At 63.4% G+C, this 52,936-nt stretch carries 44 protein-coding genes; 17 read left to right on the top strand and 27 right to left on the bottom strand.

Annotation, left to right across the window (positions count from 1 at the left end; genetic code table 11):
• The coding region (locus H6B15_RS11555) for an MFS transporter (RefSeq protein ID WP_345941982.1) at nt 1-505 on the bottom strand (505 nt) is incomplete at its 3' end.
• 191 nt (nt 506-696) lie between these two features.
• Between H6B15_RS11555 and hisS the strand changes: the two genes are divergently transcribed.
• Together hisS and H6B15_RS11545 are read left to right on the top strand one after the other, a co-directional pair.
• The gene (gene hisS, locus H6B15_RS11550) at nt 697-1,947 is read left to right on the top strand and encodes a histidine--tRNA ligase (protein WP_204648146.1); all 1,251 of its coding nucleotides are present in this window, start codon (nt 697-699) and stop codon (nt 1,945-1,947) included.
• Nucleotides 1,948-2,085: 138 nt separating this feature from the next.
• Complete coding sequence (locus H6B15_RS11545) at nt 2,086-3,111, top strand: DUF4349 domain-containing protein (RefSeq protein WP_204648145.1); 1,026 nt, start codon at nt 2,086-2,088, stop codon at nt 3,109-3,111.
• Between the two features lie 44 nt (nt 3,112-3,155).
• On the opposite strand, the gene H6B15_RS11540 is transcribed toward H6B15_RS11545, so the two are convergent.
• From H6B15_RS11540 to H6B15_RS11480, 13 genes are all read right to left on the bottom strand, one after another.
• The gene (locus tag H6B15_RS11540) at nt 3,156-4,496 is read right to left on the bottom strand and encodes an MATE family efflux transporter (RefSeq protein WP_204648144.1); all 1,341 of its coding nucleotides are present in this window, start codon (nt 4,494-4,496) and stop codon (nt 3,156-3,158) included.
• 143 nt (nt 4,497-4,639) lie between these two features.
• Nucleotides 4,640-6,421, bottom strand: a complete 1,782-nt coding sequence (gene aspS, locus H6B15_RS11535) for an aspartate--tRNA ligase (RefSeq protein ID WP_204648143.1) — start codon at nt 6,419-6,421, stop codon at nt 4,640-4,642.
• Nucleotides 6,422-7,238: 817 nt separating this feature from the next.
• On the bottom strand, nt 7,239-7,853 hold the full coding sequence (locus H6B15_RS11530; RefSeq protein ID WP_204648150.1) for a V-type ATP synthase subunit D: 615 nt from the start codon (nt 7,851-7,853) through the stop codon (nt 7,239-7,241).
• A 38-nt stretch (nt 7,854-7,891) separates the two neighbouring features.
• Nucleotides 7,892-9,322, bottom strand: coding sequence for a V-type ATP synthase subunit B (locus tag H6B15_RS11525; RefSeq protein WP_204648142.1), 1,431 nt, complete (start codon nt 9,320-9,322; stop codon nt 7,892-7,894).
• Nucleotides 9,322-11,109, bottom strand: coding sequence for a V-type ATP synthase subunit A (locus H6B15_RS11520; RefSeq protein WP_204648141.1), 1,788 nt, complete (start codon nt 11,107-11,109; stop codon nt 9,322-9,324). Before H6B15_RS11520 ends, H6B15_RS11525 begins: the two co-directional genes overlap by 1 nt.
• 24 nt (nt 11,110-11,133) lie before the next feature.
• A complete protein-coding gene (locus H6B15_RS11515) occupies nt 11,134-11,718 on the bottom strand; it encodes a V-type ATP synthase subunit E (protein WP_204648140.1) in 585 nt (194 codons plus the stop codon).
• A gap of 74 nt (nt 11,719-11,792) precedes the next feature.
• Nucleotides 11,793-12,098 (bottom strand): V-type ATP synthase subunit F, encoded by a 306-nt coding sequence (locus tag H6B15_RS11510; protein WP_204648139.1) that lies wholly within the window; start codon nt 12,096-12,098, stop codon nt 11,793-11,795.
• A gap of 3 nt (nt 12,099-12,101) precedes the next feature.
• The gene (locus H6B15_RS11505) at nt 12,102-12,476 is read right to left on the bottom strand and encodes an ATP synthase subunit C (protein ID WP_204648138.1); all 375 of its coding nucleotides are present in this window, start codon (nt 12,474-12,476) and stop codon (nt 12,102-12,104) included.
• Between the two features lie 68 nt (nt 12,477-12,544).
• Nucleotides 12,545-14,485: a V-type ATP synthase subunit I gene (locus tag H6B15_RS11500; RefSeq protein ID WP_204648137.1), complete on the bottom strand. Its 1,941-nt coding sequence runs from the start codon at nt 14,483-14,485 to the stop codon at nt 12,545-12,547.
• Between the two features lies 1 nt (nt 14,486).
• Nucleotides 14,487-15,584, bottom strand: a complete 1,098-nt coding sequence (locus H6B15_RS11495; RefSeq protein ID WP_204648136.1) for a V0D/AC39 family V-type ATPase subunit — start codon at nt 15,582-15,584, stop codon at nt 14,487-14,489.
• Nucleotides 15,584-15,925, bottom strand: a complete 342-nt coding sequence (locus tag H6B15_RS11490; protein ID WP_204648135.1) for a hypothetical protein — start codon at nt 15,923-15,925, stop codon at nt 15,584-15,586. Before H6B15_RS11490 ends, H6B15_RS11495 begins: the two co-directional genes overlap by 1 nt.
• Nucleotides 15,926-16,348: 423 nt before the next feature.
• On the bottom strand, nt 16,349-18,283 hold the full coding sequence (gene pulA, locus H6B15_RS11485) for a type I pullulanase (RefSeq protein WP_204648134.1): 1,935 nt from the start codon (nt 18,281-18,283) through the stop codon (nt 16,349-16,351).
• Nucleotides 18,284-18,465: 182 nt separating this feature from the next.
• A complete protein-coding gene (locus H6B15_RS11480) occupies nt 18,466-19,824 on the bottom strand; it encodes a citrate/2-methylcitrate synthase (RefSeq protein ID WP_204648133.1) in 1,359 nt (452 codons plus the stop codon).
• Nucleotides 19,825-20,103: 279 nt separating this feature from the next.
• Here H6B15_RS11480 and H6B15_RS11475 point away from each other — a divergent pair, with 279 nt between their 5' ends.
• The 3 genes from H6B15_RS11475 to H6B15_RS11465 all read left to right on the top strand — a co-directional run bounded on the left by H6B15_RS11475 (nt 20,104) and on the right by H6B15_RS11465 (nt 23,520).
• Complete coding sequence (locus H6B15_RS11475; RefSeq protein ID WP_204648132.1) at nt 20,104-21,288, top strand: nucleotide sugar dehydrogenase; 1,185 nt, start codon at nt 20,104-20,106, stop codon at nt 21,286-21,288.
• Nucleotides 21,289-21,471: 183 nt separating this feature from the next.
• Complete coding sequence (locus tag H6B15_RS11470; RefSeq protein ID WP_204648131.1) at nt 21,472-22,806, top strand: MATE family efflux transporter; 1,335 nt, start codon at nt 21,472-21,474, stop codon at nt 22,804-22,806.
• A 267-nt stretch (nt 22,807-23,073) separates the two neighbouring features.
• Complete coding sequence (locus H6B15_RS11465) at nt 23,074-23,520, top strand: Hsp20/alpha crystallin family protein (protein ID WP_204648130.1); 447 nt, start codon at nt 23,074-23,076, stop codon at nt 23,518-23,520.
• A gap of 84 nt (nt 23,521-23,604) precedes the next feature.
• Here H6B15_RS11465 and H6B15_RS11460 read toward each other — a convergent pair whose 3' ends face one another.
• Genes H6B15_RS11460 through H6B15_RS11450 form a run of 3 tightly spaced genes read right to left on the bottom strand, consistent with a single transcriptional unit; the run spans nt 23,605 to nt 26,418 of the window.
• Entirely contained in the window at nt 23,605-24,510 is a 906-nt protein-coding gene (locus H6B15_RS11460) for a putative ABC transporter permease (protein ID WP_204648129.1), read from the bottom strand.
• Nucleotides 24,507-25,238, bottom strand: coding sequence for a tRNA (guanosine(46)-N7)-methyltransferase TrmB (gene trmB / locus H6B15_RS11455; RefSeq protein WP_204648128.1), 732 nt, complete (start codon nt 25,236-25,238; stop codon nt 24,507-24,509). Before trmB ends, H6B15_RS11460 begins: the two co-directional genes overlap by 4 nt.
• Nucleotides 25,239-25,260: 22 nt before the next feature.
• Nucleotides 25,261-26,418, bottom strand: a complete 1,158-nt coding sequence (locus H6B15_RS11450; protein WP_204648127.1) for an alanyl-tRNA editing protein — start codon at nt 26,416-26,418, stop codon at nt 25,261-25,263.
• A 149-nt stretch (nt 26,419-26,567) separates the two neighbouring features.
• Between H6B15_RS11450 and H6B15_RS11445 the strand changes: the two genes are divergently transcribed.
• The 3 genes from H6B15_RS11445 (at nt 26,568) to H6B15_RS11435 (ending at nt 29,490) form a co-directional block, all read left to right on the top strand.
• Nucleotides 26,568-27,983 carry a hypothetical protein gene (locus H6B15_RS11445; protein WP_204648126.1) on the top strand — a complete coding sequence of 472 codons (1,416 nt, stop codon included), beginning with the start codon at nt 26,568-26,570 and terminating at the stop codon, nt 27,981-27,983.
• A gap of 170 nt (nt 27,984-28,153) precedes the next feature.
• Nucleotides 28,154-28,951: a diguanylate cyclase domain-containing protein gene (locus tag H6B15_RS11440; RefSeq protein WP_204648125.1), complete on the top strand. Its 798-nt coding sequence runs from the start codon at nt 28,154-28,156 to the stop codon at nt 28,949-28,951.
• A gap of 89 nt (nt 28,952-29,040) precedes the next feature.
• A complete protein-coding gene (locus H6B15_RS11435) occupies nt 29,041-29,490 on the top strand; it encodes a hypothetical protein (protein WP_243424397.1) in 450 nt (149 codons plus the stop codon).
• 78 nt (nt 29,491-29,568) lie between these two features.
• Here H6B15_RS11435 and H6B15_RS15705 read toward each other — a convergent pair whose 3' ends face one another.
• Complete coding sequence (locus H6B15_RS15705) at nt 29,569-31,845, bottom strand: glycoside hydrolase family 3 C-terminal domain-containing protein (protein ID WP_204648124.1); 2,277 nt, start codon at nt 31,843-31,845, stop codon at nt 29,569-29,571.
• A 258-nt stretch (nt 31,846-32,103) separates the two neighbouring features.
• Between H6B15_RS15705 and gdhA the strand changes: the two genes are divergently transcribed.
• Nucleotides 32,104-33,450, top strand: coding sequence for an NADP-specific glutamate dehydrogenase (gene gdhA, locus H6B15_RS11425; RefSeq protein WP_204648123.1), 1,347 nt, complete (start codon nt 32,104-32,106; stop codon nt 33,448-33,450).
• A gap of 238 nt (nt 33,451-33,688) precedes the next feature.
• Here the strand turns inward: gdhA and H6B15_RS11420 are convergent, their stop codons facing one another.
• From H6B15_RS11420 to H6B15_RS11405, 4 genes are all read right to left on the bottom strand, one after another.
• On the bottom strand, nt 33,689-34,042 hold the full coding sequence (locus tag H6B15_RS11420; protein WP_204648122.1) for a DUF1667 domain-containing protein: 354 nt from the start codon (nt 34,040-34,042) through the stop codon (nt 33,689-33,691).
• Nucleotides 34,039-35,337 (bottom strand): NAD(P)/FAD-dependent oxidoreductase, encoded by a 1,299-nt coding sequence (locus H6B15_RS11415; protein WP_204648121.1) that lies wholly within the window; start codon nt 35,335-35,337, stop codon nt 34,039-34,041. The genes H6B15_RS11420 and H6B15_RS11415 overlap by 4 nt, the downstream gene beginning before the upstream one ends.
• A 2-nt stretch (nt 35,338-35,339) precedes the next feature.
• On the bottom strand, nt 35,340-36,788 hold the full coding sequence (locus H6B15_RS11410; RefSeq protein ID WP_204648120.1) for an NAD(P)/FAD-dependent oxidoreductase: 1,449 nt from the start codon (nt 36,786-36,788) through the stop codon (nt 35,340-35,342).
• 150 nt (nt 36,789-36,938) lie between these two features.
• A complete protein-coding gene (locus H6B15_RS11405) occupies nt 36,939-38,801 on the bottom strand; it encodes an alpha/beta fold hydrolase (RefSeq protein WP_204648119.1) in 1,863 nt (620 codons plus the stop codon).
• Between the two features lie 359 nt (nt 38,802-39,160).
• Between H6B15_RS11405 and H6B15_RS11400 the strand changes: the two genes are divergently transcribed.
• The 5 genes from H6B15_RS11400 to H6B15_RS11380 all read left to right on the top strand — a co-directional run bounded on the left by H6B15_RS11400 (nt 39,161) and on the right by H6B15_RS11380 (nt 43,964).
• Nucleotides 39,161-39,733 (top strand): glycerol-3-phosphate responsive antiterminator, encoded by a 573-nt coding sequence (locus H6B15_RS11400; protein ID WP_243424396.1) that lies wholly within the window; start codon nt 39,161-39,163, stop codon nt 39,731-39,733.
• 19 nt (nt 39,734-39,752) lie between these two features.
• Nucleotides 39,753-41,243 (top strand): glycerol kinase GlpK, encoded by a 1,491-nt coding sequence (gene glpK, locus H6B15_RS11395; protein WP_204648118.1) that lies wholly within the window; start codon nt 39,753-39,755, stop codon nt 41,241-41,243.
• Nucleotides 41,244-41,437: 194 nt separating this feature from the next.
• Nucleotides 41,438-41,821: an ArsR/SmtB family transcription factor gene (locus H6B15_RS11390; RefSeq protein ID WP_204648117.1), complete on the top strand. Its 384-nt coding sequence runs from the start codon at nt 41,438-41,440 to the stop codon at nt 41,819-41,821.
• A gap of 33 nt (nt 41,822-41,854) precedes the next feature.
• The gene (locus H6B15_RS11385; RefSeq protein ID WP_204648116.1) at nt 41,855-42,070 is read left to right on the top strand and encodes a cation transporter; all 216 of its coding nucleotides are present in this window, start codon (nt 41,855-41,857) and stop codon (nt 42,068-42,070) included.
• Between the two features lie 28 nt (nt 42,071-42,098).
• Nucleotides 42,099-43,964 (top strand): heavy metal translocating P-type ATPase, encoded by a 1,866-nt coding sequence (locus H6B15_RS11380; protein ID WP_204648115.1) that lies wholly within the window; start codon nt 42,099-42,101, stop codon nt 43,962-43,964.
• 43 nt (nt 43,965-44,007) lie between these two features.
• Here H6B15_RS11380 and H6B15_RS11375 read toward each other — a convergent pair whose 3' ends face one another.
• From H6B15_RS11375 to H6B15_RS11355, 5 genes are all read right to left on the bottom strand, one after another.
• Nucleotides 44,008-44,754, bottom strand: coding sequence for a M23 family metallopeptidase (locus H6B15_RS11375; protein WP_204648114.1), 747 nt, complete (start codon nt 44,752-44,754; stop codon nt 44,008-44,010).
• Nucleotides 44,755-44,905: 151 nt separating this feature from the next.
• Entirely contained in the window at nt 44,906-45,607 is a 702-nt protein-coding gene (locus H6B15_RS11370) for an L-ribulose-5-phosphate 4-epimerase (RefSeq protein ID WP_275951002.1), read from the bottom strand.
• Nucleotides 45,608-45,618: 11 nt separating this feature from the next.
• The gene (locus H6B15_RS11365; protein ID WP_204648113.1) at nt 45,619-46,320 is read right to left on the bottom strand and encodes a hypothetical protein; all 702 of its coding nucleotides are present in this window, start codon (nt 46,318-46,320) and stop codon (nt 45,619-45,621) included.
• Nucleotides 46,317-47,660 (bottom strand): glycoside hydrolase family 28 protein, encoded by a 1,344-nt coding sequence (locus H6B15_RS11360; RefSeq protein ID WP_204648112.1) that lies wholly within the window; start codon nt 47,658-47,660, stop codon nt 46,317-46,319. The genes H6B15_RS11365 and H6B15_RS11360 overlap by 4 nt, the downstream gene beginning before the upstream one ends.
• A gap of 34 nt (nt 47,661-47,694) precedes the next feature.
• Nucleotides 47,695-48,624, bottom strand: coding sequence for an AraC family transcriptional regulator (locus H6B15_RS11355; RefSeq protein ID WP_204648111.1), 930 nt, complete (start codon nt 48,622-48,624; stop codon nt 47,695-47,697).
• A 379-nt stretch (nt 48,625-49,003) separates the two neighbouring features.
• Here H6B15_RS11355 and H6B15_RS11350 point away from each other — a divergent pair, with 379 nt between their 5' ends.
• The 3 genes from H6B15_RS11350 (at nt 49,004) to H6B15_RS11340 (ending at nt 52,655) form a co-directional block, all read left to right on the top strand.
• Entirely contained in the window at nt 49,004-49,951 is a 948-nt protein-coding gene (locus H6B15_RS11350) for an ABC transporter permease (protein WP_204648110.1), read from the top strand.
• Nucleotides 49,952-49,967: 16 nt separating this feature from the next.
• Nucleotides 49,968-50,900: a carbohydrate ABC transporter permease gene (locus tag H6B15_RS11345; RefSeq protein WP_204648109.1), complete on the top strand. Its 933-nt coding sequence runs from the start codon at nt 49,968-49,970 to the stop codon at nt 50,898-50,900.
• A gap of 81 nt (nt 50,901-50,981) precedes the next feature.
• Nucleotides 50,982-52,655, top strand: coding sequence for an extracellular solute-binding protein (locus tag H6B15_RS11340; protein ID WP_204648108.1), 1,674 nt, complete (start codon nt 50,982-50,984; stop codon nt 52,653-52,655).
• Nucleotides 52,656-52,936: the final 281 nt, after the last annotated feature.

Below are 52,936 nucleotides of genomic sequence, written 5' to 3'. Positions count from 1 at the left end.
CCCCGAAGCAGACCCGCATGCCGAAGGTTCCCCCGATGCCCCGGACAAACAGGGTGAGGAAGGCCCCCGAAAGCCCCATGGCCGCCCCGGTGACCCCGGTGGCCAGGCCCTTGCGCCCGGCATACCATTTCTGGGCGCAGGCCAGCACCGCCGGGGCCAGAAAGGCGCTGCCCACCCCCGCGGGCAGGCTGTAGGCCATCAGGAACAGCGGGGCGTTGCCCGCAGGCAGAACTGCCGCCAGCAGGAATCCCCCGCCCATGAGCACCGTGCCCCATCCGGCGGCGAACCGGGGGCCCCGGGCGTCCTGCAGCAGCCCGCCGATGGCACATCCCACCCCGTAGCCTGCCACCAGCACCGCAAAGACCATGCTGGCCTGGGCCCGGGTGAGGGCGTATTCTTCCATGACCGGGCGCTGGAACACCCCCCACGCCGCCGGAATGCCGGTAAGCAGCTGCACCGCCGCCCCCGCGGCCAGAATCTGCGGCGCGCCTTTGGATTGTTTCACTTTGTTGCCCCCTTTGCTTCCTTTCAGTATGCCCCGCCAAAAGGGCGGAAATTCCCCGCCGCCAGGCCCTTTTGGTTGACAAAACCACCGGCCGGGGGCTATGATATACAGTACAGTGCGGCCAGGTGCCGCCAGAATGATGTTTCCCGCCCCGGGCGGATATTTCAAACAGAGTAAGGAGCTGCCAAGCCATGAAAACCCAACCCTTGAAAGGTATGCGCGATCTGCTGCCCCACGAGCAGGCCCTGCGCGACCACATCCAGGCCGAGATCCTGGCCACCTACCGTGCCGCCGGGTTCCAGCGCATTTCCACCCCCATCCTGGAGGATATGGAGAACCTGAACAAGAGCGACGGCGGCGACAACCTGAACCTGATCTTCAAGGTGCTCAAGCGGGGCGAAAAGCTGGCCGCCGCCCTGCGCAGCGGGGACGAAGCCCAGCTTTCGGACATGGGCCTGCGGTACGACCTGACCCTGCCCCTGTCCCGCTACTATGCGGCCAACCGCAATTCCCTTCCCCACCCCTTCAAGGTCATCCAGACCGACCGGGTCTACCGGGCCGAGCGTCCCCAGAAGGGCCGTCTGCGGGAGTTCGTGCAGTGCGACATCGACATTCTGGGGGACGAAAGCCCCAACGCCGAGGTGGAACTCATCGACGTGACCGCCCGGGCGCTGCTGCGCATCGGTTTTTCCGGCTTCACCGTGAACATCAACGACCGGCGCATCCTGCGGGCCATGCTGGCCGGCATGGGCTTTGCCGAGGATACCCTGGATTCGGTGTGCATCAGCTTTGACAAGCTGGACAAGATCGGCGCCGACGGGGTACGGGGTGAGCTGGAGGAAAAGGGCTTCCCCGCCGAGGCCGTCAACGCCCTGGACGCCTTCCTGCGCGGGGGCGACTTCAGCCTGGAAGCCGTCACCGCCGCCTGCGGCGAGAAGGGCCCCGCCCTCACCGCCGACCTGCGCTATGTGCTGGCCACCGCCGAAAAGCTGGCCGCCGGGCGCTACGGCGTGGCTTACTGCCCCAGCCTGGTGCGCGGCCAGGGCTACTATACCGGCATGGTGTTCGAGGTCACCTGCCCCCAGTTCTCCGGCGCGGTGGCCGGCGGCGGCCGGTATGACAACATGGTGGGCAAGTTCATCGGCCAGCAGGTGCCGGCGGTGGGCTTCTCCATCGGGTTCGAGCGGGTCTGCGGCATTCTGCTTGAGCAGGGATATTCCATCCCCGGCGCCAAGCCCAAGCTGGCCCTGCTCTATCTGCCCGAAGCCGACTTTGCCGAGGTGCTCACCAAGGCCGAGGGCCTGCGCACCGACTACGACGTGACCGTGCTGCCCCAGGCCAAGAAGCTGGGCAAGCAGTTCGGCACGCTGGAGAACGCCGGGTTCAACGCCGTGGCCTTTGCGGACAACGAGGACATCAAGGCCCTTGGTAAAAAGGACTGAAAACCATCCCAGATATTTAGCGGGAACGCCGAAAAATGGCGTTCCCGCTTTGTTTTTGGCATCAATTTGTAACGTGCGGCGGCCTTTTCCGTGTTATACTGGTGACAAGGAAACAACCCCTGTAAAGGAGGAGATCCCATGAAACGCAGTTCCCTGTTCCGTCGCCCGGCGGCCTTTGTGACCGCCCTGGCCCTGGCCTTTTCCCTGACCGCCTGCGGGGCGGCCAGCATGGACAAGGTCACCGGCACCATCGATGCCGCCCCCTCGGTGGAGTCCACCGTCCCCGAGGAGAACACCACCGCCGACGCCGTCACCGGCGAGGCTGAGTCCGGCGCCGGGGCGGTGACCCTGGACCCGGGTTCCACCGCCGAAAGCGCCCGCAAGATCGTCTACACCGCCAGCCTGGAGATGGAAGCCACCGATTTCGACGCCACCCGCACCGCCCTGCTGGCGGCGGTGGACGCCCAGGGCGGGTATCTGGAACACAGCAGCCAGAACGGCAGCGCCGAGGACCAGAACCGCAGCCTGTACTGCACCGTGCGGGTCCCGGCCGAAAACTACCGGGCCTTTCTGGACGCCGCGGGCCGGGCAGGCAACCAGCGGTACTTGAGCGAGGATGCCAACGACATCACCGCCGGGTATGTGGATGTGGAAGCCCGCCTGGCCGCCCTGGAAAACCAGCGGGACCGGCTGAATGCCCTGGCCGAAACCGCCCAGACCACCGCCGACCTGCTGGAGATCGAAAGCCAGCTTTCGGACGTGCAGTATGAGATCGAGAACTACACCCGCCAGCTGCGGGCCATGGACGACCAGATCACCTATTCCACCGTGGACATCAGCCTGTATGAGGTGGCCACCCTGACCCCGGTCACCCCCGCCACCTTCGGGGAGAAGCTGGGCCGGGCCTTCGGGGAAGGCTGGGACGGCTTTGTGGACTTTGTGCAGGGCTTTGTGCTGGCGGTGGTCTATATGTGGCCGCTGGTGGTGCTGGCTGCGGTGATCGTCGCGGTGCTGCTCCTCACCCGGCCCGCCCGCCTGGCCCGCCGGAAAGCCCGGCAGGCTGCCCGGCAGGCCGCTCCGCCCCAGGGGGCAGCTGTGTACGCGCCGCCCGCCACCCCCGACACTGCACCCCAAAATCCGGAGGAAGGCACCCCCAAATACTGAGACACCCAAACGCCCCCGGCGCCGCACGGCGCCGGGGGCCTCTTTTATGCCGATTCGTGGGAAGGGGGATACAGCCGTCCCCGATGTTTCAAAAACAGACCGCAGCCCACGGCAGCAACCAGGGCTTCGCTCACCGGGAAGGCCAGCCACACCCCGGGCATGCCGAAGAGGGCGGCCAGCACCAGGGCGGCGGGCACAATGAGGATCAGTCCCCGCAGCAGGGAGATGGTCTGGGCGGGTACCGGACGTTCCACCGAGGTGAACCAGATGGAAAGAATCACGTTGGCCCCGGCGAAGGGCGCCCCGACAAAGTAGAGTTTGAGGCCCTGCACCGCAATGGCCTGCAAGGTGGGGTCGCCCTCACTGTTGAAGACGGCGGCAATGATCCCCGCCCCCGCAAAGATGCCCAGGTATACCACCGCCGACACCACCGCCATGCTGAGCAGGGCGTAGCGCAGCAGCCGGAAGAGGTCGGGGCGCCGTCCGTGGCCCCAGGCCCGGCTGACCAGGGGCTGCATGCCCTGGGCCAGGCCGGAGTACACCGCCAGCACCACCAGGGACAGGTTGGCCACCACCCCGTAGGCAGCCACGCCGGTGTTGCCCGCCAGGCGGAGGATCAGGAAGTTGAAGGTGACCATGACCACCGCGCCGGAGAGCTGTTCCAGCAGCGAAGGCACACCCAGGGCCGCCACGCGGGCGGCGGTGCGGGGGTGGGGGCGGCAGCGCACCGGGCGGAACCCGCACCGGGGGTTGGCCCAGTGGGGCGCCTGGATCAGGATGCCGATGACCGGGGATATGCCGGTGGCCAGCACCGCGCCCAGAATGCCCAGCCCGAAGGGAAAGATAAAGATATAGTCCATGACAATGTTGGCCAGGCTGCCGGTGACGGTGGCAGCCATGGAAAGCTGGGGCGCGCCGTCGTTGCGCACAAAGCATTGCAGCACATCGTTGAGCAGAAACGCCGGTGCAAAGACCAGCAGCACCCGCAGGTAGGTGGTGGTCATGGTGTGGACGGTACCGGCGGCCCCCAGCAGGGCGGCCAGGGGGCCGGGAACGGTGAGCCCGGCCAGCACAAAGACAACCGAAGCCGCCGCGGCCATGGCCAGGGTGTGGGTATAGACCACGTTGGCTTCCGCCCCGGCGTTCTGGCTTTTGAGCACCGAAAACCGGGTGGCGCCGCCCATGCCCAGCAGCAGGCCGATGCCGTGGATGACGTTGTAGACGGGGATGGCCAGGTTCAGGGCGGCCAGGCCCTCGCTGCCCAGACCCTGGGCCACAAAGAAGGTATCCGCCAGAATGTAGCAGGACACCGCCATCATGCCCAGCACGCTGAGCACCGCATAGCGGCCGAATTCGGCCCGCAGGGTCGGATTTGTATGGTTCATGGTTTTGCCTCCTTCTTGTCAGTCTGTCCCCGCGCCGGGCCGAACATACAAAAAAACGCCGGTACTTTGCGTCTTCAATGGCCTACGACGCAAAGCCCAGCGTTTTTTGCAACCCACCCGGCGGCGGGTCCTTATTCAGTTATTCAGTGGTTGTCCACCAGGGCGATGGACAGGTCCTGCAGCTGCTTGGGGTCCACCACGTCGGGCGCACCGGACATGGGTTCGCCGGCGTTCTGCACCTTGGGGAAGGCGATGACATCCCGGATGGAATCCTTCTTCAGCATGAGCATGACCAGACGGTCCAGGCCGTAGGCCATACCGCCGTGGGGGGGTGCACCGAACTTGTAGGCATCCATCAGGAAGCCAAAGCTTTCGCGGGCCTTCTCCTCGGTGAAGCCCAGGGCGTGGAACATGCGGTCCTGCAGGGCAGGGTCGTTGATGCGGATGGAACCGCCGCCCAGCTCCACACCGTTGAGCACGATGTCGTACGCCAGGGCACGGCAGGCACCGGGGTCGCTTTCCACCTTGTCCAGGTCTTCCGGCTTGGGCATGGTGAAGGGATGGTGCATGGCCATCCAGCGGCCTTCCTGCTCGCTGTACTCAAACAGGGGGAAGTCCACCACCCACAGGAAGTTGAAGGCGTCCTTGTCGATGAGCTCGTACTTACGGCCCATCTCCAGGCGGACCTGGCCCAGGGCGGTGCAGGCGCGCACCCAGTCGGTGTCGCTGACCAGCAGCACCACGTCCCCGGTCTCCACATTCAGAGCCTGGTACAGGGCGGTCTTTTCCTCCTCGGTGAGGAACTTTTCAAAGCTGGAAGTGGTGCTCTCGGCGGTCAGGCGGCTGTACGCCAGGCCCTTGGCACCGTAGGTCTTGGCCACCTCGCCCAGCTTGTCGATGTTCTTGCGGGTCAGGCGGTCGGCCATGCCCTTGGCGTTGATGGCACGAATGGTGCCGCCGGCGGCCAGGGCATCGGCGAAGGGCTTGAAGCCGGTACCGGCAAAGACGCCGCTCACATCCTGGATCTCCAGGCCGAAGCGGGTATCCGGCTTATCGGAGCCGAAGCGGCTCATGGCCTCATCCCAGGGCATACGCACGAAGGGGGTGGGCACGTCGATGTTCAGGATTTCCTTCCACAGACGCTTGATGAGCCCTTCGTTGATGGTCATGATGTCGTCCTCGGTGACGAAGGACAGCTCCTCATCGATCTGGGTGAACTCGGGCTGACGGTCGGCGCGCAGGTCCTCGTCGCGGTAGCAGCGGGCGACCTGGAAGTACCGGTCAAAGCCGGAGAGCATCAGGATCTGCTTGTACAGCTGGGGGCTCTGGGGCAGGGCGTAGAAGTGGCCAGGCTGCACACGGCTGGGCACCAGATAGTCACGGGCGCCTTCGGGGGTGGACTTGATCAGGGTGGGGGTCTCGATCTCGCAGAAATGCTGGTCGTAGAAGTAGTTGCGCACCACCTGGCAGATCTTGGACCGCAGCACGATGGGCTCGTGCATGGACGGGCGGCGCAGGTCCAGGTAGCGGTAGCGCAGGCGCAGATCATCGTTGACGTTGATGCCGTCCCGGATCTCGAAGGGCGGGGTCTGGGCTTCGCTCAGCACCCGCAGTTCGCTCACATACAGTTCCACATCGCCGGTGGCGATCTTATCGGTCTTGGCGGCGCGCTCCCGCAGGGTGCCCCGGGCAATGACCACATATTCACTCTTCAGGCTTTCGGCCTTGGCAAAGACGTCCTTGGGCGTGTCCTCGTCAAAGACCATCTGCAAAATGCCGGTGGTATCCCGCAGGTCGGCAAAGATGATGCCGCCCTTGTCACGGGCACGGGCGATGGAACCGCAAACGGTCATCTCCTTGCCCGCGTCGGCCAGGCTGACTTCGCCGCAATAGTTGGTGCGGCGCAGATTGCCCATCGTTTCCATAACTCTCTATCCCCTTTTGGTGGAATCTTATTTGCTGAAACTTAATTATAACGCGGCCATGCCGTTTTGGCAAGGGGCCGCGGCGGAAAAGGGCAGCTTTTGCCGGAAGGCGGCTGGTTTTCTTTTTGGTTGGTTGGGTGCTTTCTGGCAGACAAGAGTCTGCGGGGAAGTCCTTCCTTTTGTGACCAAAAGGAAGCGAAAAGTCCCGCCGTTCCGATGCGGCGGCCGCCGGCTGGGGCTGCGGCCCCAGACCCCAAGATGCGGCCACCTGACGACGGCCTCTTCACCGGCCTGGGGGCCGGTGAACAAGGAAAAATTTTAAAACCATTTCCCAACAACAGCTGCTAAGGGCAGACCATGGGTTGCGACAGACTTCCTCTTATGGCTTTTAAAAAATCTTCCTTGCTCAGGTCCCCCAGGACCTGAGTAGGCCGTCGTCAGGTGGCCGCACACCCCGGGTCCAGGGCCGCAGCCCTGGTCGGCGTCCACCGCATCGAAACGGTGGCGGTTTTTCCGTCGCTTTTTGACGCCAAAAAGCGACAGCTTCCCGGCAGGCACCCGCCCGCCAGATTCTCCGAAACATAAAACAGGGCAGGGTTCACAACCCCACCGCCGCTGCGCGGCACCTCCCCTTACACAGGTGAGGCTTTCCGGGCTGCTGCCCCGGACCATGGGCCGCTTTTCGCGGCCGACCGATTTCGGAACCAACGCTGCGCGTTGCTTTTTTTGCATGGCGCTGTGCGCCATCGGGCGGCATAGCCGCCCGGGCAAAAAAAGACCGCCATGCCCCACACGGGACCGGCGGCCGAAAAAGCAGTTATTTGTTTTTCTGGTTCTTGATGACCTTGAGGCGGCTGAACTCTTCCCGTTCCTTCTCGGACAGCGCATCGTCGATGAACTTGACGGTGGCTTCCATCTGGGGGATCTGCACGTTGCCCAGGGCGTTGGCGCGCTTCTGGGTCTTGCGGATGGCTTCCGCCAGACGAATGACGCTGGTTTCCACCTCGGCCAGTTCCACGGTCAGCTTCTTGACCTCGTTGAACTTGAGGTAGGCGGCGTCCAGCAGTCCGTTGGTGGATTCCAGGCCGTAATACAGGCCCAGAGGGGCGCTGGGGTCCAGGGTGACGGTGGGCAGTTCCACGCCCATCACGCTGCGGCGCTCGATGTTCAGCCCATGTTCCACCGGCACACTGGCCGTGAACTCGCCCACCGAGCCCAGCGTGATGTTGGCGCGCTGCAAGGCGTCGTAGGCTTCGGCGTAGGACGCACTGATCTTGTCCTGGATCGACGCGGCACGGTCGATCAGGCGCATCATCTCGCGCACCAGAATGTTGCGCTTGCGGTCCATCAGTTCATAGCCCTGCTCGGCCAGCGCCAGGCTGCGCTTGGTGGCCATCAGGTTGGATTTTGTGGGAAATACCTGCTGCACGATGAATCACCTGCCTTTGCCGGAATGTTGTTGGTACGCCATTATTTCGCCTGGGGCGCCGGCTGGGCGTTCAGCAGGGCCTGCTGGCGCTGCTGGCGGCGCTTGCGGGCGGGCTCATAGTAGGTGTCCAGGGGCTGGTCGTCGCAGCGGTCCAGGGCGGCGCGGGGCAGCCCGGCCAGCAGTTCCCAGCCCAGGTCCAGGGTCTCTTCCATGGTGCGGTTGGTGTTGCCCTGGCCGATGAACCGGTGTTCGAATTCGCGGCCGAACTGCATCAGCAGCTTGTCGCTCTCGGACAGTTCTTCCTCGCCGATGACGCTGGCCAGTGCCTTGGCGTCCTGCACCTTGGCGTAGCAGGCAAACAGCTGGTTGGCCAGGGTGACGTGGTCGTCACGGGTGTAGCCGGCGCCGATGCCGTCCTTCATCAGACGGGACAGGCTGGGCAGAACCGCCACGGGGGGATAGATGCCGGTGGCGTCCATGGCACGGTCCAGCACGATCTGGCCTTCGGTGATGTAGCCGGTCAGGTCGGGGATGGGGTGGGTGATGTCGTCGCCGGGCATGGTCAGGATGGGAATCTGGGTCACAGAACCGGTGCTGCCCTTGATGATGCCGGCCCGTTCGTACAGGCTGGCCAGGTCGGAGTACAGGTAGCCGGGGAAGCCCTTACGGGCGGGGATCTCGCCCTTGGAGGAGGAGAACTCACGCAGAGCCTCGCAGTAGCTGGTCATATCGGTGAGGATGACCAGCACGTTCTTGCCCAGGTCGAAGGCCAGATACTCGGCCACGGTCAGAGCGGCACGGGGGGTGATGATACGTTCGATGATGGGGTCGTTGGCCAGGTTCAGCAGCATGACAACCCGGTCCATGGCGCCGGTGCTGACAAAGGAATCCCGGAAGTACTCGGCCACGTCGTTCTTGACGCCCATGGCGGCAAAGACGATGGCGAAGTCGGAACCGTCGGACACGCTGGCCTGCTGCACGATCTGCACGGCCAGCTCATTGTGGCGCATGCCGGACCCGGAGAAGATGGGCAGCTTCTGGCCGCGGATCAGGGTGGTCAGGCAGTCGATGGAAGAAATGCCGGTGTGGATGTAGTTCCGGGGATACACACGGCTGACCGGGTTGATGGGGGCGCCGTTCACGTCGCGGCGGGCCACCGGGTAGATATCGCCCTGGCCGTCGATGGGGCGGCCCAGGCCGTCCAGAATACGGCCCTGCAGTTCGGGCGAAAGGTCCATCATCATGGGATGGCCGGTAAACACGGTGCGGGTGTTGACCAGGCTCAGGCCGGAAGAGCCCTCAAACACCTGGATGACACAGCGGTTCTCTTCCACCATGACCACACGGCCGGTGCGGGTGGTGCCGTTGTCCAGGCGCAGCTCCACGACCTCGTCGTAGCTGACGCCGGGCACATCATCCAGCACAACCAGGGAGCCGTTGATCTGGCTCAGACCAATATGTTCCAGAATCATTAGGCGTTGCCCCCTTCTTTGCTGCCGGCCCCCGCCCCTGCGGCGGCCAGCTTGGTATCGATCTCGGCGCGCAGGGCGTCGAAGCGGCTGAAATCATCGTTGGGGATGTCGTACTTCATCTTGACCAGGGTGTCGAACAGACCGGTGGCCAGCAGGGTGCTCACCGGCACCTGCTTGGCAACCAGGGCGCTGCACTTGTCGTACAGGTACAGGATGATCTCCATCATCTTCAGCTGCTTTTCCAGCGGCACGTAGGTGTCCACCGGATGGAAGGCGTTCTGCTGCAGGAAGCCCACGCGGATGACGCGGGCGATCTCGATGGTCAGTTTCTGGTCATCGGGCAGGACGTCGGAACCGATCAGCTTGACGATCTGCATCAGGTTGGTCTCCTGCAGCAGCAGGTCGGCCAGACGGCCGCGGCAGTCCATGAAGTCCTTGCCCACGTTGTCGTAGTACCACTCGGACAGATCCCCCAGGTATTCGCTGTAGGAATCGTTCCAGTTGATGGCGGGATAATGGCGGGCATAGGCCAGGCTCTTGTCCAGAGCCCAGAAGCAGCGGGTGAACCGCTTGGTGTTCTGGGTGACCGGCTCGGAGAAGTCGTTGCCCTGAGGGCTGACGGCGCCGATGACCGACACCGAGCCTTCTTCCCCGCACAGGGTCTTGAAGTAGCCGGCGCGCTCGTAGAACTCAGCCAGACGGCTGGGCAGATAGGCGGGGTAGCCTTCGTCGGCGGGCATCTCTTCCAGACGGCCGGAGATCTCACGCAGGGCTTCGGCCCAGCGGGAGGTGGAGTCGGCCATCATGGCGGCGTGGTAGCCCATGTCGCGGTAATATTCGGCCAGGGTGATGCCGGTGTAGATGGAGGCCTCACGGGCGGCCACGGGCATGTTGGACGTGTTGGCGATGAGCACGGTACGGTCCATCAGGCTGTTGCCGGTGCGGGGGTCGGTCAGTTCGCTGAACTCCTGCAGGGCCTGGGTCATCTCGTTGCCGCGTTCGCCGCAGCCCACGTAGATGATGATGTCGGCGTCGCACCATTTGGCCAGCTGGTGCTGGGTCATGGTCTTGCCGGTGCCGAAACCGCCGGGGATGGCGGCGGCGCCGCCCTTGGCCAGGGGGAACATGGTGTCGATGACACGTTCGCCGGTGATCAGGGGCTTGGGCGAGGTCATACGGGCCGCGGTGGGGCGGGGCGTACGGATGGGCCATTTCTGGCACAGGGTCAGGGTGTGCTCGTTGCCGGCCTCATCCTTGACCTTGGCGATGGGCTCTTCCACGGTGTAGGGGCCGTTTTCCGCCACCCAGGTGACGGTGCAGCGGCTGTACAGCGGCGAGAGCATGCAGCGATGGGTGACGGCCGGGGTTTCCGGGCAGGTGGCATAGACCTGGCCGGGTTCCAGGGTATCCCCGGGCTTGACGATGACGGTCACGTCCCATTTCTTTTCGGTATCCAGGGCCGGGGCCTGGGCGCCGCGGCCGATAAAGCTGCCGCTGGCGGCTTCGATGGCAGGCAGCGGGCGCTGGATGCCGTCGTAGATGTTGCGCAGGATGCCGGGGCCCAGGGTGACGGACAGCGGGGCGCCGGTGGGTTCCACGGGTTCACCGGGGCGCAGGCCGCCGGTCTCCTCGTAGACCTGGATGGTGGCCGCATCGGCGTCCAGGCGGATGACTTCGCCCACCAGACGCTGGTTGCCGACATGGACCATCTCCATCATCGACAGACCGGTGCGGCCTTTGACGGTGACCACCGGGCCGTTGATGCTGTGAAGTTTGTAGGTTTGCATGGTGATCCTTCCCTCTTTGTAGCCTTACAGCGCGATCTCCAGACCCGCGTTCTCCAGGAACCAGGGGCGCTGGGCCGCCAGACGGGCGGCCAGGGTGTCGTCGGCGGCCAGAGCGGCAGCCGGGTTTTCGGCGCGCAGGCCGCCCAGCGTGTTGGCGGCGTCTGCCTGCACGGTGCAGCCGGCGGGCAGATCGGTGAGCAGCGGCAGGTCGGCGGCCCGGGCATACAGCACGGTGCCTTCGCCCAGGCGCTTGGCCAGGGCGGCGGCACTGGCGCGCAGCCAGGGACCGTACTCGTCGGTGCGGGTAAAATCGGCCAGTTTCTGCTGTGCCTTGGCAAACACATCGTCGGCCAGCTGGGCGCGGCGCTTGGCCAAAACGCCCCGGGCTTCGGTGCGGGCGGCGCTCAGGGCGCGGTTGGCCTGGGTCTTGGCGCGGGCCGTCTCAAAGGCGACGGTGGATTCCGCACGGGCAGCCTCCGTCTTTTGGGCTTCGCTGAGCGCGGCCTCAACTTCGGCGTCGGTCTTTTCGCGGATTTCGGCGCACTGGCGTTCGCCCTCGGCCCGGATGGACGCGAGGAACTGTTCGGCGCGGACGTTCAATTCCAGCATATGGTACACCCCCAAAAAACGAATTTGTGTGGTTGAACGATTCCCGGTACCGCCGGGCCGGGCAAAGCCGTGGCTCAGACCTTGATGCCGATGGCTTCGCGGATGTAGCGGGTGATGCGGTCCTTGCCGGCGGAACCGCCGGTGGAAGGCACCGTGACCAGCAGCGGACCGCCGGCGTTGCCCAGGACGGGGCCCAGAGCCTCGCCGTACATTTCGGAAATTTTCTCGGTGACAAGAATCATGCCGATATCCTTTTCCCGGGCGATGGCGCGCAACGCGGCGCGAACGTCGTCCTCGCTGCGGGCGACGGTTCCCTCGATACCGGCCAGGCGCAGGCCGTTCATGGCATCGGAGTTATCGCTGATCAGATAAAAGCGCATAATTTACACCAGCTTGCTCAGGATCATGATGGAGATGACCAGGCCGTACAGGGCGATGGATTCGCCCAGGGCGACGAAGATCAGGCTCTTGCCGAAGGTCTTGGGGTTTTCGCTGTTGGCAGCGATGGCAGCCGGGGCGCCGGCGGCCACGGCAATGCCGCCGCCGATGCCGGCCAGGCCGGTGGCCAGGGCAGCGGCCACCAGGCCGATGCTCAGGCTGGTGTTGTGTTCATTTTCGGGGCTGACTTCCTCGGAAGCGGTGGTCTGGGTGGTGCTGGCGGTGTCGGTGCCTTCCGCGCTGGCGGCGAAGCAGCCGAAGCAGACCAGGGTAAAGACGATAAACAGAGAAGCGATCAGTTTACGAGCGTTGGTTTTCATGATAATACCCTCCTGTGATTGGTCGGTTTAGTATCCAAAAGACGGGGCTCACCGGTTGGCGGGCACTGTCAGGAAGCATCGGTGGGAACGACGGTGGACGCGTCGTTCAGGTCCAGGGCGCGGAACTTGTGTCCGCCGCCCTGATAGAAGCGGCTGAACATCTCGTAGAATTCCAGACGGATGCCCTGGATGGCGGACAGCAGCGCTTCCAGCGCGATGACCACCAGGTTGCCCAGCACGACCACCACCGGGTTGGCGGGGGTGCCGGCCAGAGTGAAGACAACCATCATCATGCTGGCGTGGACGATGACAAAGGCGCCCACACGCAGGAAGGAGATGGTGTTGGACAGGTAGCTGAGCACACTTTCCAGCAGTTCGAAGAAGTTCTGCATCAGATAGCCGCTCCAGCCGTCGGCGGGTTTCCAGTCGGGGTCACCGTTGACCAGGGGGGCCAGAACCCCCGCAAAGAGCAGGGCCACCAGGCCCAGCACCAGCAGGATGGCGGCCAGCCACACCGGCATGAAGACGGTGGCACCCATGAAGGCGCTGATCAGATCCACGCCGGCCACGTAGGTGATGACACCCACCACGCCGTTGGTGCCGAAGAGCACATCCCCGGTGTGGCCCTGCTTGGCCTGGGTGTAGATGTTCATGCCCATGGCGGCCAGCACCAGGACCACGCCGATGTAGACGGCGCACAGCAGGATGCCGGTGATGGATTCCATGACCGACACCGGCTTGCCGGGCAGGCCGATGGCCAGGTACAGCGGGTTGAGGACTTCCTCAAACCCGAAGACCGAGCCGTAGACGAAACCGGCCAGGGTGCTGGCGATGCCGCAGGGGATCATCAGGTGAAACAGCGGATTCTTTTTGACCTTCCACATAAACAGGCTGAATGCGGTGAGCACCAGCCCCTGCCCTACGTCCCCGAACATGATGCCGAAAAGTACGGTGAAGGTCACGGCGACGAACGCGGTCACATCGGTTTCGTCATAGTTGGGCAGTCCGTACATCTCGACAAAGAACTCAAAAGGGCGGAAAAACCAGGCATTGCGCAGCTTGGTGGGCGGTGTATGACGGCCCACCTTGTCGGGGTCGTCCACGGTGACGCGGATGCTGGGGATGGCCTTGGCCAGCTCGGTGATTTCGGCGATCTGGGAAGCGGGGACCCAGCCCACGCAGAAGAAGTGCGCCCCCTTGACGGCTGCGTACTGACGCAGGCTGAACACCGCCGCGTTGTACCGGGCGCCGTTGTAGATGGCCAGCACCTTGTCCAGGTTTTCCTGCCAGACTTCCTTCAGGCGGGTATCGAGGCTGTCGATGCTCTGCTGCACCACTTCCAGGTTTTCCCGGAAGTGCTCCACGATCTCCTCAGGGCTGCCGGCGGCGCCGGGCACCCGCAGGGGTTCGAAGAACAGCATGGAGAAGATACCATCGGTTTCCTGGGCCTTGCTGCGGGGGGTGAAGTAGACGCCCCAGTAGCCGTCATTGGTCTGGCTGCAGGGCACGAAGAGGATGTACGGATCGTCGGCGTAGCTGCTCATCAGCTTGTTGTAGCCGGACTTGGGCAAAAAGCCGAACCGCACCTTCACGTGCTTGCAGTTGCCGATGTCGTCAATGTTGGCTTTCAGGCTCAGGAAGTGGCTGTACTGTTCGATGCCCTCCTGGCAGAGTTTCTGCTGTTCCAGCAGGCTGGACTTCTGGTTGCGCAGCGCGTCGATGCGCTGGGTCAGGCTGTCCAGGAACTCCTTGGTTTCGGGGTCCGCGGGGGTCTTTTCCGGCGCGTTGTCCGGCAGATCCTGGCCAACCTCCTTTGCCAGAGTCTGTACACGCTGCACCAGCGGCGTGTAGGGGTCCTCCTCATTCAGCGGGGCATAGCCCAGCGAGGCGGACATGTAGTCGGCGGCAGGCTCCAGTCCGAACCGTCCGTCCAGACAGCAGGCGCCCAAGAATTCGTCCAGGTGCGGCAGGGTGCCCTGCACATGGACCAGCTTCATGCGTTCGACCAAATCAACTCACCCTCCCTTTTTCAGTTTCTGCCCGGCAGCCGACCACCATGGACAGCAGCTCGTCGGCAGGCATGTGGTAATGAACGCCCTCGATAATATGATCAAGGTTCTGAACCTCGCACCGGGCCAGGTAGATATAACACAACATGACCAGGCTGGGGTCGGTGGAAAAGCGCAGCCATTTTTCGCACCAGTCGTAGCGGTACATCTGCAGCCCTTCCTTCAGGATGCGGTAGTTGTACCGCCGCAAAGCGCGGCCGTAGCGGTTTTTGTCCAGCGCGGCGCGGAAGGCTTCGATGTCCTTGGCGCCCAGCATGGCGTTCCACTCCGCCTCGCTGAGGTTGGTGCAGTCCCGCCGGGCAGCGGCGTCCACCGCCGCCACCGACGCGTTCATGCGAATCAGGCGTGCCGCGTTGGAGATGGCGGCTGCGTCACACTCCAGCGCAATAAAGTCCCGCACGCCGGGCTCAGCACCGGGGGCGGAAGGCCCCGTGCCCTCCGGCGCCAGGGAAACCAGCGCCTTGTGACGCCAGTTTTCCAGGTACGGTTCGGCGTACACCAGCAGCTTGGACCCTTCAGGCAGTTCGGCCAGGGGGGCCAGCATCTTCTGGTAGGGGGTGCCGGCCAATGCGGCCAGCAGGCTCTTGGCGTCGGTCACCCGGGCCAGGGCGTACAGGTCCACCGTGCAGCGCTGCTGCAGGAAGTCCGGCAGTTTGTACAGGTAGTCGCCGGGGCGTCCGGCGTCCAGACAGCGCAGGCAGGACAAGATTTCGTCCACCTCGCAGCTGGTGGTGAAGTACCCGTACACCAGATGCCCGCTGGACAGCTCGTACCGGCACAGACTGTCGCACCGGTCAAAGATGGCCTGGCGCAGCATGGCTTCCAGCTGGGCGCGGCGGGCGGTGGGGGCGTTGACGCTCTTGAGGGCTTCCTCATACATGGGCAGCGCCTTGAGCTCGGCCGCCAGGGCCGGCATGGTGCGGCAGGCGGCCAGGCGCTTGTAGTCCGCCGTGGTCAGGCGGCGTCCGTACATGGCCCGGGCTTTGGCCAGCGCAGCGTTGCTGGCCCGGGTTTTCATGGGCAGCGGAAGCGGCAGCATTAAGCCTCACCCCCGGCACCCGTGCCGGCCAGAGCCCGGCGGCACAGTTCGTCCACCCACTGGTCGGTGCAGGCTTCGGCCCGCTGCTGCAGATTTCGTTCGGCAGCGGCGCGGTTTTCGGCCAGTTCTTCCAGGGCGGCGGTGTTGGCTTCGGACGCCTGCTTGGCGGCAGCATCGGCGCGGGCCTTGCTCTCTTCGGCAGCCTTCGCGGCAATGCGGCGGCGCTCTTCATCCAGCCCGGCCAGCCGGGCGGCGCGCTCGCTCTGTGCCTCATCGGCCGCCTTGCGCTGGGCGGCGTCCATATCCAGGATCGCCTGCATCAATTCGTTCAAATCTTTCATAGTAACACCTCGAAAAGACGCCTGTGCGGTCTGTCGGCCCCGGCACCGGCCGCATCCGGTTTTGCCGGGGGAAACGTCGCGGCAAACAGCGTCCGGAAGCGTCCATGCTCCCGGTACGCGGTCTGCCGCGGGTTCTTTTATCACAAATCCCTCTAAAAAAGCGGAAACGGGGCGGGCCCACACCTGACGGTGTAAAGCCAGCGCCCCATTGCCGCACGGTGAACATTTCAGCGCACTGCGGACGCCTCGGTTCTTTCCGCGCTCAATTATAGCACTCTGCCCAAAGATTGCAACCCCTTTTTGTGCATAGCGTGAAACTGAACAAAAAAATGTGGATTTTGGCGTTTCCTGTTACGAAAAATTAAACAACTATTCAAAACTCTTCAAAAAAGAAAGCCCGGCGCAGTAGCCGGACTTTCGTCGTTATTCCGTTTTTACCGCGGCCAGAATCACCACGCTGGTGGCAGGCAGCTCCATCTGACCGGTGCGCACCGGGCCAAAAGGCGTGGCCTGGGCATGGCGTCCGTCGCACAAAGTGCGCCATCCGCCGCCGGGCAGATTCATCCACTGGGCGGTGCGTTCGGGGTTGTAGTAGACCACCAGCCGGTTGGGGGCGTCGTCCGACCGCTCGGGCACAAAGCCGATGAGCCAGCCGGGCACCGCCAGCAGCAGGGGCGCGGGCTGGGCGGGGTCGGTCAGGCCGGTGAGTTCCGGCCAGGTCCGGCGGATGGCCAGCAGCCCCTGGTAGAATTCCACCAGTTCTCCCATGCGGGCGGCCCGGGTCCAGTCCAGGGCGTTTTCGGCCAAAGGCCCCTTGTAGGTGTTGGGGTCCCCGTGCTTGGTGCGGGCGAACTCCTCCCCCGCCTGCCAGAAGGGCAGCCCCTGGCAGGTCAGGCAGATGGCGGCGCACATGCGGTTCTGGGCCAGCAGGTCGCCGTCGAAGATGTCGTAGGTGCGGCGCCCCGCCACCGCCTTGAGCTTATCCCACAGGGTAAAGTTGTCATGGGCAGAGACGTACTGCACGATCTGCCCCGAATTCCGGGGCTGCATGCCCTCGGTTCCGTCCCGGTAGGCCCCCACCGCGTGGAGCAGGGTGTACCCGGCACCGGGCGCGCCGTTGACGTAGCCGGGGGCCCGGGCGTCAAACACCCCGCCCTTGATGGTGTCCCGGGTGTTGTCGCAGAAGATGCCGATGCGCCCGTCCAGCTGGGGCAGGGCGTTCTTGTCGGCGGGAATGGCCCCCGCCTCCATGCAGGTGGCCCCGCCCTGCCAGGGCTCGCCGTACATCAGGATGTTCTTGCCCCCGGGCAGGGCGTCCAGGGCGGCGCGGATGGCGTTCATGGTGTCCACGTCGTGCAGGGCCATCAGGTCAAACCGGAACCCGTCGATGTGGTAGGCGGTGGCCCAGTAGATCACCGAATCCACCAGATACTTGCGCACCATGGGGTGCTCGCTGGCCAGGTCGCAGCCGCAGCCCGACCCGTTGGTCAGCCGTCCGTCGGGATGGCGGCGCAGCCAGTACCCCGGCACGATGCGCTCCATCCAGTTGTCGGCGTAGTAGGTGTGGTTGTACACCACATCCATGATGACCCCCAGCCCGGCCTTGTGCAGCGCCGCCACCATGGCCCTGCATTCCCGCACCCGCACTTCCCCGTGGTAAGGGTCGGTGGCATAGGAGCCTTCGGGCAGGTTGTAGTTCAGGGGATCATACCCCCAGTTGTAGCCGCCGGTGCTCTCGTCCACCGTGGCAAAGTCAAAGATGGGCTGCAGCTGCACGTGGCTGACCCCCAGCTGCCGCAGATAGTTCAGGCAGGTGGGATGCTCCCCCTCACAGTCCAGGGTGGAATCCTCCTGGGTAAAGGCCAGGAACTTGCCCCGCCATTCGGGGCGGATGCCGCTGTGCTCGTCGGCGGAAAAGTCCGCCACATGCACCTCCCACACGCTGCGGGCGGCGGGATCGTTGGCCCGGGCGGGGCGGCGGTCGGCGGCCCAGTTTTCCGGCTCGGCCGCCGCGGAATCCAGCACCATCCCCCGCTGCCCGTTGCAGCCGCAGGCCCGGGCATAGGGGTCCACCGCCGTGGCGGTGCAGCCATCGGCAAAGGTCAGGTCATACACATAATACTGCCCGGCCAGGTCTCCGCCCACCGTGGCGCGCCAGGTTCCCTGTTCCGCCCGGCGCAGGGGCACCGGGTCCAGTTCCCGGGCGCCGGGTTCGGTGTCGGTGCCGGTGGTGTACCGGCGCAGGGTGACCGATGCCGCCGTGGGCGCCCACAGTGTGAAGGTGGTGGACCGCCTTGCATAGACCGCGCCCAGGTCGTTGCCGGTATAGACCGGCAGATCCTTCCGGTTCTGGTTCATGGGGGGTGTCCTCCTTCGCACAGGATTGACCGCCGCAGGCGGTCACAGTCTCTATATTTATAAGAGTAACAGGAGTTTTCCCCGATTGCAAGGCCCGCAACCGAGAAAGAGTATCGGATACAGGCCGCAAAAAAAACGGGCCGCTCCCACAGGGGAACGGCCCGCTTTGAAAAATCGGGGAATCAGCCGCGCTGGTCCAGGGGCTTGTACTCCCGGGTCTCCATGATGCTCTGGTAAGCGGGACGGATGATCTTGTCCACGTTGACCAGCTCTTCCATACGGTGGGCGCTCCAGCCCACGATACGGGCCACCGCGAAGATGGGGGTGTACAGTTCCACCGGAATGTCCAGCATGTTGTACACAAAGCCGCTGTAGAAGTCCACGTTGGTGGAAACGCCCTTGTAAATGTGACGCTTTTCCGCAATGACCTGGGGGGCCAGGCGCTCGATGGCGTTGTAGAAGTTGAAGTCCTCCTTGCGGCCCTTGGCTTCGGCCAGCTGCTGCACAAAGCCCTTGAACACCACCGCACGGGGGTCGGACAGGGAGTATACCGCGTGGCCCATGCCGTAGATCAGGCCCTTGCGGTCAAAGGCTTCCTTGTCCACGATCTTGCCCAGATAGGCCTTGAGTTCCTCGTCGTCGGTAACGTCGTGGACGTTCTTGCGGATGTCCTCGCACATTTCCATGACCTTGATGTTGGCGCCGCCGTGCTTGGGGCCTTTCAGGCTGGACAGGGCCGCCGCCATGACCGAGTAGGTATCCGACCCGGAGGAGGTGACCACGCGGGTGGTGAAGGTGGAGTTGTTGCCGCCGCCGTGCTCCATGTGCAGCAGCAGGGCGATGTCCAGCACGTGGGCTTCCAGGGGTGTGTAGCTCTGGTCGGGGCGCAGCATCTGCAGCAGGTTTTCGGCGGCGGACAGTTCCGGCCGGGGCCGATGGATGTACATGCTGCCCATGTTCACATAGTAGTTGTAGGCGTGGTAGCCGTACACCGCCAGCATGGGGAAGACGCTGATCAGCTTCAGGCACTGTTCCAGCTGGGTCTGCAGGCTGTTGTCCCCCACCGAATCATCGTAGGAAGCCAGGGTCAGCACGCTGCGGGTCAGGCTGTTCATCAGGTCCTTGGTGGGGGCCTTCATGATCACGTCCCGGATAAAGTTGGTGGGCAGGTCCCGGCACTTGACCAGGGTTTCGTTGAAGGTCTTGAGCTGTTCCGCGGTGGGCAGGTCACCCAGCAGAAGCAGGTAGGCGGCTTCCTCAAAGCCGTAGCGCTTGCCCCGCAGGCCTTTGATCAGGTCATACACATTGTAGCCGCGGTACCACAGTTTGCCTTCACAGGGGGTCTTTTTGCCGTCGCGCTCCTCAAAGGCGTCGATGCGGGAAATGTTGGTGATGCCCGCCAGCACGCCCTTGCCGTCCTTGTCGCGCAGACCGCGCTTGACGCCGTACTGGTCAAACAGGGCGGGGTCGATCTTGTCGTTGTTCAGGCAAAGCTCGGTAAAGACCTGCGCTTCCTTTTCGATGGCTGCATATTCACCCATATCAAATAACCTCCCTTTTCTCTTTTCTTACGCCGGCAATGCTCTTCTACCTTTTTAATATATAATATAATATATACTATCGGATACATCCCGGTCCGCGCCGGGACCACCTGCAAGGCCGAAAACAGAATACATGCTTTTATTATACGCTTTGTTGTACAGTGTGTCAAATAACCGCGGCGTAAAATTTGTGTGAACAACGCGGAAAATGCCTCTACCGGGGCGGCGGCGTATGTGGTATAATGAGGATAATTTATGCTGTGAAAGAGGTGCCATGCTATGAAGATTGCCGTGGCCGGCATGGGCTATGTAGGGCTTTCCAACGGGGTGCTGCTGGCCCAGCACAATGAAGTGTGGGCCGTGGACGTGGTCCCCGCCCGGGTGCAGGACATCAACGACCGCCGCTGCCCCCTGGCGGACAAGGAGCTGGAGCAGTACCTGACCGGACGGGAGCTTGACCTGCGCGCCACCACCGACGCCGCAGCCGCCTACACCGGGGCGGACTGGGTCATCATCTCCACCCCCACCAATTACGACGAAAAGAAGAACTTTTTTGATACTTCCAGTGTGGAGGATGTGCTGCGGCTGGTGGGGCAGTATGCCCCCGACGCCACCGTCATCATCAAATCCACCGTGCCGGTGGGCTACACCGCCCGCATCCGGAAGGAAATGCACAACCCCAACATCCTCTTCAGCCCGGAGTTCCTGCGGGAGGGCCACGCCCTGTACGACAACCTCTACCCCAGCCGCATCGTGGTGGGTGCTCCCCAGGACGACGCCCGGCTGGTGGACAAGGCCCACCAGTTTGCGGCCCTGCTGCAGCAGGGCGCCTGCAAGCAGGAGATTCCCACCCTCTTCCCCGGCCTGACCGAGGCGGAGGCCATCAAGCTGTTTGCCAACACCTACCTGGCTTTGCGGGTGGCCTACTTCAACGAGCTGGACACCTACGCGGCCATCCGCGGGCTGGACACCCGGGCCATCATCGACGGGGTCTGCCTGGATCCGCGCATCGGGGCCCACTACAACAACCCCAGTTTCGGTTATGGCGGCTACTGCCTGCCCAAAGACACCAAGCAGCTGCTGGCCAACTACAGCTCGGTGCCCCAGAACCTCATTGGCGCCATTGTGGAGAGCAACCGCACCCGCAAGGACTTTATCAGCGAGCAGGTGCTGGCCCGCCATCCCAGGGTGGTGGGGGTGTACCGCCTGACCATGAAGGCGGGCAGCGACAACTTCCGCCAGTCCAGCATCCAGGGGGTCATGAAGCGCATCCGGGCCGAGGGGGTGCCCCTGGTGGTGTACGAGCCCACCCTGACCGGGGACGATTTCTACGGCAGCCGGGTGGAGCGGGACCTGGAGACCTTCAAGCGGGAATGCGATGTGATCCTGGCCAACCGCCGCGCCCCGGAACTGGACGATGTGGCGGAAAAAGTGTACACCCGGGACCTGTACAGCCGGGATTAAGGAACGGCTCTTGACTTTGCCGGCAAGCTGTGCTATGGTAGGGCTGTCGGTCGGAGGGCAAGTCATTCGGAACTATATGGTTTGCGACAAATGACACGCCGGATAAGGCACAGGCTGAAATGCCTGCCTTATCCGGCGTTTTTGGTTCTTCCGGCCCATGTTTCCAAACATGAAGGAGGACCTATGGATCAGAAGACTTTGTTTCTGGAAACCCCGCCCCACCGCCTGTTTCTGCGGGCCGCCCTGCCTGGATCGGTGGGTATGCTGGCATCATCCCTGTACCAGCTCATGGACGGCATTTTTGTAGGCCGCATTCTGGGGGACACCCCCTTTGCGGCGCTGAACCTGGCCATGCCCCTGGTCATCATCAACTTTGCCCTGGCCGACCTCATCGGTGTGGGGTCGGCGGTGCCCATCTCGGTGCGGCTGGGGGAAAAACGCCCCCGGGAGGCCAATAACCTCTTCACCTGTGCCTGTCTGCTGGTGGTGGGGCTGGGCGCCCTGACCGGCGGAGCCATGTACCTGCTGGCCCCCACCCTGCTGGGCTGGATGGGGGCCGAGGGCGAACTGCTGGCCCTGGCGGTGCGGTATCTGCGGGTGTATGCCCTGTTCTCCCCGCTGGTCAGCATCGTCTTTGCGGCGGACAACTACCTGCGCATCTGCGGGCGGATCAAGACCAGCATGTGGCTGAACGTGCTCATGTCGGCGCTGTGCGCCGGGCTGGAATTCTTCTTTCTGTACGGGCTGCGCCTGGGCATTGCGGGGGCGGCCCTGGGCACCTGCCTGGGCATGACGTTCTGCGCCGTGCTGGCCATGGGGCCCTTCCTGGCCGGGCGGATGCCCCTGCGCTTCCACCGGCCCCGGTTCACCCGGCACATTGTGGGCAGCATCTTCAGCTGCGGGTGCCCCACCTTCCTGAGCAACATTGCCGGACGTGTCACCTCCATCGTGATGAATATGGTGCTGCTGCGCCTGGGCGGGGCCGACGCCATCTCGGTGTACGGCATCCTGATGTATGTGGACGGCTTTGTGCTGCCGCTTTTGTACGGCATGTGCGATTCCTTGCAGCCCGCCGTGGGCTATAACTGGGGTGCCGGGCGCCGGGACCGGGTGCTGGCCATCGAGAAGCGCTGCTTTGCGGCCAGCGCGGTGATCTCCCTGGCGGCGGCCGCCCTGCTGCTGGCTCTTCCCACCCAGACAGCCTCCCTGTTCGTTGGCAACAGCGGCAGCGGAGTGCTGGCCATGGCAGTGCCCGCTTTGCAGCTGTTCAGCCTGGGGTACCTGACCCGGTGGTTCAGTTTTGCGGCCCAGAGTTTTCTTTCGGCGGTGGAAAAGCCGCTGCAGGCCTCCATTCTGTCGGTGTCGGTGGCGCTGGTCTTTCCGGTGGCCCTCATCGCCGCCCTGTGGCCCTGGGGTTTGACCGGATTGTGGTGCAACCAGCCCGGCACCGCCCTGCTGGCGGCGGCGCTGGCCGCGGCGCTGCTGCTGGACTTCCGCCGGCGGTACGCCCGCCCCTGACCCCTCCTTTTTGCCCCGCTGTACAGATTGGAGGCACCGTTTCCCAGATGTTGGGCCCGCGTTTATACAATTCGTATATTTGTTAAGTTTATGTGAATTTTAGCGCTCAACGCTTGACAGTGCTAAAATTTGGTGGTATAGTATAGCCGTACCTTGAGAGAGAAACAAAGAGCTCCCACCAGGGCGAACGCCCCCCACCGCAACGGTGCCGGGGCGGGCAGCGTTTGACATCCGGCCAAGGGCCGGTTTGAATGGAGGTTATGACTTATGTTGCCTAGCATTTTTGGTGAAGATCTGTTTGATGATATGTTTGATGATATGTACGGTATGCGCCCCTTCTTCGGCAATCACAACCCGCTGTACGGCAAGAACGCCAAGAACCTGATGAAGTCCGATGTCCGGGAGACCGAGGACGCCTATGAGCTGGACATCGACCTGCCCGGCTTCAAGAAGGACGAAGTCAGCCTGAAGCTGGATCAGGGTTACCTGACCATCTCCGCCGCCAAGGGTCTGGACAAGGACGACGAGAACAAGAACGGCCGGTATATCCGCCGCGAACGTTACACCGGCGCCTGCAGCCGCAGCTTCTATGTGGGCGATCAGCTGAAGCCGGAGAACATCTCCGCCAAGTTTGAGGATGGCATCCTGAAGATCCATCTGCCCAAGGCGGCGCCCGAACTGCCCAAGCAGCCCAACCTGATCGAGATCGAGTAATTTCCTTTCTCCAAATCCCATAAACACAAAGCCCCGGCCCCGCGCTTCTGCGCGGGGCCGGGGCTTTTGTTGTCACAACAACTCTCACTGGCCGGAAACCTTGTCTTTCAGGTTCCGGGCGGTGCGGGCCAGACGGGCGGTGGCCGACCGCAGCCGTCCCAGCACCTCGTCGTAGCTGGGGGCTTTCATGTGGGGGAAGGCCCTCAGCAGACGTCCTTCGCCGAAATGTTTCTGGCGGGACAGGCGCTCCACCTCGGCGCGCACGGCGCGGGCCCGGGCGGACATTTCCAGCAGCTGCTGGCGCAGGGGGGCGGTGTTTTCCCGCCCTTCCATGGCGGCCAGCATCAGCTGCAGCTTCTGTTCATCCAGCAGGGTGTCGAAGGTCATGGCCCGGGTGCCGATGGCTTCGGTCATGGCATCGCTCAGCCGGCGCATGGCGGCAGAGAAGTCCTTCAGCCGGCGCAGACGGCGTTCCAGCCCGGCGGCCTGGGCGAAGGAGATGCCCACGTCCACCGCAAAGCCCACCGCCAGTACCCCGTCCGCCACCGCCAGGACGGTGGGCGGGATGGCCGTTACCGCGGCGGCCACCGGGGGATGGACCAGGCGTACCATCACAATGCCGCCCAGCCCCCACAGCAGGGTGAACCGGGGGCAGATGAACCCGCCCAGGTTGCCCCGGAACTGGGTGTAATCCCACCAGCGGGTGTGGAACAGCCGGAACAGCAGATACCCGGCGATGAGCTCCACCAGGGTGGCCAGCACCGCCGCGGCCAAGAACACCGCCGGGATGCTGCGCTGCCAGGGGCCCAGCACGGCCAGAAGTCCCACCATGCCGAACCCGTAGATGGGGCAGGCCGGGCCGTTGAGGAAGCCCCGGTTGACCAGCTGGCGGGTGTTCACCGCCGCAAAGGCCACCTCCACGCACCAGCCCAGGATGGAATACACAAAAAAGAAACCCAGATACTGGGGCAGGGTATACCCGAAGATCATTCCTCTTCCTCCCCGTCCAGACGGCGGGCCAGCTCCTTGGGTTCCACCCAGGTCACCGTGCTGTCCGGACCCTTGCGGGCAATCAGAGCCTTGATGGGAATGCCCTGCTCGCTGAACATGCCCTCATGCTCGGTGCGCAGGTTCCAGGCGGGTTCGTCGGCGTGCAGGTCAAAGGTCTGCCAGGTGATCTCAAACCCCGCCGCCGGGAAGTAGCTCAGGCTGTCCCGGAACAGGTCGTCATCGTCGGTCTTGAACCAGATTTCGGCGCCCTCGTCCATCAGGTTGCGGTACTGCAGCAGCTGTCGAGGATGGGTCAGCCGGTGTTTGTGGCTGCTGGCGTTCTTGCTCCAGGGGTTGCAGAAGTTGATGTAGATGCGGGCCACCCGGTCTTCGGCCGAGAAGGCCCCCGACATCCGCTCGATGTCCAGGGAGGCGATGAGGACGTTGTCCGGGGGCAGCTGCTTTTCCAGATAGGCCTTTTCCACCTTGCGCTTGGCCAGGATCAGCACCTTGTCGGTGATGTCGATGCCCAGGAAGTTGCGGGTGGGGTCGGAGGGGGCCAGCTGGGCCAGGAATCCGCCCTTGCCGCAGCCCAGTTCCAGGCAGAAGGGCTGTTCCGGCCGGGCAAACAGCTCCCGCCAGTGCCCCGCGTGGGTCAGGGGCTCGTGGACGTGGAAGTCGCAGGCCAGCAGCTCCGGGCGGGCGTAGGGTTTGAAACGCATGCGCATAATGAAGATACCTCTCTCGTTGTCAGTGTTGTTCCAGCAAAAAGTTCCGCACGGCGTCAAAATCCGTGGCCGCCAGGCTGCCCTGGCAGATCTCGCCCCGGCCCCCGCCCCGGCCGTCAAAGGCGGCGTTCAGGGCCTGGGCGGCGGCGCGGGCATCGCCCCCGGGGCAGTGCAGCACGTAGGTCAGACCCCGGCCACCGGGGGCCAGCACGGTGCAGGGGGCGCCGGTGCGGCCGGTGACCGCCAGGCAAAGGCGCCGCAGGGTGTCGCCGTCCCCCTCGGGGCAGAAGAACACCGTCGGCTGTCCCGGCTGTGCCCCCGCGGCCCAGGCCTCCCCCAGGGCCTGCTGCAGGGCCGCCAGACGGCGGTGCAGGGCTTCGGTGTTGGCGGCGTTGTGGGCCACGGCCTCCCGCAGGCGGCCCGGCCCGGCGCTGAGCAGCACCCCGGCTTCCTCGGCATCCCGCCAGGTTTCGGCCACCGCCCGCTGGGCCCGCTGCCCGCAGGCCACCGCCAGCCGCATACCGCCCTTGTAGTGCTGGGCGCTGAGGATCTTGATCAGCCCCACCTGGCCGGTGCTGCTCAGATGGGTGCCGCAACAGGCGCACAGGTCCGCCCCGCCCGCATCGGTGAGGCGCACCGCCCCGTCGATCTCCTTTTTGCTGCGGTAGGTCAGGGCCGCCAGCTCCGCCGGTTCGGGGTACCAGCACCGCACCGGGGCGTCCGCCCGCACGGCGGCGTTGGCTTCGGCTTCCGCCCGGGCCAGCTGGTCCGGGGTCAGGGGGATGTCGGTGTCCATGCGCACCGCCGGGTCCCCGATGTGGAAGCCCACATTCTCCGCCCCGAACAGCCGGTGCAAAGTGCCGCTGAGGATGTGCTCCCCGGTGTGCTGCTCCATGTGGTCCCGCCGGGGCTCCCAGTGGATTTCCCCGTCCACCTGCTCCCCCACCGTCAGGGGGGCGTCGGTGTGGTGCCAGATGACGCCTTCCCGCACCAAGGTATGCCCCACCCGGGCGCCGCCCAGGGTGCCGGTGTCGGCGGGCTGGCCGCCCCCTTCTGGGTAGAAGGCGGTGCGGTCCAGTGCCACCCGCCAGCTCTGGCCCTCCGGCTCACAGGCCAGGACGGCGGCGGAAAACCGGCGCAGATAGGCGTCATTCTCATACAGTTTTACGGTCGGCTGCAACAGGGGTCCCATCCTTTCCGGGCAGCCCGGGTGTCCCGGGCGTCATATGGCATTTATTATATCATAAAACCGGGGTAGAAAAAAACAGGCAAATCCGGTATAATGGTGGATATATATCGCCCAACCCGTTTTTTAGGAGAATCAGACATATGAAACGTATCCTCTGTTCGGTCCTGGCCCTGGGTCTTCTGGCCGGCTGTGCGCCGCTGTCCGGCAGCACCGCCACCGCCGAAACCGCCGAGACGGCCCCCGCCCCCACTGCGGCGCCCCAGCAGCTGACCGTCTATTACGAAGCCGGTGCCGACACCGCCGCGGCCGAAGCCCTGAACCGCTATGCCGACGCCCAGGGCGTGGAGCTGGAAGTGCTCACCCCCGGTGCCGACACCGACCCCGCCCAGGCGGACCTGGCGGTGCTGAACGCCGCCCCCGCCGCCGATGACGAGGCCTGGCTGAACATGGGCACCGACAGCCTGCTGTCCACCGCCGCCATCCGGGCCGGGGTGGACGCCGAGACCGCCGTGTCCGCCGTGACCGCCCTGCCCCTGGGCAAGACGCTGTACGGCTACTGGGCAGACAAGCGGGTGCTGGGCGCCCTGTTCCAGATCGAGGACACCGACACCCTGGTGACCGACCTGAAAGCCGCCACCTGGAGCGAGTGGAGCGACCTGGCCGAGACGGTGACCGCCTGGCTGGCCGAACCCGCCGAGACCACCGTCACCCTGAACGGCACCGACTACACCCTGCCGGCAGAAAAGCCGGAGGCCGCCGCCGACCTGACAGCGGTGTTCACCCTGCCCCTGGACCCGGCCGGGGCCCAGTCCCCCGCCGCGGCTTACACGGGGGTGCTGCTGGCCGCCGGGGATAACCTTTCGGAAGACGGCCTGACCGGTCCGCTGAACGGGCTGTATAGCGCCCTGACCCTGGAACTGACCAACCGGGAGCTTTCTGTCCTGCCCGGGCAGGCCAACGCGGCCGCCGCCCTGCAGGCCGACACCGCCCTGGAAGCCCAGGAAGGCCAGGCCCTGTTCTGCCGCAGCACCCTGGCGGACCTGCTGGTCCACACCGGTACCGACCTGCAGGACAATCTGGTCTGCCTGCCCCTGAAATGTGATTTTGTGGAGAGCGACATCGACACTTCCTCCGAATACAACCTCACCGGCCTGATGAACTATCCCATCCTGGCCACCTCCGCCTGGCTGGCCATTCCCGCCGGCACCGACGAGGCGGGCGTGCACGCGGCCGCGGCGGCCATCCTGTGGCTGTACACCAGCGAACCCGGGGAGGAGACCCTCACCGAGACCCTGGGTCTCATCACCCCCTGGGGCACCGCCTCCAACGACAGCGCCGTCTGCCAGATGCAGATCGACCAGGTGGGCGCGGGCATCCTGCCCGAAGTGACCCTGACCCCTGCCCAGACCGAAGCGCTGGGCGTCGCCGGGCAGAGCCTGCTGTTCAACGAGGACAGCACCTTCCGCACCGAATTTGCCCGCACCGACCGGGACAGCTGGCGGGATTCGGTGCTGGCCGCGCTGGTGCCCGCCGGTGACACGGAGAGCGAAAGCTGAGTGCTTATCGGCAAACAAGCCAACTTTTCACATCTGTACAAAGAATTCTTTGTACAAGGCGGATGGTGAAAGATTGAACACATTGTGCTAAAATATAAAAGAGAAATAAAGGCGGCCCCGTTCTGCGGGCCGCGGGATATGAAACGTTGGAGCGAAGGAGAGGCAACAGCATGGAGTATACCCGTTCGCAGTTGATGGACCAGATTGCCGTTTTGAGCCGCTTGTTTGATGAGGTGTTCGTGGTGGATGCAGGGGCCAGCCGTCGTCTGGACCTGGAGACCATGCAGCCCACCGAAACGGTGGAATCGGTGCCGGATCTGGATAACAACGGCCGCGCCTGGCGGCCCCTGTACGGCCAGAACGACGGTTCCATGGCCCTGTACTGGAGTGTTTTGTTGGAACACCGCCCCTGCGTGCTGGTGGCGGTGTACACCCTGCCCGAGCAGCTGAACATGGGCAGCCGGGAGGCTTCGGCCTTGTCCCGCATGCTGACCCAGTGCCACAGCGAGATGTGCCGGGACTATGTGACCGGCGTGTACAACCGCTCTTTCCTGGACGCCGAGTTCCGGGACCGGGTGGCCAAGGCCGCTGCAGCCGGGGAGGCTGTGAGCGTGGCCATGGTGCGGGTGAATGAGTACGCCCGGCTGTGCCGCACCGAGAGCGTGGCCGCCGCCGACCGCTGCCTGACCACCGCCGCCGGCATCCTGAGCCTGGCCGTGGGGCCGGAGCAGGAGAACACCCCGCTGGTGCGCCTGGAAGACGGCGTGTTCCTGGTGGTGGGCATCGGCACCGACGCCAAGAGCCTGGAACACCGGCTGCGGGACGCCATGGATTCCGCCCGGCGCACCTTCTCCATCACCCTGGCCCGCCGTGGCGAGTTCACCGCCACGGTGGTTTCCGCCGACTGGGCCGAGACCGGCAGCTGGGACTGGATGGTCAGCCTGGCGGAGCAGCGCCTGGGCGGCTGAGTTCCCTTTTTGTATAACGATCCCCCTGTGTACGCATACTAACCGTGCCGCCAAAGGTGCGGTCAACGATGTACACAGGGGGTTTTGTTATGTCTGAACAGGAAAAGATGCAAAACGACAACGAAAGCATGCTGCAGGAAGTGGTGCAGAACACCGAGATGGGCAAGAACACGCTGGAGGAGCTCATGGGCCTGACCCATGACCAGGCCCTGAAATCCGAGATGATGCGCCAGCGCAACGAGTACCGCCGCCTGAACCAGCAGGCCCACACGGCACTGGACGCCATCGGCCGCCAAGCCAAGGGACAGAGCGCCGCCGCCCGCATGAGCGTGAGCATGGGCATCCGCACCCGCACCATGCTGGACAAATCCACCCGCAACATTGCCACCATGCTGGCCGAAGGCAGCAGCCAGGGCGTGCTGGACTGCAAGCGGGCGGAAACCGACTACCCGCTGGCCTCCCCGGGGGCGCACAAGCTGATGCAGGAGCTGTGCGATTTCCAGACCCGGGCCGAGACCACCTGGCGGGAATTCATCTGACGCAGCAGCAAACCGGCCCCGCAGGCAATGCCTGCGGGGCCGGTTTCTCTTATTCATCCGGGCGAATCCGGGCAAAAATCAGGTGCGCTCCTCCCGGGGCCGCACGGCGCCCCGCAGGGCGGCCAGCAATCCGGGCAGGGCAGCGGCGGCTTCGGGGCCGCCGAAGGCCACCATTGACCGCAAAGGCATGCCGTCCATCATCTGCAGACCGGCTTCCTCGGTGATGGCGTCCCCGCCGTTGGCGCCCATCAGCCCGCCAAACCGGGTGAGCATGGTGCGCACGATGGAGGCGGTGCGGTCGTCCCGCAGCAGGTCGCCGATGGGGGTGTTTTCGTCCACGGTCAGGGGGCGGCGGTGGGCGGTGGTGTAATGCAGGGGCAGCACGGTGGGGATGTTGCGGCTGGAATGGCCCAGCAGCACCTTGTATTCCCCGGGTTCGGCGTACCAGTCCCCCAGCTCCTCGTCATAGTAGCACAGGTCCCGCCTGGTCACGGTGAAGGTGACGGTGGTCTCCTCCCCGGGCTGCAGGGATACCTTGGCAAAGTGGCGCAGTTCCTTGGGCGGGCGGGGCACGGCGTTTTCCGGCGGGGCAATGTAGAGCTGCACCACCTCCCGGCCGAACCGGGCGCCGGAGTTGCGTACCGTCACCGACACCTGCACGCTGCCGTCCTCGGCCAGATCGGTGGAGGACAGCGACGCCGACTTGTACACAAACCCGGTGTAGGACAGCCCGTGGCCGAAGGGCCAGCGCACCGGCATCTTGCGGGCGTCGTACCAGCGGTAGCCCACAAAGACACCTTCCCGGTAGTAGGCGGTGCGGCCGTCCCCGGGATAGTCCAGATAGCAGGGGGTGTCCTCCAGCCGCAGGGGCCAGGTTTCGGGCAGGCGGCCGCAGGGCTCGGCCTCGCCGTACAGCAGGGCGTCGGTGGCGCGTCCCACCCCTTCGCCGCCCAGGTACATGCACAGCACCGCCGACACATCCTCGGCCCAGGGGCACTCCACCGGGCTGCCGGTGTGCAGCACCACCACGGTGTTCTTCTGCACCGCCGCCACCCGGGCAATCAGGTTGTTCTGGGCGTCCGGCAGGCGCATGTGCCGCCGGTCGTAGCCCTCACTCTCAAAGCTTTCGGGCAGGCCCGCAAAGATCACGGCGGCATCGGCGTTTTCCGCCGCCTCCACCGCTTTCAGGAACTCGCTTTCCTCCCGCTGGTCACGGTCGGCGGGGAATCCTTCCACATACTCCACCGCCCGGCCCCGGGCCCGGGCCGCCGCCAGGGCGCTTTCCACCCGGAAGGAATTCACATGGCTGGAACCGCCGCCCTGGTACCGGGGCGCATCGGCAAAGCCGCCGATGTACACCACCCTCTGGTCCTGTTTCAGGGGCAGCGATCCCCGGTTCTGCAGCAGCACCGCACATTCCGCGGCCATGGACGCCGCCTTGGCGTGGTCCCCGGCCAGGTCCAGCTCGGCACCCACGGCGGCCCCCGCCAGATCGGCATGGCGCAGCACAATGTTCAGGATGCGCCCGGCGGCCTTGTCCACCACCGATTCGTCCAGGGTGCCGGCGCGCACCGCCGCCACGATCTTCTGATCGTTGACGCCGCCGCAGCCGGGCATTTCCAGGTCCAGCCCGGCGCACAGCCCCCGCACCCGGTCGGCCACGGCGCCCCAGTCGGACATGACAAATCCGGTAAAGCCCCACTCCTTGCGCAGGATGTCGGTGAGCAGGGTCTTGTTCTCGCTGGCATAAGTGCCGTTGATGCGGTTGTAGCTGCACATCACCGTCCAGGGGGCGGCTTCCTTCACCGCCGTTTCAAAGGCGGGCAGATAGATCTCCCGCAGGGTGCGCTCGGTCATGTTGGAAGAGCAGGTCAAGCGGCGGTATTCCTGGCTGTTGGCCGCAAAATGCTTGATGCTGGTGCCGACCCCCTGGTCCTGCACCCCCTGGATGTAGGCGGCGGCCAGGGCCCCGGCCAGGCAGGGGTCCTCGGAATAGTATTCAAAGTTGCGGCCGCACAGAGGGCTGCGCTTGATGTTCACCGCCGGGCCCAGCACCACACCCACGCCCACGGCCCGGGCTTCGGCGCCGATGGCCGCGCCTTCCCGGCGCAGCAGCTCAGGGTCAAAGCTGGCAGCCGCGGCGCATCCGGCGGGAAAGCACACCGCCGTGATGCTCTCGTTGACGCCGCCGCCCTCCTTCTGGGTGCGCAGGCCGTGGGGGCCGTCGGATACCATCATGGCGGGCACGCCCAGGCGCCCCACCGCCTTGGTGTGCCAGAAATCCGCCCCGGAACACAGCCCGGCTTTTTCTTCCAGCGTCATCTGGGCCAGAAGCTCGGAAATTGCAGATTGCATAAGAAGTTTCCTCCTTGAAAAAGACAACCGTAAGACCTTCGATTGCCGGCGAACCGGCTTTTTGTCCATTATACACCACATATGTACATCGCGCCTACATATTTTGTGAAAATTTACAAAAACTGTATATTTTGTACTTTATTCGCGCACACATGGACCCGCCACGGCAACAAAAGTTTTTCAAAAACCTTGTCAAAGCTTTCCAGACGTGCTAGTATAAAAACCGGTGAAAGAAATTAGCTTAAAGGAGTGTTCCCCATGTCCATCAAAAATGCCTATCTGGCCAATGTGTACGCGGGTCTGGCCCAGCGCAACGCTGAGCAGAAAGAATTCCTGCAGGCCGTGGATGAAGTTCTGGAATCTCTGGAGCCGGTCGTTGAGGCCCGCCCCGAGCTGGAAAAGAACGGCCTGATCGAGCGCCTGGTCGAGCCCGAGCGCGTGGTTATGTTCCGCGTGCCCTGGGTGGATGACAACGGCAAGGTGCAGGTGAACCGCGGCTACCGCGTTCAGTTCAACTCTGCCATCGGCCCCTACAAGGGCGGCCTGCGGTTCCATCCCAGCGTGAACCTGTCCATCATCAAGTTCCTGGGCTTTGAGCAGATCTTCAAGAACAGCCTGACCGGCCTGCCCATGGGCGGCGGCAAGGGCGGCAGCGACTTTGACCCCCACGGCAAGAGCGACGCCGAGGTCATGCGTTTCTGCCAGAGCTTCATGACCGAGCTGTTCCGCCACATCGGCCCTGACACCGACGTGCCCGCCGGCGATATCGGCGTGGGCGGCCGTGAAGTGGGGTACATGTTCGGCCAGTACAAGCGCCTGCGCAACGAGTTCACCGGCGTGCTCACCGGCAAGGGCCTGACCTTCGGCGGCAGCCTGGTGCGCACCGAAGCCACCGGCTACGGCCTGTGCTACTTCGCCGACGAGATGCTCAAGGCCAACGGCAAGAGCTTCGACGGCGCCAAGGTGGTCATCTCCGGTTCCGGCAACGTGGCCATCTACGCCAACCAGAAGGCTTCCGAGCTGGGCGGCAAGGTCATCGCCATGAGCGACTCCAACGGCTACATCGTGGACGAAAACGGCATTGACTACAAGGTCATCAAGGAGATCAAGGAAGTCAAGCGCGCCCGCATCAAGACCTATCTGGACTATGTGCCTTCTGCCAAGTATGTGGAAGGCAGCCAGGGCATCTGGACTGTCGCCTGCGACATCGCCCTGCCCTGCGCCACCCAGAACGAGCTGCCGCTGGAAGGCGCCAAGGCTCTGGTGGCCAACGGCTGCTACGCCGTGGCCGAAGGCGCCAACATGCCTTCCACCCCGGACGCTGTGGCTTACCTGCAGGCCAACGGCGTGCTGTTTGCCCCGGCCAAGGCTTCCAACGCGGGCGGCGTGGCCACCTCCGGCCTGGAGATGAGCCAGAACTCCCTGCGTCTGTCCTGGACCTTCGAGGAAGTGGACGAACGCCTGAAGAACATCATGAAGAACATCTACGCCAACGCAGCCAACGCCGCCGAGGCTTACGGCATGAAGGGCAACCTGGTGGCCGGTGCGAACATCGCCGGCTTCACCAAGGTGGCCGACGCCATGCTGATGCAGGGCATCGTCTGATTCTGACGAGCACTTCATAACAAGATAAAAACCCCGCCGGTTCCCGTAAGGAATCGGCGGGGTTTTTGTTTGTTGCTGTACAGACCGGCTCCCCTGTGTAAGGGGAGCTGTCAGCGAAGCTGACTGAGGGGTTGGTAACGTTCCGCCATTGCCCGTGAACGGAAAACAGATCCGGCTTCACAACCCCTCCGCCGCTGCGCGGCACCTCCCCTTACACAGGGGAGGCTCAAGGGGAACGTTACGCCATTTCAATTCCCCGCCCGGCGATGAGGTCCGCCCCGGTGCCCAGCAGATTCTCCACAATCACCTGCCCGGGCTGCACCGGCGCCGCCACGCAGACGGCGTCGGCCACCTTCATGGCGTCAAACAGCAGGTCTTTGGGGATGGCCGTGCTGGTCTTGACCGGCAGACGGCAGTGCACGCCCCCGGTCACCCGCACGGTGGTGGTCAGCACCCGGGTGGGGTGCTGCAGCTCGTTTTTGCCGTACTCGGCCCCCCGGGGGCAGCTGTTGCCGGTGACGGCGTAGCCGTTCTGCTCATCCACCTGCAGGCGGCAGCCCCGGGGACAGACGATGCACACCAGTTCTTTCATTGCGCTGCACCCCCTTTGTCCTCCTCAATGGCGATGGTAACGGGTCCACTGGCGCCACGCACCAGGTCCCCCGGCAGCAGGATGTGTTCCATCTCGCCGGGGGCCAGGTGGGCCCGGCGGAACCCGGTGAGGGAGTTCCCGTCCGCGTCCCGCACCGCAATGGCGGCGGGTCCGGTGACCCGGTTCACCCGGAAGAACACCTCCACCGTCCTGCCGGCGGCGTCCGCCCGGACGGTCTGGGGCACGGTGTAGCTGACCCCGTCCCCGTTTTTCAGTTCCACGGTGCGGGCGTTCTCTTCCGCCCGCTGCCCCTGCACATAAGCGGCCGCGGCGGCGCCGGCGCGCTCGCTCTCGGCGGAGACATAATCCACCAGGTCATGCACGTGCACCACGTTGCCGCAGGCAAAGATGCCGGGAATGCTGGTCTCCATGTTCTCGTACACCATGGCGCCGTTGGTGCGCCGGTCCATCCGGGCCCCGGCGGCCCGGGTCAGCTCGTTTTCGGGGATCAGCCCCACGCTGAGCAGCACGGTGTCGCAATCAAAAACCATCTCGGTGTCGGGGATGGGCCGTCGGTCCGGCCCCACCTTGCTCACCGTCACCTGTTCCACCCGGTTGTGGCCCTTGATGTCGGTGATGGTGTGGCTGAGATACAGCGGGATGTCAAAGTCTTCCAGGCACTGTACAATGTTGCGCATGAGCCCGCCGGAATAGGGCATGAGCTCCACGCAGGCCAGCACCTTGGCCCCCTCCAGGGTCATGCGGCGGGCCATGATCAGGCCGATGTCGCCGGAGCCCAGAATGACCACCCGGCGGCCCACCATGTACCCTTCGATGTTCAGATACCGCTGGGCCGCGCCGGCGGTGAAGATGCCGGACGGCCGCTCGCCGGGGATGGAGATGGCCCCCCGGGTGCGTTCCCGGCAGCCCATGGCCAGCACCACGGCCCGGGTTTCCAGCACCCGGTACCCGTCCCTGGCACTGACGGCGTGCACCTGGTGGAGCGCGCCCTTTTCCCCGGGGACGATCTGCAGCACCATGGTGTCCAGGCTGGTCTCCACCCCGGTGTCGGCCAGCATCTCAATAAAACGCCCGGCGTATTCCGGGCCGGTGAGCTCCTCCCGAAAGCGCTGGAGCCCGAACCCGCTGTGGATGCACTGGTTCAGGATGCCTCCCAGCTCGGAATCCCGCTCCAGGATCAGGATGCGGCGCAGGCCCTTCTCCCAGGCCTGACAGGCCGCCGCCAGACCGGCGGGGCCGCCGCCGACGACGATGAGTTCATAGGGATTCGCCATGGTCACCCCTCCTCCTTTCCGGTCTTGGTCTCACAGGCCAGCACCCAGGTACCGTCCTGGTCCATGAGCACATCGGTCATGGGCACGCCCAGCTCCCGGGCAATGATCTCCTGCACCCGGGGCCCGCAGAAGCCCCCCTGGCACCGCCCCATGCCCGCGTTGCACCGGCGCTTGATGCCGTTGATGCTGCAGGCCGGCACCGGGCTGTGCAGCGCCGCCACGATCTCCCCTTCGGTGACCGTCTCGCACCGGCAGATCACCCGGCCGAACCGGGGGTCTTTCTGAATCAATTCCGCCCGCTGTTCGGCGTTCAGCTCCCGAAAGCGGGGCACCGCCTGCCGCCGGGGGCGGAAATCCGGCTTTTCTTCCAGGGGCAGCCCCTGTTCGGCCAGCAGCCGGGCCGCATAGTCGGCGATGGCCGGGGCGCTGCTCAAGCCCGGAGAGCAGATGCCCGCCAGGTCCAGCCAGTGGGGGTGGGCCTTGCTTGTCTCGATGGCAAAGTCTCCCCGGTCGGTGTTGGCCCGGATGCCGCTGAAGTTGCGGATGTTCTGGCGCAGGTTCAGCCCCGGCACGCTCTGCAATGCCCGGCGGCGGACAAAGTCCAGGGCGTCGGCGGTGTTGCCCAGGTCCCGGCGGTCCTCCACCGCCTCGGCGTTGGGGCCCACCAGCAGGTTGCCGTGGACGGTGGGGGCCACCAGCACCCCCTTGCCCTCGGGGCCGGGGCACTGGAAGATCACCCGGCTCACCTGGTTGCCCTCGGTCTTGTCCAGCAGATAGTATTCACCCCGGTTGGGGCGCACCGTATAGTCGGGGGATTCCAGCAGGGCGCGGACCTTGTCGGCGTCCACCCCCGCCGCGTTGACCACATGCCGGGCGGCAAAGTCCCCACGGGGGGTGGTGAGCACGAAGTTCTCACCGTCCGCCTTCACGGCGGTGACCGGGCAGCGGCGGAAAAGTTCCACCCCGTTGGTGACGGCGTTTTCCAGCAAAGCCAGAGCCAGGCCCCAGGGGTCCACGATGCCCGCACTGGGTGCCAGCAGCGCTCCGGTCACCTCTTGGGACAGGTTGGGTTCCAGTTCCCGGGCCTCTGCTCCGGAAAGCAGCCGCAGCCCCGGCACCCCGTTGGCGGTGCCCCGGCGGTAGAGTTCCTCCAGCCTGGGCTGCTGGTCGGCCCCGAAGGCCAGCACCAGCGACCCGGTGCGCCGGAAGGGTACGTCCAGCTCCTCGCACAGAGGCCCCATCATCCGGTTGCCCTCCACGTTCAGCCGGGCCATGAGGGTGCCGGGCTCGGGGTCGTAGCCGGCGTGGATGATGGCGCTGTTGGCCTTGGTGGTGCCGTTGGCCACATCGTTCTGGGCTTCCAGCACCGCCACCTTCAGCGGGCAGCGGGCCAGGCGCCGGGCCACGGCCGCGCCGATGACGCCGCCGCCGATGATGATCACGTCATACATATGTTGCCTCCCGTTTTCTTACAAAAAAAGAGCAAAGCAAACACCGCGCCCTCTGGCCGGTATCTGCTTTACTCTGATCACAAGCAGTTATCCTTTTACTTTATCATACCATACTTTTGGGAACTTGCAAGAAAAATCTTTCCGACCTTCTCAGAAAGTGGTAGCGATCAAAGTCCCGGCGCTCAGTGTGGTAAAGGTATTGGTACAGGTAAACAAAGTAACGAACATCGCGTTGATAAAGCCTGCCAGGTAGGGATTCCGGGTCTTCTTATACAGGATACGGGAAATAACCGCCGCACCGAAAAGGATGGGAATAACAGTAAACAGCCAGATGGGCAGAATGCGCTCCCCTTCGGTCAAGCCGAAGAATTGGCGGGAGGTCGCATAGAAATATCCGTATTGAACTGCCACGATAACCATGCAGGCGAAGGAGTTGGCCAGTGCTTCCAGCAGGGTGTTGCCCACCTCGCCGCCAATTGTATTGTAGTTAAAACAGTTGACCGAAATGGAGTTGATCACATAGAAAGCCAGGAAGAAGGGCAGATAGCGCAGGGCAATCAGAACCTTGTCAGAACCGAACACCTTGATGCCGAACACCCAGATACGGAAATCCGTCTGGAAGAAATAGTCCGCAAAGAACACAATGCCATAAGAACACACAATGACCAGTATCGCCAGCACGATGGTTCGCCACAGCTTTTTCAGCGGCAGGCACAGACCGGTCGCAGAAGCGCTGAACCCATGGCTGCGGCCGTAAGCAAAGTAATATACCACCATCAGGATCAAGGCAAACACGCCGCACGCCAGCGACCAGACGCCAATGGTCAGTGAAGCGGTCTGGGGGAAGAATTTGGTGGTGTTGGAGTACACATGCCGCATACAGTAAATATAGCTGAATCCGGAGAACAGCATGGAAACGATCATCAAACCGAAGAACCACAGTTTGCCCGCGCCGTCCTTTACCGGAGCTGCCAGCACCTTGTCCTGCGCTTTCAGCGCCGAGAAATACTCCGTATCCAGCAGACAGATGGCGAAGCCGACCATGAACAGGAAGAAGCCCACCAGGCCAAGGGCTGTGAATGCCACCTTCACCGGCCAGATCTGATCCTGCGCCGGCAAAGCATTGGGCGCCCCCAAAGTCTGCTCAAAGAAATCAATGGCATAGCCCACACACTCACTGGAGAAAGTCACCGCAGGATGGATGCAGGTGGGGCGATAGATGACCCGCAGAGCCGTTTTGCCGTCAAAATCCCGGGTATAATACTTGCCGCCTTCCGCGGGTCCTTCAAAAGTGGAAACATCCTCGTTGAAATTCAGGAATTTCTGAGCACCCTCGGTCTCCAGGAACTGTTTGGGCGTAGTGAGCATATTGCCCGCATCGTCATACGTACCGAAATAGAAATCATCATATTCGCTGGCAATGATTCCCACGCTGCGGGTACCGTAATCACCGCTGTGGTCCCCGCCGGTATCATCCTGCCAGTCGCCCGCCTGCTGCAGAACACAGGCGATGAGAGGGGTTTCCCGTTCGTTGTCCAGAGCCACTGCCATGTTGGCTGCCGTACCGCCGCTGGAATGGCCGGTCACGCCGATACGTGCCGTATCCACATAGGGCAAACTGGCCACCATCTGTACCGCACCGTCTACACCTACAGCACCGTCATACAGACGGTCCTGGGGCAATGCTTCGGAGTTGCCGTGACCGTGGAGGTCCAGCGTCAGCACCACATACCCGCGGCGGGCCAGTTCCAGAGTGTAAGCGTCCTGCATCTCCTTGTTGTTATACCAGCCTTCCACCGTGACCACCGCGGGAGCCTTGTTTTCCGCCGTAGCGTTGGCCGGAATCCACAAGTCCGCGCTGAGCAAAGCCCCCGCCGGGCTTTCCCAGTACATTTTCTTGATGCGGATGCTGTGATTTCCGGTCTGGATCAGGGAAGATCCCACCATGCTGATCAAACACAGAACCAGTGCCACGCAGAGCCATATCCGGGCACAATTTTTCTTTTGTTTCACGATTGATTCCTCCTGTCAATTTCCATTTGCCGTTCCGTTTCAGATGCAGCGGAGACATAAAAAAACGCAAAGACAGAACCGCTTTCTGTCTTTGCGCCTGTGCTCCGTTCTCCGCGCACCTTCATTGCCCCCACTCTACCACCTTGCACAGTTTTGTGTCAATACTCAAAAAATAAATTGTCATTTTCTTACAAAAAGAAGCAATTGCTTTTAGCACAATGGCTATTTTTGTGCAAACCGCTTTACTTTTTCCGGTAAACCTGCCATAATGGGCTTGTTCACAGAGTAGGGAGTGGGACGGACGAAGGTGCGCCCCGCTTTTTTATTTGGCCGTCCTGGGGGACGGAAGGGAGTTTTGCATGGATACCCTGGAAGAAAAACGTGCCCGGCTGCTGGACTGCCCGGTGATCGCCGCCGTGAAAGACGAAGCCGGGCTGGAACAGGCGCTGCACAGCGAGTGTGAAGTGGTGTTCCTCTTGTTCGGCACCATCGTCAGCGTGCCTGTGCTGGTGGAAAAAGTCCGCCGCAGCGGCAAGCTGGCCATCGTCCACATCGACCTGGTGGAGGGCCTTTCCGCCCGGGAAGTGGCGGTGGACGCCCTGCAAAGCCTGTGCCGGCCGGACGGGGTCATCTCCACCCGGCCGCCCCTCATCCGCCGGGCCCGGCAGCTGGGTCTGCTCACGGTGCAGCGGGCCTTTATCCTGGATTCCCTGTCTTTGGACAACCTGCCCGCCCAGCTCAGCGTGGGCAAGCCGGATTTCATCGAGATTCTGCCTGGCATCATGCCCCGGGTCATTGCCGAACTGGCCCAAAAGACCGCCACCCCCATCATTGCGGGGGGCCTGGTCAAATACAAGGAAGAAGTCATGGCCGCCATCCGTGCGGGAGCGGCGGCCGTTTCCACCTCCAGCCCTGCGGTCTGGGAGATGTAACACCACGGGAGGACCCACCATGAAAAAGTATGTGATTGCCCTGGACCAGGGCACCACCAGCAGCCGCTGCATCCTGTTTGACAAGGACCAGAACATTGTGGAGCTGGCCCAGAAGGAGTTCACCCAGCAGTATCCCCACCCGGGCTGGGTGGAGCACGATCCCATGGAGATCTATTCCAGCCAGTACGGGGTGCTCATGGAGGTGCTGGCCAAAAGCGGGGTGGACGTGCAGGAGATTGCGGGCATCGGCATCACCAACCAGCGGGAAACCGCCATTGTGTGGGACAAAGAGACCGGCCGCCCGGTGCACAACGCCATCGTATGGCAGTGCCGCCGCACCGCCGCCCTGTGCGAGGAGCTGAAGCGGGACACCGCCTTCACCGACTATGTACAGCAGCGCACCGGGCTGCTCATCGACGCCTATTTTTCCGCCACCAAGATCAAGTGGATTCTGGACAACGTCCCCGGGGCCCGGCAGCAGGCGGAGGCGGGGCGGCTGCTCTTCGGCACGGTGGACACCTGGCTGATCTGGAAGCTCACCGGCGGGGCCGCCCATGTGACCGACTACACCAACGCCAGCCGCACCATGCTGTTCGACATCGAACACCTGTGCTGGGACAAGACCATCTGCGACCGGCTGGGCATTCCCATGAACATGCTGCCCGAGGTGCGCTCCTGCAGCGAGATCTACGGCACCGTAAACATCCAGGGGGTGGAGGTGCCCATCGCGGGCATTGCGGGGGACCAGCAGGCCGCCCTCTTCGGCCAGACCTGCTTTGAGGCAGGCGAGGCCAAAAACACCTACGGCACCGGCTGCTTCCTTCTGATGAACACCGGAGACAAGCTCTTCCGCAGCCGCAACGGCCTGATCACCACCATCGCTTCGGGGGTGGACGGCCGCATCCGGTACGCCCTGGAAGGCAGCGTGTTTGTGGGCGGGGCGGTGGTCCAGTGGCTGCGGGACGAACTGCACCTGATCACCGAGGCATCGGACACCGAATACTTTGCCAAAAAGGTGCCGGACAGCGCCGGGGTGTACCTGGTACCCGCCTTCACCGGACTGGGCGCCCCCTACTGGGACATGTACGCCCGGGGTGTGATGGTGGGGCTGACCCGGGGCGCCGGGCGCAACCACATCATCCGGGCGGCACTGGAGTCCATCGCCTACCAGACCGCCGACGTGCTGCAGGCCATGGAGCGGGACGCCGGGCTGCCCTTGCGGGAACTGCGGGTGGACGGCGGGGCTTCGGCCAACAACTTCCTCATGCAGTTCCAGGCCGATATCATCGGCCGCACCCTGCGCCGCCCCATGATCCGGGAAACCACCGCCCTGGGCGCGGCCTATCTGGCGGGGCTGGCCACCGGGGTGTGGCGGGACCTGGACGACATCCGCAGCCAGTGGACCCTGGACCGGCTGTACGAACCCGAGATGAGCGAAACCGACCGCACCCGTCTGCGGGCCGGCTGGCACAAGGCGGTGGAGCGGGCCCGGGGCTGGGCCGAGGACTGACTTTTTTCCACAACAGACCCGTTTTTGGTGGAAAATCCTTCCGTTTTTTCGCTAACCATCTGCTTTTTTACCGTTTCCCTGCGGGGGAACGGCTTTTTTGTTGCCAACTCCCCCGTTTTCCTATTGACAGGGGACCGACAAGGGTATATGATACATACATATGAACGAGTGCTCATATGAAAGGATGTCAGACCATGTCCATTTCCCAAGACCCCCGCGCCGCCGACGCCCTGCCGGTGTGTGACCCCGGCTGTCCCGGTGACCCCGAGGCCCTGGCCCGGGTGTGCGCCGAACTGCCCGACGACGAGGTGCTGTACGATCTGGCGGAGCTGTTCCGGATTTTCGGGGACACCACCCGCATCAAGATTCTGTACGCCCTGTTTGAGAGCGAGCTCTGCGTGGGCGACATTGCCCAGGCGGTGGGGCTTTCCCAGAGCGCGGTGAGCCACCAGCTGCGGGTGCTGAAAGCCAGCAAGCTGGTGAAGTTCCGCCGGGACGGCAAGACGGTGTTTTACAGCCTGGATGACGACCATGTGCGCAGCATGATCGCCCTGGGCATGGAACACGTGGAAGAGTAACCCGTAATTTTTCAGATAAAAGGAGAATGTATCATGCAGAAGAAATTCAACATCGAAGTGGATTGCGCCAACTGTGCCGCCAAGATCGAAACCGCCGTGAAGGCCCTGCCCGGTGTGCAGAACGCCAGCGTGAGCTTCATGACCCAGAAGATGCTGCTGGAAGCGGAAGACGGCCAGTTTGACGCCATCCTGAAGCAGGCGGTGAAGGCGGCCAAAAAGATTGAGCCGGACTTCGAGATCGAGCTGTGACATTGTCCGCGGCGGGAGGAATCATTCCATGACCAAAAAGCAGAAAAAGACGCTGCGGCGTATCCTTGTGGCGGCGGTGCTGTATGCGGCGGCGGCCGTTGTGTGCGGCGTCTTTGCCGGCCTGCCCTGGCCCGTGCAGGCGCTGTGCTACCTGATCCCCTACTTTGTCATCGGGTACGACGTACTGCGCAAGGCCGTGATGGGCGTGGTGCACGGGGAAGTGTTCGATGAAAACTTCCTGATGGCGGTGGCCACGGTGGGCGCCATGTGCCTGGGCGAATACGGCGAGGGCGTGGCCGTCATGCTCTTCTACCAGGTGGGTGAGCTGTTCCAGAGCTACGCCGTGGGCAAGAGCCGCCGCAGCATTGCGGGGCTGATGGACATCCGCCCCGACAGCGCCAATCTGGAGGAAGCCGACGGCAGTCTGCGCACCGTGGACCCGGAGGAAGTGCCGGTGGGTGCGGTGATCGTGGTGCGCCCCGGGGAGAAGATTCCCCTGGACGGCACGGTGCTGGAGGGGGAAAGCACCCTGAACACCGCCGCCCTCACCGGGGAGAGCCGCCCCCGGGCGGCCCGCCCCGGGCAGGCGGTCATCAGCGGCAGCGTGAACGGGGACGGCCTGCTGCGCGTCACCGTGACCAAGGCCTACGGCCAGTCCACCGTGGCCCGCATCCTGGACCTGGTGGAAAATTCCAGCCTGAAAAAGGCCAAGGCCGAAAACTTCATCACCAAGTTTGCCCGGTATTATACCCCCGCCGTCTGCTTTGCGGCCCTGGCCCTGGCGGTGCTGCCGCCTCTGGTGCTGGGCGGCGGCTGGGCCATGTGGGTCAAGCGGGCGCTGACCTTCCTGGTCATCTCCTGCCCCTGCGCGCTGGTCATCAGCATTCCCCTGACCTTCTTCGGGGGCATCGGCGGGGCGTCCCGCTGCGGCATTCTGGTCAAGGGCAGCAACTATCTGGAAGCCCTGGCCCACACCGGCACGGTGGTCTTTGACAAGACCGGCACCCTGACCAAGGGCGTGTTCCGGGTCAGCCGGGTCACCCCGGCCCCCGGCCACACCGAGAAGGAAGTGCTGGAGCTGGCCGCCGCGGCGGAGAGCTATTCCAGCCATCCCATCAGCAAAAGCCTGCGGGAAGCCTGCCCCGACTGCTCCCTGCGGGCGGAAGACGCCCGGGAGATTGCCGGGCAGGGCGTGTCCGCCCTGGTAAACGGCCGCCGGGTGCTGGCCGGCAACGCCAAGCTGATGCAGGCCGAGGGCATCGCCTTCATCCCCGATGACGGGGTGGGCACGGTGGTGTATCTGGCCTGCGACGGGGCGTTTCTGGGATCGGTGCTCATCGCCGACGAGGTGAAGGAGACCGCCCGCCAGGCCATGGACAGCCTGCATCGCCAGGGGGTGCGCACCGTCATGCTCACCGGCGACAGCAAAGCCGTGGCCGCCGGGGTGGCGGCCCAGCTGGGCATTGACGACTTCCACGCCGAGCTGCTGCCCGACGACAAGGTCCGCCGGGTGGAGGCGCTGCTGGCGGACAAGAGCCGGGGCAACCTGGCCTTTGCGGGGGACGGCATCAACGACGCCCCCGTGCTCATGCGGGCGGACGTGGGCATTGCCATGGGCGCTTTGGGCAGCGACGCTGCCATCGAGGCCGCCGACGTGGTGCTCATGGACGACGACCCGGCCAAGATCGGCCTGGCCATGCGGGTGGCCCGCCGGTGCATGGGCATCGTGTACCAGAACATCGTCTTTGCCCTGGGCATCAAGATTCTGTTCCTGCTGCTGGGCGCGGTGGGCATCGCCAACATGTGGTGGGCGGTGTTTGCCGATGTAGGCGTGATGGTGCTGGCGGTGCTCAACGCCACCCGGATGCTCTCCACCCGGGCCTACCGCCTGTAAAATACAACACAAAACCCCGGACCCTTACGGGCCCGGGGCCTTTTTATTTCATCTTTTCGGGGTCCTGGTAGTTGCCGTCCCCGTCCAGATATTCCAGATGCAGGTGGGTCTGGCCGTCGTTCTCACTGGGGATGGTCCCCACGGTGCCCAGCACATCCCCCTGGCGCACCTCGTCCCCGGCCTTCACCTGGGCCTTGTCCAGGCCGCAGTACCGCCAGGTGCCTCCCTCGGGGGTCTGGATCTCCGCCACCGTGCCCCACAGGGGGTCTTCGGCGGTGGTGAGCACCTTGCCCGCCGCCACCGCGTGGACCTTGTCCCCGGTTTCGGCGGCGTAGTCCGCCCCGTTGTGGGTGCGCCAGTCGCCCAGGGTTTCATTGTACACCAGCTCGCTGCCGCTGAACATCTGCACCGGCTCAGTATCCGCCGGCGAGATGGACAAGGCGGCTGAGGAGGCCGCAGAGGCGCCAGAGCCGGCCCCATCGCCGGACACTGCCCCAGACGGCTGCTGCGCCGAGGAGGACGCAGGCGACTCGGAGGGCTGTGCAGAGGGCAGCGGCACAGGCCCAGGGGTCTGCACCGGTACGTCCTCGGCGGGATTGGTAACAATGGTATCCGGCTGATTCCATGCGGCATCCTCCTCCAGGGCTTTCTGGCGTGATTCGGTCAGGTCGGCCACGTTGCGCACCACGCTGCGGATGGCCACCACCCCGGTGATGGTGGCCACCAGCAGCAGGGCCAGGCAGACCAGGTATAATCCTCTTTGCTTGAAAAATGCTTTGAAGCTGTTCATCTTCCCCCGTCCTTTGCTGCAAAATACCGGCACGGGCAGCGCCCGCGGTTTCGATTTACGGTTAGTGTGGCTCAGCAGACAAAGGTTTATACAGACAAAAGCGGCCGGCACGCAAAAGTTTTTGCGTGCCGGCCGCCCTTTCCTGTGGGGATTATTTTTTCTGGCCGTAGTAGGCATTGGGGCCGTGTTTGCGCAGGTAGTGCTTGTCCTGCAGGTACTGGGGCGCGGGCAGGGCGCCGGGGTTGACCTGCCGGGTCAGCAGGGCCATTCTGGCCACCTCCTCCAGCACCGCCCCGTGGTACACCGCCTGGGCGGCGTCCTTGCCCCAGGTGAAGGGCCCGTGGTTGCGGCAGATGACCCCCGGCACCGCCGCCGGGTCGATGTTCCGGGTGGTAAAGGTCTCCACAATGACCTTGCCGGTGTTTTTCTCGTAATCCTCCTCCAGCTCGGCGGCGCTCAGGCTGCGGGCGCAGGGCACCGGGCCGTAGAAGTAGTCGGCGTGGGTGGTGCCGTAGCAGGGAATGTCCTGCCCGGCCTGGGCCCAGGCCACGGCGTAGGGGCTGTGGGTGTGCACGATTCCCCCGATGTCCGGAAACGCCCGGTACAGTTCCAGATGGGTCCTGGTGTCGCTGGAAGGATTCAGTTCTCCTTCCACCACCGCCCCGGTGGCCAGGTCCACCACCACCAGGTCGGCGGGGGTCAGCTCCTCATAGGCCACCCCCGACGGCTTGATGACCATGAGCCCTTTTTCCCGGTCCACCCCGGACACATTGCCCCAGGTGAAGGTGACCAGCCCCAGGCGGGGCAGTTCCATGTTGGCCGCATAGACCTGGCTGCGCAGTTTTTTCAGCATGGCGTTTCTCCTTATTGTTCTTCCGGCGGGCAGACATCCTCCTGCCCCAGGTTGAAGTAGTCGGGCAGGAAGAGGAAGTTGCCGGTGCTGCCGGGCAGACGTTCGAAATGGGCTTCGGGGTCCACCGCCGTCCAGGCATCGATGGCCTTGGATGGCTGGGTGGGGTCCCGCCGGATGTTCACGTTGGTGCGGGGCTCCTCAAAATAGCTGAACAGGATGTCCTCATGCAGGGAGATGAACTGGTACTTGTCCCCCAGCAGAAGACCTTCCTGCACAATGGCAAAATGGTGGTAGCAGTATTCGAACATGGTTTCGTGCTTGAGCAGAGCGATGCGTCCCCGCCGCCGTTCCGGCCGCACCGGACGGCGCCAGTCGGCCTCCCCCTGGGGCAGGTTGTGCCAGTAGATGGGATACATGGCCGCCCAGGGGGTGGTCTCCTCCTTTTCCGGCCAGCGGGCCAGCAGGGGTTCCAGCGGCGCCATAAAGCTTTCGGGGCCGCAGGGTTCGCCCAGGGCTTCATAATACAAAAACAGCTGCCGGCCGTAATAGTACAGGGCCGCGGTCATCAGCCGCCCTTCCCGGATTTCCCGGGCGGCGTTCTCCTTGCAGGCGGCCAGGGCGGCCTGCCGGGCCGCCTCGTCCCCGCCGTCCAGCCGGCCCCGCCACTCAAACCGATAGACGGGACGGTTGCTTTTCACATCCGTTTCCTTCATATGGTCTTCTCCTCCATTTCCACCTGGGCGTCCAGGCAGTCTTCCAGGCAGGTCACCCGCCCGCTCCAGTCGGAATCCCCCCGGGCACGCACCCGGCAGTTCCTCACCTGCAGGCCGTGCACGCTGCGGGCGTACAGGGCGGGAATCTCGTGGGGATACACATGCCGGGCGGAGGGCTGCTCATCGAACAGTCCGCCGGGCTGAGTGCCCTGATGGCGCATGGTCAGGTCCAGGTCCTCCAGCGAGATGTTCTCCAGCGGGCAGTCGGCCTCCCCGGCCAGGAAGACGCAGCTTTCGGCGGTCAGGGTCAGATGATCCACGCTCACGTTGCGGATCACCCCGGGGAAGTTGTCCCGCCCGGCCCGGCGGGTGGCGCTGACAAAGACCGGTTCGCCCTTGCCCCACCAGCCCGGCGCCCCGGGCACCGTGTACCGGTCGGCGTAGCGGCGCACCGCCCCCACCAGGTGGTGGATGCGGATGTTTTCCACCGTGCCGCCGTCCCGCACCCAGATGCCCACAGCCCGGGAGCAGTCATCCACCACGCAGTCCCCGAAGGTGATGTTCCGGATGTCGCCCCAGGTCTCGGTGCCGATCTTGAGAGCGGAGTCCCGGGAATGGAGCACGCAGTTGGTGATGGTGATGTTGCGGCTGGGACCGTAGCGGCGGGTCATGGGGCCGGTGGCCTTGACCACGATGGCGTCGTCCCCGGTGTGGATGATGCACCCGCTGATGACCACGTCCTGGCAGCAGTCCGGGTCGATGCCGTCGTTGTTGGCGCCCCGGTCATCGTTGAGGATGCGGATGTCCCGGATGCGCACCCGCTTGCACCCCGCCATGTGCAGGGTCCAGAAGGCGGCGTCCTTGAGGGTGACGTCGCAGACGGTGAAGTCGGTGATGTTCTCGAACAGCATCATCCGGGGGCGGAACTCCGCTGCTACCTTGGGGCATTCGTGGAAGCCGTTGTCCTCGTCCTTGTCAAAAAAGACCTTGTCCCCCTGGCCGTCGATGGTGCCATTGCCGGAGATGGTCACGTTGTGGGCGCCGCAGGCCCCCAGAAAGAACCCGCCGCCCCAGCCGTCCATATCGTTGTCGGCGTCGGCGCTGCGGAAGGGCTGGATATCCTCCGGCCGCAGGCTGGACAGCAGCACCGCCCCGCTTTGCAGGTGCAGTTCCACGTTGGATTTGAGCAGCACACTGCCGCTGAGGAACCGTCCCGCCGGAATGATTACCCGGCCGCCACCGGCATCACAGGCGGCGTCCACCGCCTGCTGGATGGCCGGGGCGTTGTTGGTGGTGCCATCCGGGCGGGCGCCGTAGTCCAGAATGTTGAAATCAGCCATGACAAACCTCCGTACAGTAAGATTGAAGCGGGGTTCACATCTTGGGCGGTGTGAGCCATCCGCTGTATTTCAGGATGGATGTTTTGGGATTGTTGCCGGCGGCGGCCCGCCAGCGGCTGGGGCTGGTGCCCATCTCGGCCTGGAAGTGGCGGTTGAAGCTGGACAGGGACAGAAACCCCACCTGGCTGGAGATGGACAGGATGGACGCATCGCTCATGCGCATGAGGGAACAGGCCTTGAGAATGCGGGTGCGGTTGAGGAATTCCAGCGGTCCCACATTCATCAGTTCCTTGAACACCTTGCGGAAATGGGACTGGCTCATCCCGCACATTTCCGCCAGGGTCTCGATGGGGAAATCCTCCATGTAATGGTGGTAGATGTATTCCAGCGCAGGGGCCACCGGGATGGTACCGGCCATGTTGGCGCTGCCCTGCCGGGCGTTGATGCGCATGAGCTCGATGAGGAAGGTCAGTATCAGTCCCCGCACGCTGACCTGGTAGTTCATCTGTTTTTCTTCCATCTCCCGCAGCATGGCCCGCACCAGCGCCTGCACCTGGGGGTATTCCTCCGGGGACAATATGTAATAATGTCCCTGCAGCACCTGCTGCAGCAAAGCGGTGTTGGGGATGGCCTCCGGCGGAAAGAAGGGCCGTTCCAGCTCGGTGGGGTCCAGGTGGAGGTAGCTCCACTTGCTGGCGGTGCCGGGGTCCGACCAGGTGGTGTGCAAGACGTCCCCGGCAATGACGGTCACGTCCCCGGCGTGGAAGGCCCGTTCCTCCCCCTGGAAGGCCAGGATCCCGCCGTCGCTTTCGCACAGCCCGATTTCCAGGCAGTTGTGAAAGTGCAGTACTCCCGCCGGTTTGTCTGAAATTCTCCAATGTTCCCCGGTGAGGATCTGGATAGGAAAATGAGCCGGCAGCTCATAGTTGCGGTACTCGATGACGGTTTTGGGATGCCTTGCCATGGCACACCTCCTTCTGCTGTTTTCGGGGTTTGGCGCCGCCATACGGCGGAGCGATTGGCCCCATTATACCCCCGGATGGAACAAAATGCCAGTCCAATTTATCAAAAACGGCGATTTGTGTGTATATCCCACAAAGAAATGCACATTCGCTTGTGCGCTACCGCTAAAAATATTGAAATATTTCTTCCGTATATGCACATTTTTTGCCGATCAATAGACTTTTGTCTTTTATGACAAAAGGGTTAATAATCGAAATTGCATAGTTTTTGTCAAAAAAAGCCAAGATTCCGCACTTGTGATTGTGCATAATAAATTCAGACAAATTCGAAAATTTGTGGACAGCTTGACCCACAAATTCCAAAAGACAGGAGGAAATGAGATGCCGTTCGCCAAAAGCAAACCGGCGGAAGCCCTTCCGCTGCAAAAAAAGGGCGCGCTGTTCTACTTCAAGCGCGACTGGCAGTTGTACGCCTTGATGCTGCTGCCCATGGTCTTCATCATCGTATTCAAGTATCTGGCCTACACCGGCCTGTCGGTCTCCTTCCTTGATTACAAGGTGGCCCGCGGCTACGCCGGCAGCGAGTTTGTGGGACTGGAAATTTTTGAAAAAGTCTTCAACCACCGCGACTTCGGCAAGGCCGTTTTCAACACCCTGCTGCTGAACATCCTGGATTTGATTTTCAGCTTCCCCATGCCCATCATCCTGGCATTGATGCTCAATGAAATCCGGGTCAAGTGGTTCAAGCGCACCACCCAGACTTTGCTGTATCTGCCCCACTTCCTTTCCTGGGTGGTCATCGGCGCCACCGCCTACCAGATGTTCACCACCGGCACCGGCATCATCAACGTGCTGATCACCAACGCCGGCGGTTCCGACATTCCCTTCCTGCAGGAAGACGGCTGGTGGCTGTTTACTTACGTGGTCATCGGCATCTGGCAGACCATGGGCTGGGGCACCATCATCTACCTGGCCGCCATCACCAACGTCAACGCCGAACTGTACGAAGCCGCCAAGGTGGACGGCGCCAACCGCTGGCAGCAGTGCCTGCACGTCACCCTGCCCTGCATCCGCTCCACCATCGTGGTCATGCTGATCATGCAGCTGGGCAAGCTGATGGGCGGCAGCTTCGAACGTGTGCTGGCTTTGTCCAACGCCAAAGCCACCGAATTCACCACCACCATCCCGGTTCTGGTTTACCGCTGGTTCCAGTCCAACAAATTCAGCGAATCCACCGCCCTGGGCCTGTTCCAGTCGGTGATCGGCCTGATCCTGGTTCTGGTTTCCGACCGTGTGGCCAAGAAGCTGGGCGAAGGCGGACTGCTGTAAGAAAGGAGGAAGCCGCATGAACACATCCACCCCCGAAGCGATTCCCGTGCGTAAGAAGCCCTGGACCAAGGCCCGCGTGCTGGATCTCATCGTCGACTTTCTGTGCATGGCCGTGGTGGCCATCGCCTCTTTGAGCTGCATCCTCCCCTTCATCAACATTCTGGCCAAGTCCTTGAGCGACAACGCCTATGTGGCCGCCCACCGCGTGGTGCTCTGGCCCATGAGCGACACCGGCATCAACCTGGAAGCGTACAACCGCGTGTTCCACGATTCCTCCATCATCACTTCTCTGTGGGTCACCATCGAGGTCACCGTCATCTTCACCGCCATCGGCATGTTCCTGACCATCTGCGCTTCCTACGCCCTGACCCGCCCCGAGCTGCGCGGCCGCAAGGTCATGACCTTCATGATCATGTTCACCATGTACTTCACCGCCGGCACCATCCCCGACTACTTGCTGATGAGCGAGATGCACATGCTGGACACCATCTGGTGCCTGATCCTGCCCCTGTGCTTTGCCCCCTACAACCTGCTCATCATGAAGAACAACTTCCAGGGTTCCATCCCCGAAAGCCTGATTGAGTCCGCCCGCCTGGACGGCGCCAGCCACTTCACCATCCTGGGCCGCATCGTGGTGCCGCTGTCCAAGCCCATCATCGCCACCATCGCCCTGTTCTACGCGGTGGGCCGCTGGAACGCCTACTCCGACGCCTTGTACTACATCAAGCAGCGGGTGGACCTGCGCCCCTTGCAGCTGAAACTGTACTACCTGATCGTGGCCGCCAGCGAAAGCTTCCAGTCCGAAGGTATCTCTTCCACCGTCATGACCAACCCCGACGTGCTGCAGGCCGCCTGCATCATCTTCGCCGCCGTGCCCATCATCTGCGTGTACCCCTTCCTGCAGAAATACTTTGTCCAGGGCACCATGGTGGGCGCCGTCAAGGGCTGATCTTCTTTCCGGAAACCGCCGGGTTTCCTGCCCGGCTTCTATAGGTTCTCTTTTTCAAGTTCAAGTATAAGGAGGAAAACAATGCAAAACACATGGAAAAAGGCAGCCGCTTTGCTGATGGCCGCCGCAATGTCCACCACCCTGCTGGCCGGCTGCGGCGGTTCGGGCGACTCCACCGCCACAAGCACTAGCACCGGCACCGACAGCAGCGCCACCAGTGAAACCAGCACCGAATCCACCGGTTCCTACACCGATTATTCGGCCGGTTTCCCCGAGCGGGTCACCCTGCAGATCCCGGTCTATGACCGCGGCTTCGAAAACTGGGACGTGACCAACAACTACTACACCCAGTGGGTGCAGCAGGAATTCGGTGAAAAGTACAACGTGGATGTGCAGTTTGTGGCCATCTCCCGTACCAACGAAGTCACCGACTACATGCAGATGATCGCCGCCGGCACCGCCCCCGACATCATCATGCACTACGACATGCCCCAGGCCGTTGCCTACTATGACCAGGGCGCTCTGCAGACCATCGATTACGACGAAGTGGCTTTCTACGCCCCCACCTACTGGGAGAAGATGAAGGACACCATCGAGACCTACGGCACCGTGAACGACGACAAGGCCTTCATCTTTGCCGAGCGTGATCCCATCTACTACAACTACGTCACCCTGATCCGCAAAGACTGGTGCGACCAGGTGGGCATGGCCGTTCCCACCACCTGGGAAGAGCTCAACGCCGTAGCCGACGCCTGGAAAGAAGCCGGCCTGGGCACCATCAACCATGAGCTGATCACCAAGTCCTTCACCTACTTCTATCCCTGGATCGAAGCCGACTCCGCCGCCAACCAGGAAGAACTGGCCCTGTATCTGGACCTGAACGTGGCCCCCTTCACCTGGAGCGCCACCGAAAACTATCTGCGCGCCATGAACGAGCAGTACAACAACGGTGAGCTGGATCCCAACTTCTACCTGACCACCGACGACACCATGGAAAAGAGCAAGTTCGTGTCCGGTGAATGCGGCACCTACAGCTTCTACATCTCCAACGGCACCGACGCCATCTCCAGCCTGCTGGCCAACTTCCCCGACGCCGAAGTGGCCGTGCTGAACTCCACCCCGCCCATCGTGGCCGACGGCTACACCCCGTACTACTACGAGTATCCTTCCTACGGCATGATCATGGGCATCAACGCCGACAGCACCGATGAAGAGCGCGCCGCCGTTTACATGTATCTGGAATGGCTGAGCCAGCCCGAAAACCTGACCTTCATGCAGTACGGCGTGGAAGGTGAAACCTACACCGTCAACGAGAACGGCATCAACGCCCTGGTCACCGACTACACCGGCGAATCCGCCCTGTCCCAGAACCAGAACAAGGACTACTGGTGCCTGGTTGTGGAATCCATCAGCTATGGCGACGAAGCCAAGGATCTGGAATCCAACAAGTTGACCCTGGCCCCCGCCGGCTATGAAGACCTGATCCAGCAGTCTTACGACATGTGCAAGGCCAACGAGAGCAACGGCCTGATCAGCCCCATCTTCACCAGCGTGGTGGAATCCAGCAGCGACTACACCGCCGACCTGACCAGCCTGTGGCAGGAAGCCTACGTTGCCTGCATCACCTGCGCCCCCGAAGAGTTTGATTCCCTGTACGCCGAATACAGCCAGGAATACCTGGATGCCGGCTACCAGGAAATTCTGGACGAGAAGCAGGCTCTGATCGACGCCGGTTCCGTCATCTATCCCCAGTAAATCTTTGACCCGATAAAGCGGCAGATACGCCGTCTGCGCGCGGGGCTGCTGAAAAAGCGGCCCCGCGCCCTTATTTGTCTTGTTCCTTTCCTCCGTGCATTTTATAATGAAAGGGCCCCAAATCTACATATACCGAAAAGGAGATTGGCAAAATGGCCGGATTGATTTTTGATAAAGAACAGATTGAAAAGACGATGGACGCCATTGTGGAGCGCACCATGCGCATGGACATGACCTGGGACTGGCCCTGCGGCGTGGCCTATTACGGCATCTGTGAAGCC

The organism is Gemmiger formicilis, assembly GCF_016900095.1.
GTDB classification, from domain to species: Bacteria; Bacillota; Clostridia; order Oscillospirales; family Ruminococcaceae; genus Gemmiger; species Gemmiger formicilis_A.
The sequence above is the reverse complement of the archived record's forward strand: the minus strand, read 5'-3'. Positions and strand labels throughout refer to the sequence as shown.

Bases quoted from the DNA above. Each gene is read 5' to 3' on its own strand.
- hisS (WP_204648146.1), top strand. From the start codon at position 697: ATGAAAACCCAACCCTTGAAAGGTATGCGCGATCTGCTGCCCCACGAG.
- H6B15_RS11545 (WP_204648145.1), top strand. From the start codon at position 2,086: ATGAAACGCAGTTCCCTGTTCCGTCGCCCGGCGGCCTTTGTGACCGCC.
- H6B15_RS11540 (WP_204648144.1), bottom strand. From the start codon at position 4,496: ATGAACCATACAAATCCGACCCTGCGGGCCGAATTCGGCCGCTATGCG.
- aspS (WP_204648143.1), bottom strand. From the start codon at position 6,421: ATGGAAACGATGGGCAATCTGCGCCGCACCAACTATTGCGGCGAAGTC.
- H6B15_RS11525 (WP_204648142.1), bottom strand. From the start codon at position 9,322: ATGATTCTGGAACATATTGGTCTGAGCCAGATCAACGGCTCCCTGGTT.
- H6B15_RS11520 (WP_204648141.1), bottom strand. From the start codon at position 11,109: ATGCAAACCTACAAACTTCACAGCATCAACGGCCCGGTGGTCACCGTC.
- H6B15_RS11515 (WP_204648140.1), bottom strand. From the start codon at position 11,718: ATGCTGGAATTGAACGTCCGCGCCGAACAGTTCCTCGCGTCCATCCGG.
- H6B15_RS11510 (WP_204648139.1), bottom strand. From the start codon at position 12,098: ATGCGCTTTTATCTGATCAGCGATAACTCCGATGCCATGAACGGCCTG.
- H6B15_RS11505 (WP_204648138.1), bottom strand. From the start codon at position 12,476: ATGAAAACCAACGCTCGTAAACTGATCGCTTCTCTGTTTATCGTCTTT.
- H6B15_RS11495 (WP_204648136.1), bottom strand. From the start codon at position 15,584: ATGCTGCCGCTTCCGCTGCCCATGAAAACCCGGGCCAGCAACGCTGCG.
- H6B15_RS11490 (WP_204648135.1), bottom strand. From the start codon at position 15,925: ATGAAAGATTTGAACGAATTGATGCAGGCGATCCTGGATATGGACGCC.
- pulA (WP_204648134.1), bottom strand. From the start codon at position 18,283: ATGAACCAGAACCGGAAGGATCTGCCGGTCTATACCGGCAACGACCTG.
- H6B15_RS11480 (WP_204648133.1), bottom strand. From the start codon at position 19,824: ATGGGTGAATATGCAGCCATCGAAAAGGAAGCGCAGGTCTTTACCGAG.
- H6B15_RS11475 (WP_204648132.1), top strand. From the start codon at position 20,104: ATGAAGATTGCCGTGGCCGGCATGGGCTATGTAGGGCTTTCCAACGGG.
- H6B15_RS11470 (WP_204648131.1), top strand. From the start codon at position 21,472: ATGGATCAGAAGACTTTGTTTCTGGAAACCCCGCCCCACCGCCTGTTT.
- H6B15_RS11465 (WP_204648130.1), top strand. From the start codon at position 23,074: ATGTTGCCTAGCATTTTTGGTGAAGATCTGTTTGATGATATGTTTGAT.
- H6B15_RS11460 (WP_204648129.1), bottom strand. From the start codon at position 24,510: ATGATCTTCGGGTATACCCTGCCCCAGTATCTGGGTTTCTTTTTTGTG.
- trmB (WP_204648128.1), bottom strand. From the start codon at position 25,238: ATGCGCATGCGTTTCAAACCCTACGCCCGCCCGGAGCTGCTGGCCTGC.
- H6B15_RS11445 (WP_204648126.1), top strand. From the start codon at position 26,568: ATGAAACGTATCCTCTGTTCGGTCCTGGCCCTGGGTCTTCTGGCCGGC.
- H6B15_RS11440 (WP_204648125.1), top strand. From the start codon at position 28,154: ATGGAGTATACCCGTTCGCAGTTGATGGACCAGATTGCCGTTTTGAGC.
- H6B15_RS11435 (WP_243424397.1), top strand. From the start codon at position 29,041: ATGTCTGAACAGGAAAAGATGCAAAACGACAACGAAAGCATGCTGCAG.
- H6B15_RS15705 (WP_204648124.1), bottom strand. From the start codon at position 31,845: ATGCAATCTGCAATTTCCGAGCTTCTGGCCCAGATGACGCTGGAAGAA.
- gdhA (WP_204648123.1), top strand. From the start codon at position 32,104: ATGTCCATCAAAAATGCCTATCTGGCCAATGTGTACGCGGGTCTGGCC.
- H6B15_RS11420 (WP_204648122.1), bottom strand. From the start codon at position 34,042: ATGAAAGAACTGGTGTGCATCGTCTGTCCCCGGGGCTGCCGCCTGCAG.
- H6B15_RS11415 (WP_204648121.1), bottom strand. From the start codon at position 35,337: ATGGCGAATCCCTATGAACTCATCGTCGTCGGCGGCGGCCCCGCCGGT.
- H6B15_RS11410 (WP_204648120.1), bottom strand. From the start codon at position 36,788: ATGTATGACGTGATCATCATCGGCGGCGGCGTCATCGGCGCGGCCGTG.
- H6B15_RS11400 (WP_243424396.1), top strand. From the start codon at position 39,161: ATGGATACCCTGGAAGAAAAACGTGCCCGGCTGCTGGACTGCCCGGTG.
- glpK (WP_204648118.1), top strand. From the start codon at position 39,753: ATGAAAAAGTATGTGATTGCCCTGGACCAGGGCACCACCAGCAGCCGC.
- H6B15_RS11390 (WP_204648117.1), top strand. From the start codon at position 41,438: ATGTCCATTTCCCAAGACCCCCGCGCCGCCGACGCCCTGCCGGTGTGT.
- H6B15_RS11385 (WP_204648116.1), top strand. From the start codon at position 41,855: ATGCAGAAGAAATTCAACATCGAAGTGGATTGCGCCAACTGTGCCGCC.
- H6B15_RS11380 (WP_204648115.1), top strand. From the start codon at position 42,099: ATGACCAAAAAGCAGAAAAAGACGCTGCGGCGTATCCTTGTGGCGGCG.
- H6B15_RS11375 (WP_204648114.1), bottom strand. From the start codon at position 44,754: ATGAACAGCTTCAAAGCATTTTTCAAGCAAAGAGGATTATACCTGGTC.
- H6B15_RS11370 (WP_275951002.1), bottom strand. From the start codon at position 45,607: ATGCTGAAAAAACTGCGCAGCCAGGTCTATGCGGCCAACATGGAACTG.
- H6B15_RS11365 (WP_204648113.1), bottom strand. From the start codon at position 46,320: ATGAAGGAAACGGATGTGAAAAGCAACCGTCCCGTCTATCGGTTTGAG.
- H6B15_RS11360 (WP_204648112.1), bottom strand. From the start codon at position 47,660: ATGGCTGATTTCAACATTCTGGACTACGGCGCCCGCCCGGATGGCACC.
- H6B15_RS11355 (WP_204648111.1), bottom strand. From the start codon at position 48,624: ATGGCAAGGCATCCCAAAACCGTCATCGAGTACCGCAACTATGAGCTG.
- H6B15_RS11350 (WP_204648110.1), top strand. From the start codon at position 49,004: ATGCCGTTCGCCAAAAGCAAACCGGCGGAAGCCCTTCCGCTGCAAAAA.
- H6B15_RS11345 (WP_204648109.1), top strand. From the start codon at position 49,968: ATGAACACATCCACCCCCGAAGCGATTCCCGTGCGTAAGAAGCCCTGG.
- H6B15_RS11340 (WP_204648108.1), top strand. From the start codon at position 50,982: ATGCAAAACACATGGAAAAAGGCAGCCGCTTTGCTGATGGCCGCCGCA.